This window comes from Streptococcus alactolyticus (genome assembly GCF_042649785.1).
Classification (GTDB): domain Bacteria; phylum Bacillota; class Bacilli; order Lactobacillales; family Streptococcaceae; genus Streptococcus; species Streptococcus alactolyticus.
This window is the reverse complement of the sequence record NZ_JBHRZX010000005.1, coordinates 1-50189: the sequence shown is the minus strand read 5'-3', so window position 1 is coordinate 50189 and position 50189 is coordinate 1. Positions and strand designations below refer to the sequence as shown.

Below are 50189 nucleotides of genomic sequence, written 5' to 3'. Positions count from 1 at the left end.
AGAAAGAGAGAACGAAGTTCGTCCTCTCTAGGTGTTAGCTTTTCATCTACCCACTACAGTTGACAAAGAGCCCAAAAAAACAAGCGCTTTTATACGCTCGTTCAATTAACAACACAGCTCTAAAACTTCCGAAATTCGTTAGTCTCATAATTATATGTTTTGGAACCATTCGAAACAACACAGCTCTAAAACTGCTAACATAGTAGTATGAAATAATGACGAGTTTTGGAACCATTCGAAACAACACAGCTCTAAAACATATCCCAAAAATTAAGGAATACCAAGGCGGTTTTGGAAGCATTCGAAACAACACAGCTCTAAAACGCGGCGATATGATTATTGATATTAAAATTGGTTTTGGAACCATTCGAAACAACACAGCTCTAAAACGTCGCTCCTTCCGCTGCACCGTGGACGTGAGTTTTGGAACCATTCGAAACAACACAGCTCTAAAACTATTAATGAGATTAAAACAGACAACAGAGCGTTTTGGAACCATTCGAAACAACACAGCTCTAAAACTGCGGGGTCATTCTTTATATTAAAAAAGAAGTTTTGGAACCATTCGAAACAACACAGCTCTAAAACATGGGAAGATATGAAAGACAATACTAAGAAGTTTTGGAACCATTCGAAACAACACAGCTCTAAAACACATGGCAGTTAAAGCTTTGTTGAATATGCGTTTTGGAACCATTCGAAACAACACAGCTCTAAAACACGAAATGCTCGGAGCTGATAACACGATTGGTTTTGGAACCATTCGAAACAACACAGCTCTAAAACAACCTGTGAACGATAAAACTTATAACGTTCGTTTTGGAACCATTCGAAACAACACAGCTCTAAAACCCAACGCTTGTCGGAATTTTGCCTTCTACGTTTTGGAACCATTCGAAACAACACAGCTCTAAAACTGATGGACGAGTCTGTGCTGTACCTGTCATGTTTTGGAACCATTCGAAACAACACAGCTCTAAAACAAGACAGAAGAAAAGAAAGACGGTATATTTGTTTTGGAACCATTCGAAACAACACAGCTCTAAAACGCTTACGTGGTAATCCAAAAATGCAGTAATGTTTTGGAACCATTCGAAACAACACAGCTCTAAAACCATGGGTAGGCTTTTTCTTCTCGTCTGGCAGTTTTGGAACCATTCGAAACAACACAGCTCTAAAACTAGAAAGGGGGTGAGAATATGGCAGAACAAGTTTTGGAACCATTCGAAACAACACAGCTCTAAAACATTGCTTCTCAGTAAAAATGTTTTGGCAATGTTTTGGAACCATTCGAAACAACACAGCTCTAAAACAGATTACCTTTTTTATAGATATTCAACACTGTTTTGGAACCATTCGAAACAACACAGCTCTAAAACCTCGTGGACCATTTTTTCTCACAAGATTTCGTAATCGCGCCATTCGTCCACAGCAGAACTTCAGCTCCGAACGATCCCATTAATAAAATCGAATTTTAATTATTTCCATTATACCATAAAATCAGTTTATCTAACAGCGATTTTAAAAAAGCAAGATATCTGAAAGTTCTAAAATGAAATTAGCCACTTGAGCACTTGAGTGTATCAAAAAACATCTCAGAGAGATATAATTGTAATCACCACAACAACAATTAGAAGGACTCTGAGATGCAAGACTATTATACACCAAAAGGTAAACATTTAACACTAGCAGACCGTAGAAAAAAGAGAAAACCAATTGGTTCTCTCTCGATGTTAGCTTTTCATCACCCCACTACAGTTGACAAAGAGCCTAAATACAAGGCATTTTTAACAAAATAATTAACTGCAACTGGAAGCGCCTCATCTTTTACACTAAAGTCATCGTGGTGCCAGTCAGGGGCATTTTCGTCACCATTTGAATCAATAAAGGCAAAAACTCCTGGAATTTTTTATTGATAAGCAGCAAAATCTTCACCACCTGTTGATGGCAGGGTTTCAATAACCTCAGCAAAGGTTTTAGAATGTTCAAAAATCAAAGGCGTTAGCGTAGAATCATTAAACGTAACTTTTGGTGAATTTCCCCAAGAAATCGAAACTTCCGCTCCAAATTGTTCCGCCGTATGTTCGACTACTTTGGTAAATTGCTCAATGACTGACAAGCGAACGTCAGGATCAAATGTTCGAATAGTCCCTTCAAAAAAACCACTGGCTGGTAAAACATTCCAAGTATTGCCAACATCAATATGAGTCACAGACAAGACTGCTGATTGAAAAGGTGAGATTGTTCTTGACACAATCGACTGTAAATTATTAATAATAGTTGTGATAACCAATACTGTATCAACACCTAAATCAGGCCGAGCTGCGTGAGCGCTGATGCCTTTGACTGTCACTGCAAATTGTTCCACTCCAGCCATTATAGCTCCTGAACGCAAACCGATTTGACCTGGTTTTAAATGAGGATTATTGTGATACCCCACAATAGCTGATACCCCTTCTATGCCACCAGCCGCTATGACTTGATGTCCACCCTGAAAATTTTCTTCTGCTACTTGGAAAATCAAGCGAACGGTTCCTTTTAATGTTGCTTCTTGTTGTTTTAAACGTTCTGCTGCTCCCAATAAACTGGTTTGGTGAAAATCATGGCCGCAGGCATGCATCGCACCATTATCACTCGCATAGGCAAGCCCTGTCTTTTCAAAAATAGGAAGAGCATCAATATCTTCTCGTAAAGCAATAATGGGATATCCATGCCCAATTTCAGCAATAACCCCTGTTTTCAAAGGGTAATCCAAGGGCTCAATCCCAATATTTTGCAACTGTTCTTTGATAAAACGAGTGGTGTTGTATTCTTTTTCTGAAACTTCTGGATGTTGATGAATATGGTGACGAATCGCTGTCAATTTTTGATAAAACGTATCTGACAAATGCCTATCCTCCTCTTTTCAGATTGCTATTATCTTATCACCTCATTTTCACCTTGCATACTCTATTTTACTTATGGCAAGCTATAAATCATGTTTATAGAGGACTTTTAAAAAATGTTCTTTCATTAAAGGACACATGAACCTTCCCCCTTCGCTATTACATTTTTTTATCACGGGTTTGGTTTTTTATATCAGAATTTTGCGATTTTTCAGTTTACTTTTTGTTATAATAGCTACAACTTTCACAAGGAGGGATGGGTTCATATGAATTTACAGCAGTGTCGTTATGTTGATATGGTGGCTCGTATGGGGTCTTTTAGTCAGGCGGCTAAGGAATTGTTTATGACACAGCCCAATTTATCCAGTTCCATTAAGGATTTGGAAAATGAATTGGGGGTTCAGCTTTTTGTGCGTTCCAATGTCAGCACGCGCCCGACCGAAGATGGCTATGATTTTTTAAAATACGCCAAGCGGATTCTTGGTGAGGTGGATTTATTAGAGCAACGTTATCAGGAAGATTTCAAAAAGAGTTTTACAGTCGCATCGCACCACTATGATTTTTTGTCCATTCCCATGGCAACCGTAGCGCAGCAATTTAACGAGGAATATCAGGAATTTCAAACCATTGAAACCACAACCAAGGAGATTTTGGATAGTGTGGCGACTTTTGAGGCAGATTTGGGCATTATTTACCTTGATGACGACAACAAGCATATTTTAGAAACGTCCTTGAAGCATCATGATCTGACGTTTACGTCTTTGGGGGATTTTCCCACGCGTATTTTTTTGCGAAGGCAACACCCTTTGGCAACGAAAAAAGAGATTTCTGAGAGTGATTTGAAGGGCTACGACCAAATTCGTTTTCGTCAGGAAGAGTCTGGATTGCATTTTGATGATGACGCTCTGAGCATTCATCGTAAACAGCGCGTACTTTATAGCAATGATAGAGGAACGGTCATGAATTTGCTTTGTGCCACGGATGCTTATGCTTCTGGTCTTGGCATCGTCAATAGTTTTGTGCGTGACCAGATTGTCTTGATTCCGCTGAAGGATAGCCCCAAACATACACTTGGCTACGTTACCCATAAACATAAAAAATGTCTGACATTGGGGCGGCTTTTGTTGCTGAAGTGCGAAAAAGTTTAGATGCCTTTCCAAATGCCATCTAAGAGTTCTCTTGAAAACACTTTCTCTTTTTGTGTTACAATAGAAAAAAGGAGGATGCATTATGGAATGGAAAACACTTAATAACGGCGTGAAAATACCTGTTTTGGGGTTTGGCGTGTGGCAAATGTTTGACCAAGCTGACTGCCAACGTGCGGTGGAGGAGGCCTTTGACGTTGGCTACCGTCTGATTGATACCGCTGCTCTTTACCAAAACGAAGAGGCTGTGGGACGTGCGGTCAAGGCTTCAGGTCTAGCCCGCGAGGACGTTTTTCTAACCAGCAAGGTTTGGATTAATGACTTGGGTTATGAAGCAACCAAAAAAGCCTTTGAAAAAAGCCTTCAAAAGCTTGATACCGATTATTTGGACCTTTATCTCATTCACCAACCTTATGGCGATACACACGGGGCTTGGCGAGCAATGATTGACTTGTACCGTGAGGGACGCATTCGCGCTATTGGGGTGTCTAATTTTTCAACTGGTCGCTTGACAGATTTTGCGATAAATACTGATATCGTGCCAGCGCTTAATCAAATTGAGCTGCACCCTTACAAGCAACGCCCTCTCATGCAAGCGGCTAATGCCGAATTTGGAGTGGCAACTCAGGCATGGAGCCCTTTCAACCGCGGAGAGGACAATATCTTCAAGGATCCTGTTTTGAACAACATTGCTGAAAAGCACGACAAAACCGTGGCACAGGTCATTCTTCGTTGGCAAATTCAAAGTGATATTCTCACCATTCCAAAATCAGCACATATTGACCGTATGCGTGACAATATCGATGTTTTTGATTTCCAATTGACAGATGATGACCTCAAACGCATTCAAGCTCTCGACCGTTATCCAAACGACTATGGTCCAAACGAAAGCCCTGAGCAAGTCAAGCGCTTATCAACTTTCTTCCCATCTTAATCGTAAGAGCACTCAAAATCTTAGATTTGGGTGCTCTTTCTTATTTTCCAAAAACGGCTTGAGAGGTTACTCCACTCCTTCACTTTTGAATAATTCTTCGGTCAAATACAAGATAACCTGAACCAAGATGGAAAGAGCCACTGTGAGGAGAATGCCCCAAATCAAAGGCGGAAAACTCATGGTGCGCAAGCCATCAAACAAAATGCGACCTAATCCGCCAGCATTGATGGTGGCTGAACCTAAGGAAAGTCGCAGTTTCAGTCTGGATCTTTCTTTAGGTACTTTAGAAAATATTGTCGTAAAAAATGGCCAGCAAGTTAAAAGTGGTGATGTGATTGCTACTTATCAAAATGCAACGATTGCTGATCAAGCCAATGAGCAAGCTCAATCTTTAAATAAATTAAATTTAGCCATTACCAATGCTAAGACAAATTTAGATAGTGCGTTCAAAAACGTAACCAACTAGCCAATCAATTAGCCCAAGCTAAAAAGAGTGTGCAATGTTTGCAAGCAGCCAATGATCCTAGTGCAATTGAAGCATCGGCACAATTAGATGCAGCCCAACAAGCCTATGATGCCCAAGTTGAAGTGGTCAATCAAGCGCAACAAGCACTAGATAATTCCAATTTAGATTTTTCTGATGCTAATGCCCAAGTCGAGCAAACACGTAAGAAAGTTACTACTTCAGTAACTGCGCCGTTTTATGGTACCGTTTACATTGATGAAGCAGGTAAATCTTCAGCCAATACGCCTTATGCAACCATTGTATCTCCGGGAACGATTGTCCAAGCAACCGTTACAGAGTATGACTACAATAAATTAAAACTAGGTCAAAAAGTTGAAATTTTACCTGTGAATGATTCAAGAAAAGTATTAGGTAGCATTACAAATATTTCGACTTTACCGCAAAGTGCTGCAGTAAGCAATCAAGCTAGTGCCGCTTTATCTGGCGCGGGCAATACTGCTAGTGGTGGGACAACTATTTCCAATTATAGCTTTACAGTGGAAGCTCAAGAAGAAATTCATTATGGTTTTAGTGTACAAATTTCTGTTCATTTAAGTGACATTACCATCCCTAAAGAAGCACTGGTTAAAAAAGGGGAAGAAACGTTTGTTTATACTTACAAAAAAGGTAAAGTCCATCTTACTAAGGTAACAGTTAAAGAACAAGTAGATGGCTATTCTGTAGAGAAAGGCTTAGCTGTTGATGAGCAGTATATTGTTGATCCTGATAAACGCTTAACTGAGGGTAAAGAAGTGGAGGTGTTTGAATGATCGATTTAATTGGAATCAATAAATATTACAAAAATGCCGAAGAAACCCTTCATGTGTTAAAAGATGTGAATTTGCACGTCTCACAAGGGGAAATGGTTGCGATTATGGGTCCATCTGGTTCGGGAAAATCCACCTTAATCAATTTACTAGGTTTTATTGATCGTAAATTTGAAGGGACGTATTTATTTGAAGGTGAATCACTGGTGGCTAGTAGTGATGATCGGCTATCAAAAGTGCGTAATCAAACGGTAGGTTTTGTTTTTCAAAATTTTAGCTTAATTGAAAATAATACAGTATATGAAAACGTAGAATTGCCCTTGTTATATGGTGGTTATAGTTTTTCGCAAACGAAAGAAAAAGTGATGGCTGCTTTAAAAAGAGTAGGGCTAGAAGGTAAGGAAGACAAGTATCCTAAACAATTATCTGGTGGACAACAACAAAGAGTCGCCATTGCCCGTTCAATTATCAATAATCCTAAATTTATTATTGCCGATGAACCAACAGGCGCTTTAGATACCCATACTTCAGAAGAAATTATGAAGCTTTTTGAAGAATTAAATCAACAAGATGGTGCAACCATTATTTTAGTTACTCACGATCCAGAAGTCGTTCCTTATTGTCATCGTTTAATTCGGATTCGTGATGGGGCAATTATTGAGGATAAGGAGCTGAGCAAATCATGAATTTATATGTAAATTGGCGTTCAGCTTTCAAGGCGATTGCAAATAATCGCAAACGAAGTATTTTAACCATGCTAGGGATTGTGATAGGGATTGCGGCTGTCATTGCCATTTTAGCGATTGGTCGAGGTTATGAGCGAGATTTAATCAAAAGCTTAACTAAAAGTGATAATGGCCAAGTGGAAGTACAGATTATCTTTAATCCTAATGATCCTGCCTTTTATGATACCAATCGCCCTTCATTTCAAAGTAGCGATTTAAGTTTAATTCGTCAAGTCAAGGGTGTGAAAAGTGCGGATTTTGAAACAATTGATTTAAAACAAGCGACACTATCAACGCCACTGAAGGGTGAAGAAAAAAATGTCAGTGTGGATTTAGTCAAAAAGACTGATCAAAACTTGATTGCTGGGCGTAATCTAAGCGTAGTAGATAATTTAAATTTTAATAAAACAGCCCTTATTAATCGCAGTTTAGCAACAGATTTATATCATTCACCACAAGCGGCTTTAAATCGTGGTATATCTTTAGGCTCACAAGTTTTTACCATTGTGGGTGTTTATGAAGATGAAGCAATTAGTGAAGATGAGATGGGGATGGCGGGCATGTTTGGTTCAGATACCAATTATCAAGCCAAAATACCCAAAAAAACCTATTCACGTTACTATCAAGGAAGTAAAAATACCGCTAGTGTAACAGCTGTATTGGATAAAGGGACAAAACCAGATGAAGTAGCTAATAAAATTTTGGATAAATTGAAAAAACAAGGAAGCTTACGTAATCAGGGAACTTATCAATCATTTGATAGTAGTTTCTTAACCAAGGGTATCGGTAAAGTTTTAAGTACCATTACCTACTTTATCTCGGCGGTGGCAGGTATCTCATTATTTATTGCCGGTGTAGGTGTAATGAATATGATGTATATTTCTGTCTCTGAACGGACAAAAGAAATCGGTATAAGAAGAGCCTTAGGAGCTACTCAGCGTTCGATTATGATCCAGTTTTTATTAGAAGGCATCATGTTAACCTTTACTGGTGGAATTATCGGTTACCTTTTAGGAATGGTTGTGGCCTATTCGATAGGCGCTATTATGAAAATTGGTATTCAAATTGATTTTTTTACTATTAGTATAGCTGTAGGTGTCTCGACGTTAATTGGTTTAGTCTTTTCAGTAATGCCAGCTAGAGAGGCGGCTAAGAAAGACTTAATTGATATTTTACGTTAGTATGAAATAAAAAAGGTGTGAAGAAAACACGCAGCGTAAAGAAGTTGAAAGAGGATGTTTATTTAAGTCAAATTTTACTGCATTTACCAATTATTTATGATTAAGCTAATTAAAATGAGCAACCCAACGCCTTAATTGACTTGTCTAAATTGTTGTTTATCTTCCATAGGGTAAACAAACAATTTAGTAGATTCCAGATCAACTTTTGACATAGAAACCTTTGAGATTTGGTTGTTGGTATAGGTTTTATAGTAATAATCACCAGTAGCAGTATTTCCGCAAGAAGAATACACAGTGATATCATGAGTATTTTGATCAGAAGTGGTACAGCCCTGAACAAAAGCGACTGAATCTAAAATGCGGAAGAATTGTGTAACGTTGGCTACATCATCTTGAGGACAAACTGAATGTTCTTTAACAAAGGTAGCTTTAACTAATCTAGATGCCGGTGACCAATCACCAGGTAAACCAATCGCACCAAAACCTTCGCCAAAAGGTTTTGCATCCCAATCAGGAGAATAAGAATTGTGAGGTTGTTTGCTACTTAAATGACGATAATTGTGTAAATTCATTAAATGATAATCAAAACTAGGACTATTAGTTAAAACGCCAACAGGATTGTCATAAATGACGGTTTTTCCGTCAATAATTTCAACGACAATCGCTTCGTCTTTGTCGGCGATAAACCAATGTAAAGTAGTGTTCGGTACATTAGGCTTAAAAGGAATATCAACCATATTTAAATTTTTAAGGGCAGCTTTAGTTTCCTTAACAGTTGAAAATTGTGCTAACACCCAAGGCACTAATTCATAAGGAGGAAGATTAAGGGCACCTTCTTTGATTTCATCAGCATATTTAGAAAACTGTGGGAAATTCAAATTTTCAATGCCTAAGCCTTTTTCGTTAATCGCATCGGCATAAAGTGGATAATTATCTAATACCATAGCTACGCCGATAAAAGCATAGTGTGATTTTTGTGAAGGTTCATTTTTATAGGTGATCTCATAGTTTCTAGGTGTAATAACAATTTCTTCGCCAAAATGGTAATCTAAATCTAAATTTCGTCCAAAGTAAAAATCTCCGTTAACATATCTTAATCCAGTACACATAAATATGATGCACTCCTTTCAAAAAAATTATGCATTAAGCAGTTTCATCGGCAAATTTATGTTTTTGAATATCGGTAATGAAGAATAATAAACCAGAAAATCCGATAAGTACATAACATAAAATGCTAATCCAAGCTACAGTAAAGCCAAAGGTATCAACAAAGAAACTAAATACAATATTTCCTAAAGCAAAGCCAACTGCAAAAAAGATACTAAATACACCTAGTATTTGACTGGTGTCTTTCATACCGAAGAGTGTTTGCATCATTACAGCCGGTGCACTCATATAAGAGTAAACATTAAAACCATAAAGGACGGCCCAAGCAAATGCAGAAATGACTTTAATGCTAGGAATAAAAATACTAGCAATTAGCAAGATAACGGTAACTAGTTGTAAAATAAAGGCTAAAAACATGGCGTTGCGTACACCAATTTTTGAGAATAAGAAACCTCCGCCAACATTTCCAATTAAACAAGCAATGGCAAACGTAGAGCCAATCGTACCAATTAAGGTAGTATTGATATGAATAGAAGCGAAAAAGTTTGCATATTGACTGGAAAGAGCAGAAATAGCTAATCCTATAATTAAATAAAAACAAGATAATGCCCAAAAACTTTTTTGTTGGGTAGTTTTTTTATAGCCGATACCGGTTTGAGTATTAGCAGGATGGGTATCTTGGAGAACAGATTGATTTGTAGAGGTTTTTGAGTCTTTAGAAGAATCAGTTGATTGTTTGGCAGCACTAGATTCGACCGGTTGTTTGTTAGGATGGATTAAAAACACACCGATAAGTACCCCAACAATCAAGGAAGCCAATGCACACATGAAATAGACTCTATGCAATTCATAATGATTGAGTAGGTTGGTTACGATAGGTTGTAAAAAGAAATTCCCGATAGAACCACCTGCAAAGGTAATTCCTAGTGCGCTAGCTTTAGACTTTTTATCAAACCAAGTAGCAATTAAAAACGGTACCCCTAAACCTGAAAACGTAACAGTTCCAATTTGAGTAATTGCATTCGCTACTAAAAACATCCATAATTTGGTTGAAACTGCGTTTAGCATAACTCCACAAGCAGACAAAATTAATCCACCTAACATTATTAGCTTGACTGGAAATTTACTATACAATTTACCAGCCATTGGTGAAATTAATGATGCTGCTAAAGCGCCAATCATAAAAATATAGCCAACGCTTTGGACACTAAAATGATATTCTTTCTCTAAATAGTGAATGAATAATGGAGGGATGTTTTGTGCAATACCATAAGGAATGGCTTGTAATAACATACAAGCAAAAATAATTAAATGTTTACTACCTTTAGACGCATTTGTCATAAATTATCACCTCAATATTTATTTATAAAACATTGATCTCTTAAAAATGATAACAGACCTCCTTTTTTGTGAATATTTTAGAATAGGAATTCTTATAAAAACGGACTATATATAATAAATAATCGTAAAATAGCCAAGCTACTTTACGATTAAAGTTAATATTGACGCTGTAATAATTGTAAAGTTAATTGTTGAATGCAATCTTTGGCTGGAGAATTTGGTAATTTTTCAATATCGATCAAAGCTTTTTGAGTGAAAGCCTGAGCCATTTGTTTTGCTTGCTCTACGACTCCTAATTGAACAACTAGCTTTGCGACCTCAGTAATCTCATCAGGAGTAATCGCTGATTGTTTACATAGATAAGGAATCAATGCTTCAGGATTTTGTTGTTTGGCTAAAAGTAGCGGTAAGGTATAGATGCCTTATCCTAAGTCTTCAAGCACTGGCTTTTTAAGTTTATCCTGATCAGCAGTATAGTCTAGGATATCATCATAGATTTGAAAAGCAAAACCGATGTTACGACCAATTCGGCCGGCTAAACGTACTGTTTGCACATCGCAACCACCGAAATAAGCCCCTTCTTTACAAGCTAACCAAAATAATTCAGCCATTTTTCCTTTGATGCTACGTAAATAATCATAAATGGTTTCGTCCAATTTGAAACGTATGGTCATTTGATTTAATTCACCAAGTAAGATGCGTTTCATTGTTTGTGCATTGTAAGCTAAGTATTCTGATCCATTCATTACACTAATTAAGACTTCAAAAAACTAAGGAAAAAGTCGTTATCTCCAAATGCTCAATAAAAGCATTGATCAATTTGTCGTAGGATATTTTGGCATATTCAATCATAACGCACCCTCCAGACCTCTTCTTGTGCCTTAGCCGTTTCAATCAATTTCTGCACGAAGGCATTTTGAGTATTTGACGATATTTTCTGGTGTATCGTATTGGCAAATTGCTCCCTTTTCCATGACAATCACCCGCGTTCCTAGCTGAAGAGCCTCGTAAATATCGTGAGTAATGAAAACAAAGGTTTTATGGTGCAAAGCCTGATGAATAGCCTGCAGTTCTTGTTGCAAATCGTGGCGCGTGATGGCATCAATAGCACCAAATGGTTCATCAAATAGCATCACATCAGGGTCAGCAGCCAAGGCACGCGCTACGCCTATCCGTTGTTGCTGACCGCCTGACAATTCTCTGGGATAACGGCTGGCATAATCTTTGGCAGGTAATTGCACCAAATCCAGCAAATCCTCCACCCGCTGAGCAATTCTTTCCTTCTCCCAGCCCAGCAATTTAGGCACAGTCGCAATGTTGTCCGCAACAGTCATGTGAGGAAAAAGGCCAATCTGCTAAACAACGTAACCAATTTGACGGCGCAAAGCCACCGAATTCATCTGAGCAATATCCTGACCATCAAAGAAGACCTTGCCTGTCGTCGGTTCAATTAATTTATTAATCATTTTGAGTAGGGTCGTTTTTCCAGAACCTGATGTCCCTAGAATAGTGATAAATTCACCCTTTTGGATACTAACATCAAGTGGCTGCACCACTGTCTTTTCCCCATAAACCTTACTGACATTTTCAAATTGAATCATTGTCTTTTCTGTCATAACACTCATTCCTAATCTTTTATGCTCTCGTAGTAGGCTTTGGCTACTTTTGTATAATCCTGACCGTCAACATCCACTTTAGCATTCAACTGAGTCACCGTTTTGGTATCCAAAGTCGCTGACACATGATTTAAAATACTTGCTACATCAGGGTATTTGGCTAACACATCATCCCGAACAACAGGGGCCACATTATAAGGCGGCCAAAAATGCTTATCGTCTTCTAAAAGGGTGAATTGGTCAGTATTAATCAATTGACCCTCTGTGGTGTAGGTTGGGCTAACATCTGCTTGATTATTGGCTAGAATACTGTATTTCAGACTGTTGTCATAAACGTTAGACGATTTCCATTTGAAAGGACCATAAGTTTTTTCAAGCCCTGGCAAACCATCGTCACGCTCATCAAATTCGCCCTGTGAGGCAAAGCGTAAATTATTGGCGTGAGCCTGCAAATCGGAAATGGTTTGGATATGGAGCTTTTTAGCCACATCGGTTCGAATCACCAATCCCTGACTATCATTGGCAAGAGAAGGCTTTAACCAAGTGAGTTGAAAGCGTTTCTCATACCCATTTTTAACGGTTTCATAAACCTTGTCAGAATTAGTTTCCATCTTTTCCCCTAAAATAGACAACAAGCCCGTCCCCGTGTATTCGGGATACAAGTCAATGTCGTTGCTCACGATAGCGTTGTGAATCAGGGAACTGGAAATATTGGACACCCGCTCCACACGATACCCGTGGTCCTCCAAGGCTAGGGCGTAGATTTCAGCAACAATCAGATTTTCCGTAAAATCTTTGGACCCAATGCGAATAGGCATAGAGGACTTGCTCATCTGAGTGGCTTGGTAGCGACGCCAAGACCAAATGCCTCCCACAAGAGTGAAGATAATCAGCGCTAATAAACCGCCTGCTATTTGTTTTCTACGTTTCATCATGTGTGACTCCTTTGATAGCTAAATCGAAAACAACCATGCTCACAAAAGACAAGAGAGCGACCGAACCACCACCAATCAGCAATAGGTCATAACGATAAAGCCCCAAACCAGTGAAAATCAGGGTTCCCAAACCACCTGCTCCAATGTAGGTCGCCAAGGTCGTGCTGGCAATCAATTCCACCAAGGCTAGCTTGATGCCATTTAAAAGGTGCGGCAAAGCCAAAGGGAGTTGAACCTTGGTCAGCAATTGCCATTTGGTCATACCAAGTCCAAGCGCTGTTTCCACTAGAGTGTCCGACACCGATTCAAAACCGATAATGGTCTGCAGCAAAATGGGAGGAATACCCAGAATAACCAAAGCAATTAAGGCAGGCAGCCGCCCCACTCCGATAAAAGGAATGAGAATAAACAATATCCCAAGGCTAGGAATAACCCGCAAACCTTGCGTCAAAAGGGTTGATACCTGCTTGACCCAAGGCTTTTCATAAGAAAAATAAGCCATAGGAAGCGCCAGCACACAAGCCAGTACCAGAGCTTCGATACTCAAGCTCAAATGCTGCCCGACATAAGTTAAATACGTCTGACCATTATTTACAAAATAGGTGATAATGTCTTGAATCATTGGCTTTTCCTACTAACTTTCCGATAAGTTTCCATAACAGTATCAGCATACCACAATCTCTCTTGCAATAACATTTTTTGGTATGGCAAAAAGATAAATTGGTAGCATCTGAAACGGCTTTCATGACGCTACCAATTATGGCACAGACCTCCACTTGCGTCAACTATTTGGTTTTGGCATCAGACAAAAAAGAAAAACCAGAGCTACGTCTGATTTTTCCTGTCTATTAAGCGACTTCAAATTGTGAATTGTAAAGATCTGAATAGAAGCCACCTTGTTCCATCAATTCATCGTGGTTACCTTGTTCGATGATATTACCATCTTTCATCACGAGAATCAAATCGGCATTTTTAATGGTTGATAGACGGTGAGCGATAACAAATGATGTGCGTCCTTCCATCAATTTATCCATGGCTTTTTGAATCAATTCTTCAGTACGTGTATCAACTGAAGATGTGGCTTCGTCCAAAATAAGCAATGGAGCATCTTTCAACAGAGAACGCGCAATGGTCAACAATTGTTTTTGACCGATTGAAAGCGTTACGGAATCATCCAAATAAGTGTCGTAACCGTCTGGCAAGGTCATGATAAAGTGGTGCACACCAACAGCCTTAGCTGCTGCAATGACTTGCGCATCAGTGATGTTTTCTTGGTTATAAACCAAGTTTTCCTTAATAGTTCCTTCAAACAACCAAGTGTCTTGAAGCACCATTGAGAATTGGTCATGCACTTCTTCACGTGACATCAAACGCGTATCCACGCCGTCAATACTGATGCGACCTTTATCAATGTTGTAGAATTTCATCAACAAGTTAACAATGGTAGTTTTACCAGCACCTGTTGGTCCAACAATCGCAACTTTTTGACCAGGTTTTGCCACAGCTGAAAAGTCATGAATAATGGTTTTATCTTTAGAGTAACCAAAGAAAACATTATCAAAAGCGACTTCACCTTTCACATGGTTAAGTTGACGTTTCTTATCAGAATCGTCTTCCATTTCTTCTTCGCCAAGGAAATCAAAGACACGTCCCATAGCGGCAATAGCTGATTGCAATTGGGTGAAGGCTTGAGCGATTTGAGAAAGGGGTTGTGAGAAGATACGCACATAAGTCATGAAGGCAACAACGTCACCCATGTTTAGGTCACCGTTGATAACTTTGACCGCACCAACGACACAGACCATAACGTAACCAAAGTTACCAATGAAAATCATCAAAGGCATCATAATACCTGATAAGAATTGTGATTGCCACATTGATTTGTAAAGGTTTTGGTTCAATTCTTTAAAGGATTCGCTCACTTCTTCTGCTGCATTGTAGCTTGTTATCACGTTATGACCAGAATAAATTTCTTCGACATAACCGTTAATGGCAGCTAGGTTATTTTGTTGGCGTTTGAAGAGGGGTTGTGAAGAACCTATAATCACGATCACCAAGACAAAGCCAATCAAGACAGAACCAATTGTAGTGAAGGCCATGCTGATGTTTGAATAGAACATCATGATGATTGAGCCAATCAACAACATCGTTGATGTTACCAGTGTTCCTAAACTTTGGTTAAGTGATTGGGCGAACAAATCGACGTCGTTTGTGACGCGTGACAAGGTATCCCCTTGGGCATGGCTATCGAAATAATTCAATGGCACATTATCAATCTTATCTTGGATAGCTCGACGCAAACGTTGTGAAAAACGTTGAACGATAGTGGCCACAGTGAAGTTTTGAATGTAACCCACAACAGCTGCAATCCCATACAAAATGGCCAAGGTCATCGCAATATGACCAATTTTATCCAAATCAATACCTGGAATCGTTCCAGTAGCCGTTGGTGTTAAGCCTTTGGTAATGGTATTGGTGATTTCTTTTAGCTTATCAGGACCGATAACCGTTACCGTGGCTGAAATACAAGCACCAATAACCGAAAGGAGAAATGGAAGTCTGAAACCTTTGATATAAGGTTTCAATTGACTATAGAAACTTGTTTTCTTTTTATTTTCCATTTTCTAATTCCTCCTTAGATAATTGTGAGTACGCAATTTCACGGTAAACTTCATTAGATGCCAACAATTCTTTGTGTGTTCCTTGACCAACCACACGGCCTTTGTCTAGAACAAGGATTTGGTCGGCGTCCATAATGGTTGCGATACGTTGCGCCACAATCAATTTTGTCATGTGACTTGTTTTTTCTCTTAATTGAGTACGTAAGATACGGTCTGTCTTGTAATCAAGAGCAGAGAAGGAATCATCGAAAATGATAATTTCAGGTTTACGCGCCAAAGCACGCGCAATCGCCAAACGTTGTTTTTGACCACCAGAGAAGTTTTGGCCGCCTTGTGATACAGGCGCTTTCAGTTGCCCTTCTTTGCGTTCCACAAATTCTCTACCTTGTGCCAAATCTAGTGCTTCCCACATTTGGCTATCATTTAGAGGAGATTCAGGGCTTTCACCCATGTCCATATTAGAAGCGATATCACCACTAAACAAGACAGCTTTTTGTGGAATATAACCGACAATATTATGCAAGGTATCGTGGTCATATTGGCGAACGTCTAAACCATCGACTTTAATCGTTCCTTCAGTAGCGTCATAGAAACGCGGAATCAAATTCACAAGCGTTGATTTACCTGAACCTGTAGAACCGATAAAGGCAACCGTTTCACCAGCTTTAGCTTTGAATGAAACGTGTTCCAAAACAGCTTCTGAAGTTTTGCTGTAACGGAAAGACACATTGTCAAATTCGATAGACCCTTTTTCAGTTGGTTGTTCTTTAGTAGCTTCAGGGTAAGCAATTGAGGTCTTAGTTTCTAGCACTTCATTGATACGACCAGCTGCGACAACCGCACGTGGCAAAATGAAGAAGACGACAATCATCATCATAAATCCCATAACGACTTGCATGGCATAAGATGAGTAAACGATCATATCAGAGAAAAGTCCGACTTTGTCATGCATGGCACCAGCAATTTTAGTTGGATCTTTTGGAATAGCCACATCTTCAATCAAATGTGCCCCAATCCAGTAAATGGCCAAAGTCATTCCGCTAGAGATTGCTGTCATGACTGGTGACAAGATAGCCATTGAACGGTTGATGAACAAGTTGGTATTGGTTACATCGTCATTGGCTTTGGCGAATTTGCCATCTTGGTAAGATTCGGCGTTGTAAGCACGAACCACACGAATACCAGTCAACGACTCACGAGTAATACTATTCAATTTATCCGTTAATTTTTGGATAATACGTTGCTTAGGCATAACGACAATGAGTAGGAAGGTCAACATCAAGAACATGACTGCAACAGCGACAATCAATACCCAAAGCCATTCGTGGTTTTTATCGGCAATCTTCGTAATGGCCCAAATAGCCATGATAGGTCCTTTGGTAACCACCTGAATTCCCATGGTAAATACCAATTGAATTTGTGTGATATCGTTGGTTGTACGGGTTAAAAGACTTGGAATTGAAAATTTCTTGATTTCAGCATCAGAGAAATTCAAAACACTGTGGAAAATGTCATCTCGCAAGCTCGTACTAAAACTTGCCGCGATACGAGAAGCTAAAAAGCCGACAACAACAGCTGATAAGAAACTAGCAAACGATAGCAAAATCATTCGCATTCCTGGAGAATCAACATTCCAAGCGAAAATATCATCCGCCTTTGTCCCTTGCGTTGACAAGAGCTTGGTAATCGTTGACATGTAATCTGGGATTTTCAAATCAAGATACACATTTAAGCAAACGAATAAGATGGCAAAGACAAGCATGGTGATTTCCTTTGCCGTTAAACGTTTCAAAATTTTTAACATGCCTTACTCCTTATTTTTCTAAATTTTTTAAAGCTTGTTTAAAGACGCGAAAAGAGGTTCTCAAATCCTCTCGGCTAATCCCTTTTAACACTTGGTCATGCATTTCATCGTGAAATGCCTTGATAGCCTTCGCTTTTGATTCACCTAATTCTGTTAAAACAACTTGTTTGTAGCGCTTATCCACTTTTGATGGAATCACTTGGATAAAACCATTTTTTTCCATACGTTTAATCAAGTTACTCGTTACTGATTTGGAAATGTTTAACCGCTTTTCAATGTCTTTGATAAAGATTTCTTTTCCTTTATCCTCACAAAGATACATCACCGCAAATCCTTGTGGACCAGCTAGTTTTTCAATTCCGTACACCGCAGCAAGATGATTGACACGATTTTCCATCAAATTAATAAAATCCCTAAATTGTGAAAATGGATCTTTTGGGCGCATTGTCTCCTCACTTTCTAAGCATTTATAAGCACGATTTATTAACAAACAACATTATAGTTCTCATGGAAACCATTGTCAAGTGAAAACGTTGCTTTTTCACATTTTTTCAGAAAAAAAGAGCATGGCGCTCCACGCTCCTTCTTATTAGATGATAATCCCTTCCAAATGGTCAAGCTCATGCTGGCAAATTTGTGCTGGTAAACCTGTTAAGGCCAAGGTTTGACGTTGCCAGTACTTATCTAAGAAAGACACTTCGATGGTTTGGTAACGACGTGTCGGACGAGCCCCAGACAATGATAGGCAAGATTCTTTGGTATCAAATGGAATGGATTTGTTGAGCAAGACGGGATTGAACATCACCACATCTGCCACTCCCATATTCACAATAATCACACGCTTTATCACGCCAATCATATTGGCTGCCATGCCGATACACTGATCACGATTGGCTTCCAAGGTATCTTGCAAGTCCTGCGCTAAATACAAATCGTCTTTTGTAGCGTCTTCTGATTTTTGCGCCAAGAAAAAGGTGTCTTTTACAATCTCTTTAATCATGTTTTCTCCCATCGTTCTTTTATCCGATAGTATTATTATACCAAAAAAAGAGCCCACTAAGTGAGCTCTTTAGAGGTCGAATCGTCTGATTAAACGATACCTTGTGCTGACATGGCTTCAGCCACTTTAAGGAAACCAGCGATGTTGGCACCAACAACAAGGTCGCCTTCTGCACCAAATTCTTTGGCTGCTGCTGCTGCGTTTTCGTAGATGCCTTTCATGATGTCATAAAGTTTGGCATCAACTTCTTCAAATGACCATGCTGTGCGTTGGCTGTTTTGAGCCATTTCAAGCGCTGATACGGCTACACCACCAGCGTTAGCTGCTTTGGCAGGACCAAATGACACACCTGCTTTTTGGAAGACTTCGATAGCTTCAAGCGTTGATGGCATATTAGCCCCTTCTGTAACAGCGATAACGCCATTAGCAACAAGGGTTTTAGCGTCTTCTTCGTTAATTTCATTTTGTGTTGCACATGGGAAAGCAAGGTCAGCTTTGATTGACCAAATTGAACCTTCACCTGCTGGTGTGAAAGTAGCACTTGGACGAGCGTCAGCGTATTTAACGATACGAGCACGTTCGACTTCTTTCAATTGTTTCAAGAGAGCAACGTCAATACCTTCTGGGTCGTAAACGTAACCTGATGAATCTGAAACGGCAACGACTTTAGCACCAAGAGATTGCAGTTTTTCAGTCGCGTAAATAGCTACATTACCAGAACCTGAAACGATAGCCACTTTACCAGCGAAATCTTCGCCACGTGCTTTCAACATTTGTTCTGCAAAGTAAACAGCACCATAACCAGTCGCTTCTGTACGGGCAAGCGAACCGCCGTAAGTCAACCCTTTACCTGTTAGAACACCTGTGTATTCGTTGCGAAGGCGTTTGTATTGACCGTAAAGGTAACCAATTTCACGTCCACCAACACCGATATCACCCGCAGGGACATCTGTATCAGCCCCAATGTGTTTGCTCAATTCTGTCATGAAGCTTTGGCAGAAACGCATGATTTCATTGTCTGATTTTCCTTTAGGGTCAAAGTTTGAACCACCTTTACCACCACCAATTGGTTGGCCAGTCAATGAGTTTTTGAAGATTTGTTCAAAACCAAGGAATTTGATGATTGATTGGTTAACAGATGGGTGGAAACGAAGACCACCTTTGTATGGACCAATCGCTGATGAGAATTGCACGCGGTAACCACGGTTAACCTGAACATGACCTTTGTCATCTACCCAAGGCACACGGAATGAAATGATGCGTTCTGGTTCAACCAAACGTTCGAGAAGATTTTCGTCAATGTATTTTGGATATTTATCAAACACGGGAACAAGTGATTCAAACACTTCTCCAACGGCTTGCAAAAATTCTGGTTCATGAGCATTTTGTGCTTTGACTTTTTCAAAGACACTTGTTACATAGGCTTTACCTGTTGTCATATCTATTCCTCCGGAATTTAGATTATAATCAAACAAAATGACTATATGAATATTATAAAGTTTTCTGAAAATTATTGTCAAGTATTTACGTTCTTTTTTGCATTCTCTTTACAAAAGAGACTTTAAAATCACCGAAAATCCAAATGATTGGCAAATAGTTGATATTCTTTAGCAGCTTCCTTTTCCTTTTGCTAAAAATATGGTACTATAAGGGTAACGAACGAGGAGGTCTTTTATGAAACGTCTTTCATTATGGTCAGGTGTGATTGCCTTGCTGATTGGGATTTGGCTTTTTGTCCGTCCTTTTACGACAACTGCTATGATTGGTTGGATTATCGCTTTTTTGGTCTTTATGTCAGGGTTAACCAGCCTCATCATGTACACCAATAGCGTCGAACGACAATTTTGGTACTTGTTGCAAAGCATCTTATCCATTGTGTTTGGGATTATTTTATTATCAAGTTCTGCCTTTTCACTCTCAAATGTAGTGGTTACGGTTGCTGCTTATTGGATTTTAATTAGTGGATTCCTTCGCTTGGTCGGTGGGATTCAAATGCGAAAAGCTGGTTTTTACGATGCCAATCGTTTCCTAATCTCTGCGATTTTGGCTATCTTCCTTGGTATTTTCCTACTCTTTAACCCAACATTGTCTGCGATTTTCATCGGACGTTTGACTGGGCTTTTGCTCATGGCAGTCGGCGCGTCAGGCATTGCCTTTTCATTCCGTATCTAGCCCCAAATACTTAAAAAGAACCTGTTAGTAGGTTCTTTTTTTATGTTTTTAACGATTGTCAATGGTTTCAGGATACAGGTCGTGATTCATCAAGCGGTACTCTACCATTTTTTCATACTTAGTACCTGGTTTACCATAATTAAAGTAAGGGTCAATCGACAAGCCTCCACGTGGGGTGAATTTTCCCCAAACCTCAAGGTAGCGTGGTTCCAAGAGCGCAATCAAATCCTTACCAATGGTATTGATGCAATTTTCATGAAAATCCCCATGATTGCGGTAGCTAAATAGGTAGAGTTTCAGCGATTTTGATTCCACGCAACGTTGGTCAGGAATATAAGAAAAGTAAATGGTCGCAAAATCTGGCTGGCCAGTCATAGGGCACAGCGACGTGAATTCAGGGCAATTGAATTTGATAAAATAGTCGTTATCGACATGGCGGTTATCAAAAGCCTCCAAAATATTTGGGTCGTATTCGTAAATGTAGTCTGTTTTTTGATTGCCAAAAGGGTTAAATCTTTCATTTCATCTGTTTTTGTCATGTTAGCTCCTTTTTAAACGCCTCGTTGGTTGTCATATAATAAGGTGTGTAATTGGGGCAAGACGCATACGCTTTGCCAATCTGGGTCTTTGGCCACACTATCCCATAGTTGCTTTAAACGAACCAATTGGTGCTCCACAATATTGCCACTAGCGTTTGGCTCGGGATTGCCTGCTGATAAATACAAAACATCAGGCTGGTAACGTTTTTGAATGGCTTTGGCAAAAGCCAAATCGGCTTCATCAAAGACAGGAATTTTAAAGGTAACTTGGTCTTTGTCTAGTTGTGACACAATAAAATCTAAGGTGTCCAATTGGACAGTCATCTGACTTGAAGGTGGTTTTGGGCTCAGAGTTACTTGGTTAATATCTTTTAACCAATCTTGCCAGCGAGAACCTTGCGTTTCAACAGCTAAGGTCACTCCTCTGGCTTTTAATTTAGCCACCAATTCTGCCATATTGGCTGCCAGCAAGCAAGGATTACCACCTGACAAGGTCACATAATCATATTGCCCCAGTTGGTCCAATGCAGCAATGACTTCATCAGCCGTCATGCGTCTAGGTTTTTCGGAACCATCCCAAGTAAAGGCAGAATCACACCAAGCACAGTGGTAATCACATCCTCCTGTTCGCACAAACATGGTCTTTTGCCCAATTGCTCGCCCCTCTCCTTGAAAGGTGGGACCAAAAATCTCAAGAATGGGTAGTGTCAGCGGTCGTTTCGACATCCTTATCCCACTCCCTTCTAAATTCTGCAAAAGAGGTTGGCGTTTCATACAGACGCACAGATTCTAGTCTTATATCGCGTTCTGTCGGCAAATGGGTCTGAACTTGTTTGAAAATCCAGTACACCATGTTTTCTGCTGTTGTGTTCATGTAAGGCAAACTTTCGTTGAGGTAACGGTGGTCGAGATAGGGTTCCAAGTGCGTTTTGTAAATGGCTTTCAAATCCCCAAAATCCACCGCCATGCCACGATGGTCTAAAAAACCTGATACCGCTATTTGCAAGTGATAGGTATGTCCGTGTAGGGCTTTGCATTTCCCCTCATAGTCAAATAAATGATGGGCAGCATCAAAGGTAAATTCTTTAGATACGCAGACACGGCGAGGGCAATAAACCAAAGATTCACCCGTTGGGGTTTTTACTTCTGTTGGTATTTGAAACATTAAGCCTCACCTCTTCTAGCCAGATATTGCTCTAGGCCTGCTTGGCGAAGGTGGCAGGCTGGGCATTCCCCACAACCACTACCTTTGATACCGTTGTAGCAAGTCAAGGTATGGTCACGCACGTACTCAAATTTTCCTAGTTGGTCAGCCAATTCCCAGGTTTCTGATTTATCCAGCCACATCAAGGGTGTCTGAATAACAAAATCATAAGCCATAGCCAAATTCAAGGTCACGTTGAGGGATTTGACAAAGGAATCGCGACAATCAGGATAACCTGAAAAATCCGTTTCGCAAACACCTGTCACAATGTCAGTAATCCCAAGCCCTTTCGCAAGAACTGCAGCAAAAGATAAGAACAAATGATTTCTGCCATCCACAAATGTATTTGGCAGGTCATCCTCAGGATTTTCAATTGCAATGTCGCGTGTCAGCGCATTTTCTGTTAATTGTCCCAACAAAGACATATCCAACAAGTGGTGCTTGACCCCTTGTTCTTTGGCAATCTGCTTTGCGACTTCAATTTCTAAACTGTGTCGTTGACCATAATTAAAGGTTACTGCTTCAACGTGTTCGTAGTGTTTTAGTGCCCAAAATAAACAAGTGGTGGAGTCTTGTCCCCCCACTAAAAACAACAAGGGCTGATTGGCGTTTCATGTCCATTCTCCTCTATCTTTTCTAAGATATTTGGGTCAAAAAAAGCCCCTATGAAAAAGTCCATAGGAGCGCTAATATCAGTCATAGAGCTGGTTTTTTTTAGCGATGGCTTTTCCCAAACATCGTTATAATAACAGTATCTATGATAACATCTTTCAAGCAGATATTCAATGGGGATTGTCAATTAACTGCTCTTGCTAAATTGACTGTTGTACAAGTCATAGTAGAAACCTTTGGCGGCAAGTAGGCTTTCATGGTTTCCTTGTTCGATAATTTGACCGTTATTTAACACCAAAATCTTATCAGCCTCTTGAATCGTTGACAAACGGTGGGCAATGACAAAGCTAGTGCGTCCTTCCATCAAATTCGTCATGGCTTTTTGTATAAGCAATTCCAAGCGTGTATCAACTGATGAAGTCGCTTCGTCCAAGATAAGAATTTTAGGGTCAGCGAGCAAGGCACGCGCAATGGTCAACAATTGTTTTTGCCCCAAGGAAACGTTGGTTGATTCTTGGTTCATCTCCATGTTGTAGCCACCTGGCAAGGTCCGAATGAAATGGTCAACGTTGGCAGCCTTGGCAGCCGCAACAATTTCCTCATCCGTCGCCTCTAAATTACCAAAGCGAAGGTTTTCCTTAATGCTAGCCTCGTAGAGCCAAGCGTCTTGCAAAACCATTCCAAATTGTTTGCGGTATTCTTGACGAGAGAGATTACGAATATCATGCCCGTCGATTTTGATAGAACCACCAGTCACATCGTAAAAACGCATCAAAAGGTTAATCAAGGTCGTCTTACCAGCACCTGTCGGACCAACGATGGCAACCATTTCACCTGGTTTGACCTCCAGATTAAAGTTTTGAATCAAAGGCTTGTCTGCAACATATTGGAAAGACACATTTTCAAAGCTGACTTGTCCTGTCAAATCATGTGTCAAATGTTCTGTGACTTGTGACACTTCATCAGGTTCATCCAACACTTCAAAGATACGGTCTAAAGATGATTTGGCACTTTGAAGAACGCTGGCTAGCTGAGTGATGGTTTGGACGGGTTGGCTAACTTGCCAAACGTATTGCACAAAGGCCTGCATATTACCAATTGTCAAAGTTCCTGAAAGCACTTGAAGGGCACCAATTGCTGCGATAATCAAGTAAGCCATATCTGAAATGGCACTAAGCACAGGCATCATTATCCCTGAAATAAAGCTGGCTTTAAAGCCGACTTCTTGCAAGTTTTGCGTAATCTCACGGAATTCCTCACTTGAAATTTCTTCACGTCCGTACAACTTCAAGACATTAAAACCTGTTAGATTTTCTTGAACAAAACCATTCATATCACCAAGAGCATCGGCTTGTTTCTTGAAATAAGGTTGCGATTTTTTCAAGATGAACTGAGCACTGACATAAGTGATTGGAATCATGACAATCACAATCATCGCCAATTGCCAGTTGAGGTAGAGCACCATAGCAATAACCAAAATAATGGTTAAAAAGGCATTGATAATCTGCAAGAAACTTTGTTGAAGGGCATTTGAAACGGTTTCGATATCCGATGTGAAACGCCCCAAGACATTCCCAAATTGTTGATTATCAAAGTAAGAAACGGGGATTTTATTAATTTTTTCACTCAAATCATGACGCAAATCACGGATACTATTTTGCACCGCATTGGTCATAAAGTAGTTTGACCCATAACTGCCCAATTCGTAAAGCAAGCCGCGCAGGAAGTAGAGCACCAAAATCACGCCAATGTAGGTGGTATTGATGTGCGCACCTGGAATCCCTTTTGCCATATCGATGAGGTTAGCTGTCAATTCGGTGATAGCCAAACCGAGAACAAAAGGTTCTAGCACGCTCATCACACTACTGAGCACTTTTAGGAAGATGGCAAAAAAGAGCGCTCCTTTATAATGCCTAAGGTAATCCCACAAGCGTAGAAAAGCATTACGTTGTTTCATCCTTATTCTCCTCCCATTTCATCCATATTTTTCAGTTGGGAATTGGTAATTTCACGATAAATGTCATTGGTTTTCATCAATTCATCGTGTGTACCACGTCCAACAATTTCACCATTATCCAAGACAATGATGTGGTCTGCGTCCATGATGGTTCCGATACGTTGTGCCACAATCAAAACTGTCGCATCTTGCGTGACTTCTTTCAAGCGTGCACGTAATTGCGCATCGGTTTTATAGTCCAAAGCAGAGAAAGAGTCGTCAAAGATGTAAATATCTGGTTTTTTGACCACCGCACGCGCAATAGACAAACGTTGTTTTTGACCACCTGACAAGTTGCTTCCGCCTTCTGCAAGGTGGGTTTGGTAACGCTCGTCCTTGCTTTCGATGAAGTCTTTCGCCTGAGCCACTTCCGCCGCTTCTTGCAATTCAAAAGTGCTGGCATCCACTTTCCCATATTTAAGGTTTTCCTCGATCGTTCCTGTAAAGAGCAGCGCTTTTTGTGGAATGAAGCCGATTTTTTGACGCAAGGCCTTGAGCTGGTAATCGCGAACGTCCACGCCATCCACCAAAATACGGCCCAAAGACACGTCATAAAAACGTGGAATCAAATTAACCAAGGATGATTTTCCAGAACCTGTCGAACCAATAAAGGCAACCGTTTCACCTGGCTTGGCTTTAAAGGAAATGTCTTTTAGTACTGGGCTTTCGGTTTCTCCAGGATAAGCAAAAGTGACCTTGTCAAATTCTAAATAACCTCTCTTATCAGTTGTTGTCACGCCATTTTCATTTGGATTGATCGAAATAGGCATATCCATCACTTCTGTGATCCGTTCGCTAGAAACCACGACTTTGGGATACATGGTAAAAAGATTAGCAAACATCAAGAAAGAGAACAAGGCATGGAAACTGTACTCGATAAAGGCAACCAAATCACCAATTTGTAGATTTCCTTTACCAAGCGGATTAAGGGCAAACCACACAATAGCCACAATCATAGCAACAATAATTTGCACAAATAAAGGTTCTGTCAAACCTGTGAGCTTGAACAAGCGACTTGAAATATCCTTGTATTCTTCGTTTTTTTGGTCAAAACGTTCTTCTTGGAATTCTTCACGAGCAAAGGCGCGGATAACACGCAAGCCTGTGAGGTTTTCACGAACATACTGGTTGATTTTATCCAGCGTTGCTTGTTGTTTTTCAGATAATGGTCGTGTCTTAACAGCAACGTAATAGACAACCAAAATCAAAAGGGGAATAGCAACAGCGACAATCCAAGCCAAAGATGGGCTGGTGATTAAAATCATGGCCACACTGAAAATCATCATCAAAGGTGTCACCACCCCGATACGCAACGATTGTTCAGCAAACTGCATCAAAATAAAGGCGTCACTGGTAATCCGAGTCACCAGCGAAGACACCCCAATTTGCTCGTACTCATAATGCGAATATTCTTGCAATTTGTCATACATATCATTACGCATATCTTTAATCATGTTTGTCGTGATTTTCCCAGCCGCATAAGCTAAGGTAATTCTACCAATCACCCCAATAACAACAATCGCAAACATAATCATTGCCCAAAAGTAAACTTGCTGTCGGTCGTTTGCCGTTATCCCTTGGTCAATCATACGCGCCAAGGCTGTTGGCAAACCAAGGTTAACCAAGACAAATGCCAAGGCACCAAAGACGTCCAAAACAAGCCATTTGGGATATTTTTTCAAATAAGTCCAGATGAGTTTCATAGCTCTTATCCTTCCTCTTTTATTTTTCCTTCAACAGCACTCTAGCAAGCAAACGTATGAACGTTTACTCGGCTAAGTCACTTAAATACTCATAACGTTCGTATTTTTCCAGCAAGGTTTCATTGGCAGCATCTAGCGAGCGTTGCAGTTCTGCTAATTTGCCATAATCGCTGGCATTTTCTTGCATTTGAGTTTCGATGGTTTCGATGTCTTCTTCTAATTTGGCAATCTCATCTTCGATGGTTTCCCATTCTTGTTTTTCAAAGTAAGACATGCGTTTTTTCTTCGTTTTTTCTTTTTCTGCTTTGGGTGCAGCTGCCTTCTTAGCTTGCTCAGTCGCTGCATTTTCTTCAAAAGCCTCTTCGTCCAAATAATCGGTGTAATTACCGAAAAAGGCACGCACTTGACCATTTTCAAAAGCGAGAATTTTATTGGCTACTTTGTCAAGGAAGTAGCGATCGTGGCTCACTGTGATAACAGGTCCCGAAAATGTTTGTAAGAAATTTTCAAGAATAGTCAAAGTTGCAATATCAAGATCATTAGTCGGTTCGTCAAGTAACAAGACATTAGGCTTTTCAATCAAAATCTTAAGCAGATACAAGCGCTTCTTTTCACCACCTGATAATTTTGAAATCAAGGTTCCGTGTGTTGAGCGAGGGAATAAAAATTGCTCCAGCAATTCCGTGATGCTCGTTGTCCCAACGCTCGTTTTCACCTCATCTGCTACTTCTTGCAGGTAGTTAATCACGCGTTTATTCTCATCTATGTCTTTTATCAATTGCGAGAAATAACCAATTCGGACGGTTTCCCCAATGTCCAGTTGACCGCTAGTTGGCTGCAAATCACCATTGATAAGGTTGAGTAAGGTTGACTTTCCGACACCATTGTCACCCACAATCCCAATACGGTCCTTGTTTTGCACCAACAAATTAAAGTCCTGCAAAATTGGTTTATTGGGGTAAGCAAATGAAACATCCTTAAATTCGATAACCTTTTTACCAATACGGCCGGTTTCAAAATGAATTTCCATTTCGCTGGACTGCTTAGTACCTGATAAATCAGCTTTTAAGTCATTAAAACGATTGATACGGGCTTGTTGCTTGGTTGCACGTGCTTGCGGCTGAGTCCGCATCCAGGCTAATTCTTGCTTGTAAAGTTGTTTTTTCTTATGCAAGGTTGCTGCATCACGCTCATCTTGCTCCGCACGCAAGCGCACATAATCTTGGTAATTTCCCTGATATTCCGTCAATTGACTATCAGCCAACTCAAGAATACGCGTTGCCACATTATCCAAGAAATAGCGGTCGTGGGTGATAAAGAGCACGGTTTTCTTGCTGTTCTTCAGAAATTGCGTCAACCAAGCAATGGTATCAATATCCAAGTGGTTGGTTGGTTCGTCCAATAACAATAAGTCCGCATCATTCAAGAGGACCTGAGCCAATTGCACACGGCGACGGAGCCCACCAGACAAATCACCGACTTTTTGCGACAAATCATGCAAGCCTAACTTGGTCAAGACCGTTTTGACTTCGCTTTCAATGGTCCAAGCATCAAGAGAATCCATTTCTGCCATGACTTTTTCTAGCTGAGCTTGGTTGGATTCGTTATAGTCTGCCATCAATTGCTCATAGGTTTTAATCAAAGCCATTTCCCGCAAATCAGATGATAACACCGTGTCCAAAATCGTTTTGTTATCATCAAAATCAGGTTCTTGGGTCAAATAAGCGATTTTATAACCATTTTTAGCTGAAAATGGAGAAACATCTCCATCAAAACCAAGTCGACCTGAAATCACATCCAGCAGCGTCGTTTTACCTGTTCCATTGACCCCAATAATCCCAATACGGTCATAATCGTGCATGATAAAGGAAATATCACGAAAAACCGTCTTGTCACCGACTGATTTTGTTAAATGTTCTACAATAAAGTCACTCATTTACTCGCCTCTCTAATCCATTCCAGAATCGCTGCTTTATCGTTGGCCAACTCGCCTAGTACAATCGCGTCCTCAACCTGTTTCAAGGTACGTCCTAGGTCTGGTCCTGGTTTATAAGCCATTTCTTTGATTAAAATGCTACCATTAACCACAATTTCATGCTTGTCATGAATAGTCAATGCCTCGTCCAAACGCTCGATGCGCTCAATATCAACTGGCAAGCCAAACCCAATTCGTAAATCCTCAGCCTGCTCAATCAAATCTTTTCCATAACGATAAACCTGTTTTTTATCCAGAGAAGATTGCAAACGCGCACGGTAAATAGTCACAATGGTTTCAACATCTTTCTGAAACTGCGTTGACGTTTTCCAAGATCTCAAGAAAGCACGACTATCGGTAATGTCTAGGGACAATAGCAGAGCTGCCCAAGCTTGCTCAGAGCTTTTGAAATGATAGTCCTCAGCCAAATGATCCAACAAGCCTTGTAGATTTTCATGTGCTTCTTCCAAATGTGGCAAGTATTTTTGGGCCTGACTGGCCAACATAGCTGTAATCCCTTTTCGCCAAAACGGTGCCAACAAAAGCTTATCAAATTCAATAAAAGAGCGCTCTACTGAAATTTTTTCAAGCAAAGGTGCATGAGAGGCCATAGCAGCAAAGGTATTTGCTTCAATGTTAAAATCAAGGCTGGCTGCAAAACGAAAACCACGCATGATGCGCAAAGCATCTTCGTTAAAACGTTCAGCAGGGTTTCCTACTGCTCGCAAAAGCTTGGCTTTCAAGTCAGCCAGACCATCAAATTTATCAATCACATTTCCTTCGTCGTTCAAGGCAAAGGCATTTACTGTAAAATCACGGCGTTTCAAATCTTCTTCCAAGGAACGCACAAAGGAAACGCTGCTCGGTCTGCGGTAATCCACATAGACATCTTCTGTTCGGAAGGTGGTGATTTCATATTCACCACTATCTTCTAATACCAAGACCGTCCCATGCTCAATCCCGATATCAATCGTCCTAGCAAAGATGGTCTTGGTTTCCTCAGGATAAGCACTAGTAGCAATATCCACGTCATGAATAGGACGATTGAGGAGGGCATCACGCACACTTCCTCCAACAAAATAGGCCTCATAACCAGCTTCACGAATTTTCTTTAAGATAGGTAAAGCCTCCTGAAATTCAGAAGGCAAATTATTTAATTTCATAATAATTTTTCCAAACCATAAACGAGTTTATCTCGTTTTACAACTGCTCTTACTCCAATATTAACACCACTCATGAAGGATTTGCGGTCGTACGAATCATGACGCAAGGTCAATCCTTCGCCCTGAGCCCCAAAAATCACTTCTTGATGCGCCACCAAACCAGGTAGACGCACACTGTGAATGCGGAAGCCATCAAATTCAGCACCACGCGCACCCTTAAGGCTTTCCACCTCATCAGCTGCCCCTTGTTGCTTAGGCTGGCGAACTTCACGAATCAATTCTGCCGTTTTAATGGCTGTTCCAGACGGTGCATCCTTTTTATTGTCATGGTGCAACTCAATAATTTCAAGATCAGGGAAGTATTTGGCTGCTTTAGCCGCGAATTCCATCAGCAAAATAGCTCCAATGGCAAAATTAGGCGCAATCAAACCACCGATTTTTTTGTCTTCAGACAGGGCAATCAATTCTACGATTTCATCTTCTGTAAATCCAGTTGTCCCAACCACAGGAGCAAACCCATGTTCTAAAGCAAAGCGGGTATTGTCATAAGCCACGGCTGGTGTGGTAAAGTCAATCCAAACATCCGCATCAAAGCCAATAAGCTGTGATTTATCTGTAAAAACAGGCACCCCATCTACCTCAGTGTCCTTCGCAAATGGGTCTAACAAGGCTGACAAGATAAGGTCTTCATCTTCTTTGACCATATTCACAGCCGCAGAACCCATTCTCCCTCTGAAACCTGCAACAATAACTTTAATCTCCAAAATAGTCCTCCCCTAACATTAAAACGTTTTAAACAATTGGCGTGAAACCAAAGGCAACAGCACCTTCACCTAAGTGAGTCGCAATAACAGCATCAAAACCAACAATTTCAAGTTGGTGGCCGAAATGATTGTCACACAAGGTTTGGTAGAAATGTTGCGCTTTTTCTTCAGCACGCGTATGGATAATAAAGACTTCGTACTGACCATTTGCTGTCTTTTCTGTCAAGACTTCTACAAGACGCTTGATGGCTTTTTTCTCTGTTCTCACCTTTTCAAACACTTCGATAGTGCCGTCGTTAAAGTAGAGAATTGGCTTAATGCTCAACAAATTACCAATCAAAGCCGAACCATTTGACAAACGTCCGCCCTTTACCAAGTGATTCAAATCATCAACCATGATAAAAGCACCTGTTCCATCAATTTGTTGCTGCAATTTCTCTAAAATAGCCTCAAAAGCAAGTTCTTCCTCTCCCCATTTTAAAAGGTTCTTCACCATGCAGCCAAGCGGTGCTGACGTAATCTTACTGTCTGGAAAGGCAATCGTCAGTTCTGGGTGGTCTTCAATAAAAAATTGAATGTTTTGCCAAAAGCCTGAGATACCAGAAGATAAGAACAAGCCAATCACGTGTGTATAACCGTCTGAAACCAGCTGCGTTAAAATCTCATCCAATTTGGCTAAACTTGGCTGACTTGTGTGTGGCAGCGTTGGAGAATGGGCCATGCGATGGTAAAACTCATCTAAGCTCAAGTTTTTCCCTTCCACATAGGTTTCCCCTTCAAACGTAATAGGAATATCTAAGATAAAAAGATTTTCTTTTTGCTTGATATCATCCGACAAGACAGCGGTTGTATCAGTAATAACTGCTAATTTCATTAATTTCTAAACTCCAATTTCACTCCAGGACGGTCTAAAGCAATCTCAGTGACTTCGTAGGTTAAGCGTTGAACCATGTCTAATAATGGCGCTGCTAACGTTTCAACTTCTCCTCTTTCAAATTCACTTGGCTCGTTCACAATACGGTTTTTGATGTGAATCATTTGTGAAACTACGCCACTAATGACAAATTCTTCCTTCACAACCATAAATTGCAAGACAGCCACAATAGATGTCTGGTTATTTTCGGTATCTTTATTAACTAATTGAAAAGTAACCTCAAAGTTTGTCTTTGGGGTACCATTTTTTTCTTCCCATTTTAAATTTCTAGCATCATAATGATATTGGTTAACGAATTCTTTTTCCCGTACTAATTCCATGATAGTCTCCTCATTGCATATCATTTTCATTATAGCATATCTTGAGCAGTTTTAAAAGAGAGGAAAGCACGAACCTTCTTGTCCGTGCCTTGCTCTCTTTTAATTGCTACTGCTTGCCGAATGGTTCTTGTCAGCTGACATCCGTTGTTTCAAGATTTCTTGGAAACTTTGCCCTTCTTGGTAAGCTGTTTCCATGGCACGCCCATGCCTGAAATTACTGATAAATTCCAAAAGTGGCATGAGAATGTAAATGTAAACCCCGATTGTGTTGAAACAAAGGGAAATAGCCAGCAGAACAATATCTGCCACTAGGCTACCAATTGCTCTACGATTAAGCCAATCGTTGAACATTTGAATGGCCTCTTCATCCTTATCAGGTAAATTTTTCACGGCCTTCATGGCTAATTCGTAGGTCATGCAATTGACCAAAACGCTAGTCAGCAGATTAATGCCCCCAAAAAAGAGAATGCCAACCCATCGGACGTCAAATTCAACCAACATTTTAGTGGCTAATGGGAAAAGGGCCAAAATAGCGTGGGCAATAACGTCCATCAAAAATGTCCGAAAAGTCGTCTTGTCCGTTGCTCGCATGGCTTGAAAACGGCGGTACCAAAAATTAATGATGATAATAAAACTCAGCAAAAACAAGGCAACTTGCTCAAACAAATGCGGCAAGCCCTTCATGCTGGATGGAATGGAAATTTCCAATACTAAAATAGTCATCACAATCGCGATAATAGCATCGCTTAAGGTATCAAAACGGTCTTTTAATAATTTCATTGTCTTTTTCCTCTTTGTTACCTATTCTAACACAAAAAAGAAAAGGATGGTAGGTGAAACAAAAATTCCTCTACTCTCGTGAGTTTCCCAAATATTTTTCTAGCAACACTAACTGAACTTCCGAAATACCATTGAAATCCGTTGAAACAATCCCGATTTCTGTGTAGCCATGCTTTTTATACATGGCCTGAGCGACTTCATTTTTGGCATTCGTGTCGAGTCTAAGTTCAATGCAACCTTGCTCCAACGCATAGTTTTCATAAAACTCAAGAAAGGCTTTGCCATAGCCCTTCCCTGCACTTACAGGTGAAATAACTAGGGTGTGCAGGACACAGACTTGCTCATCAGAAACCCTATGCTTCCAGTTTCCTTGATTATAAATGTCCACTTGTAGCTTGTTTATGATGGCCGTTCCATATAGTGTGCCATTTTCTTCAAGCACAAATAAATCCTCTCGTTTTAATGCTGCTTCTGCCGTAGCACGAACAGGATAAATCCCTCTGACCCAGCCAATGTCTTGTTTATTTTCTTCTTCAGCCGTGTGAATGGCATCGTATAACTTTTCCACAGCATCGATATCATTTTCAGTCGCTTTTCTAATCTTCATCCTAACACCATCCCTTTCCATTACATGCTTCAAACGTAAGTCCATATCACTTATTATAACATGACTTTTCGCACATAAAAAATACCCTCGCAATCAAGGGAAAACTGTTAAAACTTTTTAGATTTTCTTGGATAAGTTCTTGCAATTCAAGCAAATCTTCTTTTGTGGCATTACTACGAATAAAACCACGAGCCGTTGACCGCTTAGTCATGTCATCTCTGCGTTCTAATCATAAGACATAACAAAGTAGGCCAATAAGATTGTGATGATTAAATCAATCGTGCTTAACACGTCAAAACCTTGCAAAACTGATAACATAGCATGCAAGACTAACAAAATAACGACTAGTGTTTTAAATCTTTTCATTGTTTTTTTATCCCTAACTTGATATACTAGAACCAAAGCCAAGTCGTGAAGCACTTTCCCCACGCTTAGCGTTAAATTATTTGTTTAAGAAGATTTTGACAAGACTGATGATCTCTTTTAGAATCTCGAGTTTTATCAGTAAAATTGCTAAATCTACTTTTTTGTTTCCTTTTTTCTAAGTGTTTATTAACTCATTTTTCTTAAAATAGTTGTGCCACTATAAGAATCACTGTCAAAACAACATCTACAATCAATAAACCTTTGATTAAGTTGTTCAATTTCATTTGCATTATTACCATTTTTAGCTTAAAATAACAAGACAAGTGAGTGAGGTTTCTCACCTCACCTGTCATGTTTCTAGAAGCATTTAAGCAACTCGATTATCTTGTATAGGATATCCAACACTAATAAGATTATTCCTAACTTAAGATTTAATCGTTCTAGCTTTTTCGTTTCTTTTTGTTGCCTGCGTTAGCACCAACAAACGACAGCTAATATTGAATTCCTTTCATTGCCATTTCATCACAGACTTGGCATTTTTATTTTTCAAAAAAATTGACAAGAGCGATGATTTCTTTGAGTATCTCAAGTTTTTAGCGTCTTGTCAATCTTTTTTTGGTTATAAGCTAATTGGTATCGTAGTCAGTGAGGTGGTATTCTTCGATGATTTGATTGAGCTTTTCCCCGTAGGAAGTGTCGGTAGCATAGACACCTGTTAAAGCTGCCGTGGCATCTTGGTAAGAATTGGTATTGGATTTTCGGACGCCTGCATAGATATTTTTTTGAAGAAATTGGGCATAATCTTCCAAAGATTCCATGGGATTATCATAAGAGCGAAAGGCGGCATCAATGGTGTAGGCATTGCCATTGCCGTCATCTTCCCAAGTTTGCATGGTAACGGACTTGCCATTGTAATCGCCCTTGATACCAAAAAAGTTGTAATTTGGGGCTTGACTGAGGGCGGATTGCCCACTATTAGACTCTAAAATGGCCTGCGCAATCATCACAGAAGCATACAAATCATTTTGAGCCGCAATGTAGCGAGCATCTTCACCAATGGTTTGAATGAAAGTCTGGGTGTCTTGGCTGGGTGTTTCTAAGTTCGCCGTATCCGCAATGGCTATGCGATGCAGTTCTTGATAATACCGCTGTCCAAAAAAGACCGCACTAAATAGAGCTGCCAAAGCAATGGCCGTTTTTAGCAAACCCTTTGGCATTTTTGATGAGCGACGTTTGCGACGTCGTTTTTTTCTGCGCTTTTGGCTTGGGTATTTTCTCGCTTTTTTTGCCATGACTCTCCCCCTTTCTCAAAACTAGATACCAGTATATCAAAACTCCTTTAAAAAAGACAAAAAAAGAAAGCCTTTTGACTTTCTTTTTACGATATGACTAACTGCTTTTGCTCCACTTTTTGATGAATGTAATCAACCAACTCTACCGTCAAATCATAACGCATAAATGGCGTAATCAAGTAAATGCCATTAAAGTGTTCTAAGGCTCGGTCAATCAAGCGTTTGCTCTCTTCCAAAGCAAGTTGTTGACACGTTTCCTTGTCGCCTTTCACCGCTTCTAATTTAGCTAAAAATGCTTCTGACAATTGAATACCTGGAACCTCATTGTGCAAGAAAATCGCATTATTGTAGCTGGTAATGGGCATGATACCGACAAAGAAAGGCGTTTCATAGTCTTTTGTCAAATCAGCCAATTCTTCAAAAATATCGGCATTGAAAATGGGTTGTGTGATGAAATAATCAGCACCAGACGCGATTTTTCGCTCAATCAAGCGTCCGCAACGCGACAAATTTTTGACATTGGGATTGAACGCCGCTGCTGCTGTGAAATTGGTTGCTTTCTTAACACTAGCACCACTGTAACCTTGCCCATGGTTCAATTGCTGAATTAGCTCTAGTAATTTAAAACTGGTGGCATCATAAACGCTAGTCGCTCCAGGAAAATCGCCAATTTTAGACGGGTCCCCTGTAATGGCTAACACATTATCAAATCCTAGCACATTCATTCCCAACAAACGCGACTGCAAGCCAATCATATTGTGGTCACGACAGGATAGGTGCAACAGAAAAGGTGTAGCAATTTCATTTTTCAACAATGAAGCTAAGCTGACATTGCAAATGCGGGTTTTGGCTAGGGAGTTATCCGCCAAGGTAATGGCCGAAATACATGCCGCATCCAAAGCCTTGACCCCTGCTGTGAACTTGCTGATGTCAAGCGTTTTGGGAGGGTCAAGTTCAGCAATAATAGTCACTTCTCGTTTGACCCTATCTACCAAGGTTTCTGATGATTTGACCCTTTTGATAAGCTCTGCCTCTTCCACCATCGGCGTGACAAATTTCTTCTCGACAGGTTTTAGACCTTTAATGGCACACTTGACAGCTCTGATATGGTCTGGTGTTGTCCCACAACACCCTCCAATCAGGCGTGCCCCTTCTGCCACAAGAAGCTCTGCACTTTTACCAAAATAATCCGCATTCTGACTAAAACCATAATGACCGCTGCCATTATCATCCTCAAAAGATAGCAGGCTGGCATTGGGATAAACCGACAAATAGGACTGGGCAAATAAGGGCACTTGCTTGAGGGATTTAATCATGTGGTAGGGACCAAGGTGGCAATTTAAGCCAACAATATCCGCTCCCAGCATGACCAAAGTCCCCAATAATTCCACCAAGGGGCGACCATTTTCCGTAATCCCCGCCTCATGAAGAGCGATATTGGTGATAATCGGGAGGTCTGTTAGCGGTCGAACGGCTTTTAGCACTTCGATGATTTCTTCTTCATCGTAATACGTTTCAAACAATAAACCATCAATTTACTTGGTTTCTAACAAGTAACCCACTTGTTCGAGGGTTTCTTCAATGATTTCATCAAGCGTTAAATCACATTGTTTCAGACCACGGAGAGCACCAACGGTTCCGAGGACAAAAGCGTCCTCGCCCGCTGCTTTTCGTGCCAATTCAACACCAGCTTGGTTGATGGCTTTAACCTGTTCATCATAGCCATAACCTTTTAGACGGTGGCGTTTCGCCGCATAAATATTGGTTTGAATCACATCTGCTCCCGCCTCCAAATAAGCTTGGTGAATCGCAGAAATATTGTCTGGGTGTGTCAGATTATAGGCTTCGTAGCAATTGTCAAGACCATTGGCATAAAGCAGTGTCCCCATAGCGCCATCCGCTACTAGAATATCGGTTTTTAAACATTCTAATAATCGTGACATAGCCTCCCCCTTCTTATTTGCCGTATTTTGCTCGAACCTCTTTAGTTGCTGCTACCAAAATCTCAAGAGCGGAAATGGTTTCAGGTTCACGGCGCGTTTTCAAACCACAATCAGGGTTAACCCAGAATTGTTCAAGTGACAATTGACGCAATGGGCGTTCAATATTGGCAATCACTTCTTCTTTGGTTGGAACGCGTGGCGAATGAATATCGTACACCCCAAGACCAATACCAAGCGGATAGACCGCTGTTTCAAATGATTCAATCACATCACCGTGGCTACGACTCGTTTCAATAGAAATCACATCAGCGTCCAAAGCGCGAATAGAATCAATGATTTCACTAAATTTTGAATAGCACATATGCGTGTGAATCTGCGTTTCATCTTTCACTGATGACGTAGCGATGTGGAAGGCGTGAACAGCATCGTCCAAATAAGCTTGTTGCTTGCTCTTACGAAGTGGCAAACCTTCACGAAGCGCAGCCTCATCCACCTGAATAATAGCAATGCCAACATCCTCAAGCAGCTTAATTTCATCTTTAATAGCCAAACCAATTTGATTAAACAAATCCGCACGCGAAATATCTGAACGTTCAAATGACCAGTTGGTAATAGTGATTGGGCCAGTTAGCATCCCTTTCACTGGACGATCTGTCAGGCTTTGCGCATAAACCGTTTCCTTGACCGTCAATGGCTGAATGTGTTTAACATCACCATAGATAATTGGTGGCTTAACCGCACGTGAACCATAAGATTGCACCCAACCATACGCAGTTGTTGTGAAACCAGCTAATTTTTGGCCGAAGAATTCCACCATGTCCACGCGCTCAAATTCACCGTGCACCAAGACATCAATATCCAAATCCTCTTGAATCTTAATCCAACGCGCAATTTCAGATTGAATGAAGTTTTCGTATTCCGCATCTGAAATATCCCCACGTTTCCAAGTCAAACGCGTACGGCGAACTTCAGGCGATTGTGGGAAAGAACCAATGGTTGTGGTTGGCAAAATCGGCAAATCTAGTTTATCTTGCTGCACCTGACGACGAACCTTGTAATCCACGCGCTCAGTCACCACATCATCCAAGTTTTCCAAGGTCACATTACGGAAATCTGCAGCTTGCAAGGCATTAAAATCCGCAACGTGCTTGGCATAAGCCTCAGATGGTTTACCCTCCACATGTTGGCTCAATAACTGAATTTCCTGTAATTTTTCATCCGCAAACGCCAAACCATTTTTAAGAACAGGTTCTAACTCTGTTTCGTTTTTAGTGGTTACAGGTACATGAAGCAATGAACAAGATGGCTGAATCACAAAGTTTCCAACCTTAGCTTGAAGGTTTGCTAGCAATTCTGACGTTTTGACAAAATCACTCGCCCAGACGTTACGACCGTCAACCACACCAGCAAAAACTTCCTTATCAGCAAAATAACCAGCGTCAACAGCTTCTAGATTTTCCTCCAAACCATGCACAAAATCAAGGCCAAATGCAGCCACTGGCAAGTGTGATAACTCCTTAGCATCAATCAAGGCTTCAAAATAAGTTTGGAAAATGAGTTTAGCCTCAGGTACTTCCTTGGCAAAATAAGCATAAACCGATTTAGCTGCTTCTAGGAGGTCATCGCCTTCATCAGTCACAAAAATGGGCTCATCCACTTGGATGTAAGTCGCTCCTGCTTCCACCAATTCTGTAAAGACTCGTTTGTATAAAGGCAACAATTTTTTCACAGCAGCGGTAAAATCGCTGACTTCTGATGACAAGGCCACATAGGTAATTGGCCCTGTGATGACTGGTTTCGCCTTGTCGCCGATAACTTCTCTGGCCTCCAAGTACAAGTCCAACAAACGGGTATTTGTCAAATGCGGCTGAACACCAGACCACTCTGGCACAATGTAATGGTAATTGGTGTTAAACCATTTTTTCATTGAAGAAGCCACATTGTCTTGATTGCCACGCGCAATCGCAAAATACAAATCTAAATCGATGTACTCATCAGAGAAACGCTTTGGAATCACGCCAAATTGCACTGACAAATCCAAGATATGGTCATACAGTGAGAAATCTCCCACTGGAATCAAATCAAGACCAGCATCAGCCTGTTTTTTCAAAAACGCCAAACGCAATTCCTTGGCTTGTGCCTGCAACTCTTCTTGCGAAACCTTACCTGCCCAATAAGACTCAATCAATTTTTTCCACTCACGATTTTCCCCTAGACGTGGATACCCCAAATTTGAAATCTTTACCATAAGAACCTCCTGGTTTCGTATTAGTTTTAAACTATACATTCTATTTTTTTGATAGTTAAGATTCTAACGGATAATACAGTTTTTTCAATACTTTAAGCCATTCTATCTTTTTATGCTTTAGTATAGTTTTAAACTATATCTCGAGATGCTAAAAGAACTCCCGTAGGAGTTCTGTGTTAGATTCATAAAAGACTTATTTTGCTTTTCTAAGGGCACCGAAGAGAAGTCCTGAAATAATAGCACCGATAATGATTGCGACAAGGTATAGAACCCAGTTGCTTGTCAAGGGAAAGACGAAGATTCCGCCGTGTGGTGCCATCAATTTGATGTCAAATGCTCCGACAAGGGCACCCGTTACTGCTGAACCAACCATAAAACTTGGGATGGCACGAGCTGGGTCAGCTGCACCAAATGGAATAGCTCCTTCTGTGATGAATGACAAGCCCATAACAATGTTTGTTAGACCTGCGTCACGTTCTTCTTCTGTGAATTTGTTTTGGAACAAACGTGTAGCGACAAAGACTGCAAGAGGAGGTACCATACCACCTGCCATAACGGCTGCCATAACGACTGAACCACCATTAGCAAGGGCTGCGGCTGTTAAACTACTTGTCCCAAAGACATAAGCAGCTTTGTTGAAAGGTCCACCCATATCAATGGCCATCATACCACCAAGGATAAGTCCAAGGATAATAGCAGAGCTACCAGATAGGCTATCAAGGAAACCATAAAGAGCAGTGTTGATTGCGGCCATTGGGATGTTGACAAAGAGCATCAAGCATCCTGTGATAAGCACACCAAGAAGTGGATAAAGAAGGATAGATTTGATTCCTTCAAGTGATTTCGGTAAGAATGCTAGCGCCTTCTTAAGGGCTAAAATAACACCACCTGCTAAGAAACCACCAACAAGGGCACCAAGGAAACCTGAAGCGACTTGGTTGCTAGACAATTCTGCTGCACTAGCGACACTGTAATAAGAGATACGACCAAAAGCAATCCCTGATGTTGCCATCGCACCAGCTGTGAAACCAGCTACCAAACCAGGTTTTTCAGCGATAGAGTAGGCAATGTAAGCTGCAAAGACAGAAATCATGAAGCCAAAGGCTGCATTTCCGAGTTGGTTAAAGACAGCAGCGATTTCATGGTAGTTACCAAGGTGACTTAATTGGTCTTTAGGCACCCCCATAAATTGGTCAATCAAGAATGAAATGGCAATGAGAATCCCGCCCCCAATAACGAATGGTAGCATTTGAGATACACCACTCATCAAGTGTTTGTAGAAGGCTGCTCCCAAGCTGAGGTTTTCTTCTTCGGCTTCTGCAGCAGTACCACCAGCACCGTTGTAAATGCTTGCTTTGCCGTCAAGGATTTCATTAATAAGTTCTTCTGATTTTTTAATACCGTCAGCTACTGGACGTGAAATCAATGGCTTGCCATTGAAACGACCCATTTCAACTGCTTTATCCGCTGCAATGATAACCCCTTTTGCTCGTGCAATTTCATCACCAGTCAAACGGTTACCAACACCTGAGGCACCGTTGGTTTCAACACGAACGGTTACACCCATTTCATCACCTTTTTTAATCAAGGCTTCTTCTGCCATATAAGTGTGGGCAATTCCTGTTGTACAAGCTGTAACAGCAACAATCAGTGGGCGTTCGCTGCTAACTGGCGTGCTTTTATCTGCTGCTTTAGCTTCGTTTTCTTTTTCAACCGCATCAAAGGCAGCAATCACATCATCAGGCGTTGTCGCTTTTCGTAAGGTATCAGTAAATCCATCTTTCAAAAGGTATTTTGACAATTCCGCAAGCGCTGCTAAGTGGGTGTCATTAGCCCCTTCTGGAGCAGCAATCATGAAGAACAAGTCTGTTGGTTGACCGTCCAATGATTCATAGTCCACACCTTTGCTTGATTTGGCAAAAAGCACTGTTGCTTCTTTAACCGCTTCATTTTTACTGTGAGGCATGGCAATCCCATCTCCTAAACCAGTTGATGTTTGCGCCTCACGGTTCATAATACCTTGTTTAAACACATCAAAGTCTGTTACAACACCGTGTTTGACAAGGTTGGTAATCATTTCATCAATCGCAGCCTCTTTCGTGGTTGCTTTTAAATCCATGATCATGACATCTTTTCTGAGCAAGTCCTGAATTTTCATAGTTTCTCCACCTCTACCTTTTGATAAGTTTCTTTTATGAATTCGGCTGTCGCCAAGTCATCTGAAAATGTAGTTGCTGTCCCGCAAGCGACACCCCATTTAAGGGCTTCAATTGGGTCACCTGATTTGACATATTCGCCTGTAAATCCTGCAACCATTGAGTCACCCGCACCAACAGAATTTTTAACTGTTCCTTTAATTGGTTTGGCAAAGTAGGCAGCTTCTGGTGTGACCAACAAAGCTCCATCTCCTGCCATTGAAATAATCACGTTTTTAGCCCCTTTTGCCAACAATTCACGAGCGTATTTTTCAATATCGGCAAGACCATTTAAGGTGACATCAAAAATCGCAGCTAATTCATGATTATTAGGTTTAACCAAGAGCGGTTGGTAATTTAAGGCATCTAGCAAGGTTTGCCCTTCAAAGTCACACACCACTTCAGCCCCTGCTTGTTTAGCAATTGGAATCAAGGTATTGTACACTTGGTTACCTAGGCTGCTTGGGGCAGAACCCGCAAAGACCACCGTATCATCACTTGTTAAACCTGCCAAAATGCTTTCCAATTCAGCTAATTTCTCATCTGAGATACGTGGGCCGGCACCGTTGATTTCCGTTTCTTCGCCAGCCTTGACTTTGACATTGATACGAGTATCGTCAGCAACCTCAACAAATTGTGTCGCAATGCCTTCAGCAGCTAAGCCATCTGTGATAAAACGTCCTGTGAAACCACCGATAAAACCTGTGGCAGTATTGTCAATTCCCAGATGTTTCAAGACACGGCTAACGTTAATCCCTTTACCGCCAACAAACTTGTCATCGCTTGTCATACGATTCACTTCTCCAATGGTTAAAGTATCCAAACGGACAATAAAATCAATGGATGGATTAAGTGTTACAGTATAAATCATACTTCAATTACCTTCGCCTTCTCTTTTATTTTTTTCATAAGTGTACTGTTGGATTGATTGGTGATAATTCCAAGATTGTCGATAGCAGCTACTTTTGCAAAAGACACATGACCGATTTTGGAAGAATCTGTCACAATAAAGGTCTTTCGAGCATTTTCAATCACTGTTTTTTTAATCACAGCCTCCTCCAAATCTGGAGTAGTCAAAAATTGCTCGTCAATCCCATTGATTCCCAAAAAGGCTTTGTCAAAGTTCAATTGCTTGATTTGCTGGTAAGCTATCGTGCCAATACTAGCGTCTGTCGTCTGTTTGACATGACCCCCAATAACGATCGTCTTGATATCCTTATCGACCAACTTCGCGGCATGATGAATGGAATTCGTGACAACGGTTACATTTGTTTGTGTAATATAATTAAGCAACAATTCATTTGTCGTCCCCGCATCCACAAAAATCACATCATTATCCGAAATAAAAGAAGCCGCTTTTTGAGCCACACACTCCTTGTATTGAACGTTTTTGATAGATTTTTGCTGAATGGTAAATTCTTCTTTGAGAGAACGAGGCAACTCTGCCCCACCATGAACACGGTGCAACTTATGCTCGCTTTCCAATTCATCTAAATCACGACGAACAGTGGATTCTGAGGTGTCTAAGAGGGTCACTAAGTCTTCGATATTAACAAACTTATCCTTTGAAAGTTTTGCCATAATCAACTGTTTTCGTTTAGACTTAAGAATCTTAATCACTCCCCTGAAATCGTTTACATTTTATATTATACTCTTTTATAAAAAGATGTCAAGCGATTTCAATCAAATTCTATCATTTTTTATCAAAAAAAAGACCTAGGCAAGTTTACCTAGGTCTGATTGGTTTTAATCAATTAAAGATGTTGAGTGAACAACGCGGTTGTCACGGTCAGGGTAAATGTATTGAATAGCTTGGTTGATTGCTACTGGTGCTTCACCAAAACCTGTCGCGATGAGAGAAACTTTGCCCTCATAATTCGCCGCATCACCAATAGCATAAACCCCTGGCTGGCTGGTTTCAAACAAAGGTGAAACGTTGATGCTAGAGCGTTTGTAGTCCACGTTCCAATTTTTGAGGTTTTTATTAGACGTTGAAAAACCAAAGCTGACAATCAAAGCATCTAATGACAAATCAATGGTTTCATCTGATTTTACCTTTTGAACAGTCAAACGATTAGCAAAAGTACCATCACCTTCCAAATTCAGTGGCACATAAGGCGTCAAAATGGTGGCGTTTGATTGTTCCAGTAATTCAACACTATGCTGATGGGCACGGAAAGCCTCACGACGGTGAACGATAGTCACACTATTTGCCAAACCATCTAAATGATTAGCCCAGTCCACAGCAGAATCACCGCCACCACAAATCACCACATCTTTGCCAGCAAATTGGTCAAGTTTGTGCACGTTGTAGAATAAATTATTGTCCGCGTAGAAATCTTCACCTTCTAGCCCAAGCATGCGCGGTGCAAAAGCACCATTACCACAAGCGATAACGATAGCACGTGAAAAATGTTGCCCTTTGCTAGTTTCGATAGTGAAAATATCCCCTTCTTTTTCAAAAGCCTTCACTTCCTCTTTCAAACAAATGGCTGTTCTATCTTCAAAACGTTGCAATTGTTTGATGAGATTTTCCACCAAATCTGCAGCTGGAATTTCAGGAAAACCAGGCACATCGTAAATCATTTTTTCTGGATAAAGAATGGCAGGCTGTCCACCAAGCTCCGACAAACTTTCAATGATTTTTACAGAAACCCCACGTAAACCTGCGTAAAAGGCTGCAAAAAGTCCCACAGGACCCCCACCGACAATAGTGATATCATATATTTCACGATTTTCTGACATTAATCTCTCCAACTCCTTATAGATTTCTTCGATGACTGATGATTTGTGAGCCATATAACGGTCAATATTTTGAGGAAATAGCTACGCTGTTTTTTGTTTGACTGCTCCATAAGTCGCAGCAACGTCAGAATGACTGCGCAAATAAACACGAAAAGTAAGGTGCCGTTTCAACTCAGGCGAATGTTCAGGACACACATAAAGATGATGGCATTGCAAATGCTCTTTTCTAGAATACGTAAAGGGCCTATAAGAAAGAACAACCACTCTTTAGTCCGCATCAAAACCTCCTCAAAAATAAAAAGATATACAGTCATGCATATCTTTTTATTATATCACAAGTTTTCTGATTTCGCGTCTTTCTCTGCGAGAATCTTTTGAAAAATACTTTCTTCTTCCTTGGTAAAAGGATAATTTTCCAGCAAATCAGGACGGCGTTCCAAAGTCTTACGCAAGCTCTGTTCAATGCGCCATTTGCGAATGTTTTCATGGTGACCACTCATCAAGACATCAGGCACCTTCATGCCACGAAAATCATAAGGACGCGTGTATTGCGGGAATTCCAAAAGCCCTGATGAAAAGGAATCATCTTGGTGGCTGGCTTCCTTGCCCAAAACGCTCGGAATCAAACGAACAGTCGCATCCACAATCGTCATCGCTGCCAACTCTCCACCAGTCAAGACAAAATCCCCCAAGGAAATTTCATCTGTCACCAAGGTCTTAATACGTTCGTCATAGCCCTCGTAGTGCCCACAAATGAAAATCAATTCATCTTCCTGAGCTAATTCTTCGGCGTAGCTTTGGTCAAACGTCCGACCTGCTGGGTCTAAGAGAATCACGCGCGGCTTCTTGGCATCAATCTTATCAATAGTATCAAAAATAGGCTGTGCGCGTAAAAGCATTCCCTGACCACCACCATAAGGTTCGTCGTCCACATGACGAGCTTTTTCTGCATTTTCACGGAAATTATGGTAGTTGATTTCCAACAAGCCTTTTTCCGTCGCTTTCCCAACAATCGAATGCTCCAGCGGGGCAAACATTTCTGGGAAAAGGGTTAAAATATCAATCTTCATCGTCAAGTCCTTCTAAGACATCCACATCCACACGATTACCCGCTATATCAACGTTAAGAACAACTGGCGGAATGTAAGGCAGCAACAAGTCACGTTTGCCTTGGCGTTTTACGACCCACACATCATTGGCACCAGGTTGCAAGATTTCTTTCACCTGACCAATTAAAACATCGTTTTCATAAACGTCTAGTCCGATGATTTCATGGTAGTAAAATTCGCCCTCATCCAAATCAGACAAATTTTCCTCAGCAACTTTCAAGGTGCAACCTTTGTATTTTTCGATATCGTTAATATGGTACATTCCTTTGAATTTCACGATATCAAAATTCTTTTGCTTGCGATGGCTGGCAATTTCCACCTCAAGAAGAAATTGGTCCTTGTCATCAAAAATTGCTAATTTTGAGCCTTTTTTAAAACGCTCTTCTGTAAAATCGGTCACTGACAAGACACGCATTTCACCTTGTAACCCTTGGGTATTGACAATCTTTCCAACGTTAAAATAATTCATGCTTACTCCACTTAACTTAATCTTTATCATTTTACTATGATGGCAATAAAAAACCAGCTGCCACCGCAACTGGTCAAGATAGTCCGTACGGGATTCGAACCCGTGTTACCGCCGTGAAAAGGCGGTGTCTTAACCCCTTGACCAACGGACCAAAATCAATGATGTTACCACCAATGAACTCACTGGGGTAGCTGGATTCGAACCAACGCATGAGGGAGTCAAAGTCCCTTGCCTTACCGCTTGGCTATACCCCAAAACAACAAAAACTATTTTACCCTAGTTTAGCTAAGGTGTCAATACCTTTTTGAATATTTTTTCAAAAAAAATAGAAAAAGAGCAGAAACAACTACTCTTTCTCATCAATAACGAGTCTTACTTTTTTACCTTGAGTTGGTACCGAATAGACAATCGATCTTATCGCTGTAATGGTACGACCTTTTTTACCAATCACACGACCAATGTCTTGAGCATCCAAATCAAGATGGTATTCTAAAAACTCAGGTGTATCCTTAATTTTGATAATAAGATTATCTGGTTGTGAAATCAAGGGTTTCACAATAGCGATAATTAGATTTTCAATGGTATCCATAGGCTTTAGCTTACTCTATTATTTTGAAAATTTTGATTCGTGGAATTTTTTCATAACGCCTTCACGTGAAAGGATGTTACGAACTGTATCTGAAGGTTGAGCACCTTTTGACAACCATTCAAGAACACGATCTTCTTTCAAAGTTACTTGGTTTTCTTCTACAAGTGGGTTGTAAGTACCAACTGTTTCGATGAAACGACCATCACGTGGAGCACGTGAATCAGCTACGTTGATACGGTAGAAAGGTTTTTTCTTAGAACCCATACGAGTTAAACGGATTTTTACTGCCATTAGTATTAAGTCTCTTTTCTATATTTTTTGTCTAAGTTAATAGCCTTGCCACTAACTCACTTTACTTATTATAACATAAAACCTAGGGGTGTCAAGAAAAAAACTTGACAGAGTTTAAAAATATTGAAAAAGGGATCCAATAGTGTTTGGAGTCCCTTTTCTAAGCTTATATCATTCGTAACGAAGAGCTTCAATCGGGTCTAATTTACTTGCTTTATTGGCTGGTAGGATACCAAAGACCATACCAATCAAAGCAGAGAAAATCAAGCTACCGATAGCCACATTGATCGAAATGTATGGCTTGATTTCAGCGATACTATTGCCCAGAATATTGGTCAAAACAACCGCTAATCCCAAACCAATCAAACCACCCAATAATGTCAAGACCATTGATTCAATCAAGAATTGGGTCAAGATTTTTCGGCGTGTAGCACCCAAAGCTTTACGCAAGCCGATTTCGCGTGTGCGTTCTGTCACGGATACCAGCATGATATTCATGACACCGATACCACCAACTAAGAGGGAGATACCTGCAATGGCACCGATAACCGTCGTCATCATGCCATAAGCCGAATTAATTTGGTCAATTTGTTTGGACATGTCATAGATGGTGAAATGCCCCACCTTGACACCTGACAATTGGGTCATCATTTTAGCAGCTTGCTTACCTACCTCAGTAGATTCCTTGGCATCATTGACATGGACAAAAGCCCCTTCAATCTCATTCATATGGAATTCTGCTGCCAGTTGGGTATTGGTCATAATGGCATTTCCACCAGAAGCCATACCATAAAGAGCTGAACCTGCATTAGGATCCTTATACACCCCAACAACCAAGTAGGATTTAGAACCAACAGACACTTGTTTGTTTAAGGCATTGTCGTTGCTGCCAAATAATTTAACCGCTAATTTGGTGTCTAGCATGATAATGCGTGAAAAATGCGAATAATCATCGGCACGGAAACTACGTCCTGCTACAATTTTGTACTTTTTAACGTCAAAATAGGTGCGATTAACCCCTGTAATATTAACGTTTTTCGCTTTTTTATTGACATAAGAAACCGTTGAAGTGGTCGAATTAGTCACATAATAATTTTGAACACCAGGCACATCCGCAGCAATCTTTTGGAGCCATTCTTCTTGAATCTTAGGCCCCTTATCTTGCGAAGTCGATTTCGTATCATCAAAAAAGCTATCGCTATCAGAATCTTTTGTCACATAATAAATCTGAACATCTCGCGTATCAGCTGAAAACATATCGGTAATCTGCTTGGTCAAGCCTTGTCCCAAAGCCATGATCACCACAACAGATGCCACACCGATAATAATTCCCAGCATGGTCAAGAACGAGCGCATTTTGTGCCCCATGATTGAACTTAGGGCGAATTTCCAATTTTCCATGTCTTTTCCCCCTAATCAATTCTGACGCTGTCAGTCGTATCTTTGGTAATCTCACCATCTCTGATAATGATTTTACGCGTTGCAAAATCAGCGACCTCAGGCTCATGTGTTACCATGACAATGGTTTTACCTTCTTGATTTAACTCTGTCAACAGTTGCATGATTTGCTCACTGGTTTTCGTATCCAAGGCTCCTGTTGGTTCGTCCGCCAAAATGATAGACGGATTGTTAACCAAGGCTCTGGCAATTGCCACACGCTGCTTTTGTCCACCTGATAATTCCGATGGCAAATGTTGCATTCGATTACCCAGTTCGACTTTTTCCAAAAATTGCTTGGCTAATTGGCGGCGTTTCCCAGCCCCCACACCTGAATAAATCAGTGGCAATTCCACATTTTGCAAAGCATTTAATTTAGAAAGTAAGAAGAATTGTTGGAAAACAAAGCCGATTTCTTCATTTCGAACCTTGGCCAATTCCTTTTCTTTCAATTCTTCAACCTGCTTGCCATTTAGGGCATAGTCACCTGATGTTGGTCTATCAAGCAATCCGATGATATTCATCAGTGTTGATTTACCAGACCCTGAAGGGCCCATGATGGCTAAAAATTCCCCATCATAGACCTTTAGGTCAACACCTTTTAGCACCTGCAATTCTTGATCACCGTTCTTATAGGATTTGACAATATTTTTAAGATCAATTAAAACTTTTCTTTCTTCTGTCACTACTCACTCTCCCCTGATTCATCTGAAACAGTCGCGTTGTCAGCAACCACATCATCAACTGTTTCACCGTCTTTTAGGCGATCGTTAGGATTAGCAATAACCGTTTGACCAACTTCTAAGCCACTCAAAATTTCTTGCTCTTTCGCATCGGCACTACCAAGAGTGACTTCAACTTTGCTGACTTTTTGCGTGTCTTTGTCATAAACCCAAACGTAGTTTTTCTCACCTTCAGCAATCACTGCCTTCACTGGAACCAGTTTGTTTTTAGTGTCATTGACCACTTCAACAGATACGGTAAAGCCTTGTTTCAAGTTTGAAATATCACCGTTGATATCAACTTTATAGTCATAAGTTGAACTGGCTGTTGAGTCAGACGAAGCACTTGCTGCGCTGGCTGTATCGCTAGTTTGGTTTGGATAATTCGACACGTAAGAAATGGTACCAGTCCATTCTTGGTCTGGGTAAACTTTTGATTTAATCTTAACGGTTTGACCTGTTTTGATGTTTGCCAAATCGTATTCTGTCAAAGTTCCTTGAATTTGCAACTGACCTTCTGTCGCCACATGAACCAAGGTTTGACTGTTTTTTGAAGATGGGTCAATATAGCTGTTGACTTCTACCACCGTTCCTGAAACATCGCTCACGACAACTGTTTCGTTCAAGGCTTGTTGAGCTTTGTTAACTTCGCCTTGAGCATCGGCGTAAGAATCATTTAAATCTTGCAGTTGTTGGTTGTACTGTGCATTTGCTTGAGCAGATGGTGCTTGCGTAACAGTCGTTTGCTCACCAGTTTCTTCATCCGTTGATGCTGTCGTGGTTGGCAAATTACCGTATGTTTTTAGGTAATTAATTTGACGGCCAATTTTGTTAAGGTTACGAACAGCGGCATCATAGGCAGCCTGCGCCGTTGTGGTGTCATACTGCACTAATTGTTGCCCTGTTGTAATCTGGTCACCTACTGAAACGGTTGGCCTAGCTTCTGTCCCTTTGGTGCTGTCGTAATAAACATATTGTTCCTGAAGGGCTTTAACAGTACCTGTTAAGAGGGTTGATGAGGAAATAGAGCCTTCTGTGACCGTACTGGTCTTGTAAGTCACTTCCTCTGCTTCTTTGCTGTCTTTGCCCTGTTGCCACCATAGAAGACCAGCTCCAGCGACTACAAACAAACCAATGGCTGCCCCAATAATCACCTTGTTTCTTTTCGACATCGTCGTTTTACTTCTTCTAGACATAATTCTCCTTTATTCCACAATAGGTTTGTATTATTTTTATAAGACAATTATACGTTTTATAACAATGGGTGTCAAGGCTAAAACGTTAAAACTATCTGTCAATTCTATTATAGCTAAAAAACATCTGACCTATCTTACACTTTTGTAAGATTTGCTTTTGAACGTCAAAAACATACTAAGATTAGTAGCGAGAAAATCTCCGACGGGAGAAAGTACTCTCTACTTTTTCTTTTATGTTAAAGTAGTGGTGTC

The 50189-nt window shown here is 40.5% G+C and carries 43 protein-coding genes, 2 tRNA genes, 8 pseudogenes and 1 CRISPR repeat array; of the genes and pseudogenes, 9 read left to right on the top strand and 44 right to left on the bottom strand.

Annotated features, from left to right (window positions below; translation table 11 throughout):
• Nucleotides 1-156: 156 nt before the first annotated feature.
• Nucleotides 157-1379: direct repeats of the CRISPR family, unit length 36 nt; unit sequence GTTTTGGAACCATTCGAAACAACACAGCTCTAAAAC.
• A 267-nt stretch (nucleotides 1380-1646) separates the two neighbouring features.
• Nucleotides 1647-1799: a hypothetical protein gene (locus tag ACFORE_RS01180; RefSeq protein ID WP_380434905.1), complete on the top strand. Its 153-nt coding sequence runs from the start codon at nucleotides 1647-1649 to the stop codon at nucleotides 1797-1799.
• Here the strand turns inward: ACFORE_RS01180 and ACFORE_RS01175 are convergent.
• A pseudogene (locus tag ACFORE_RS01175) lies at nucleotides 1745-2887 on the bottom strand (amidohydrolase). The gene ACFORE_RS01180 and the pseudogene ACFORE_RS01175 overlap by 55 nt on opposite strands.
• Before the next feature lie 264 nt (nucleotides 2888-3151).
• Between ACFORE_RS01175 and ACFORE_RS01170 the strand changes: the two are divergent.
• Both ACFORE_RS01170 and ACFORE_RS01165 read left to right on the top strand, forming a co-directional pair.
• Nucleotides 3152-4056 (top strand): annotated as a pseudogene (locus tag ACFORE_RS01170) (LysR family transcriptional regulator).
• 59 nt (nucleotides 4057-4115) lie between these two features.
• Nucleotides 4116-4964, top strand: a complete 849-nt coding sequence (locus ACFORE_RS01165; RefSeq protein ID WP_154454623.1) for an aldo/keto reductase — start codon at nucleotides 4116-4118, stop codon at nucleotides 4962-4964.
• Nucleotides 4965-5030: 66 nt separating this feature from the next.
• Here the strand turns inward: ACFORE_RS01165 and ACFORE_RS01160 are convergent.
• Nucleotides 5031-5198, bottom strand: a pseudogene (locus ACFORE_RS01160) (ABC transporter permease); the annotation flags it as partial.
• Here ACFORE_RS01160 and ACFORE_RS01155 point away from each other — a divergent pair.
• Genes ACFORE_RS01155 through ACFORE_RS01140 form a run of 4 tightly spaced genes read left to right on the top strand, consistent with a single transcriptional unit; the run spans nucleotide 5116 to nucleotide 8142 of the window.
• Nucleotides 5116-5430, top strand: a complete 315-nt coding sequence (locus tag ACFORE_RS01155) for a biotin/lipoyl-binding protein (protein ID WP_294917650.1) — start codon at nucleotides 5116-5118, stop codon at nucleotides 5428-5430. The pseudogene ACFORE_RS01160 and the gene ACFORE_RS01155 overlap by 83 nt on opposite strands.
• Before the next feature lie 38 nt (nucleotides 5431-5468).
• Nucleotides 5469-6239, top strand: a complete 771-nt coding sequence (locus tag ACFORE_RS01150) for an efflux RND transporter periplasmic adaptor subunit (protein WP_294917653.1) — start codon at nucleotides 5469-5471, stop codon at nucleotides 6237-6239.
• Complete coding sequence (locus tag ACFORE_RS01145; protein ID WP_264879513.1) at nucleotides 6236-6922, top strand: ABC transporter ATP-binding protein; 687 nt, start codon at nucleotides 6236-6238, stop codon at nucleotides 6920-6922. The genes ACFORE_RS01150 and ACFORE_RS01145 overlap by 4 nt, the downstream gene beginning before the upstream one ends.
• The gene (locus ACFORE_RS01140) at nucleotides 6919-8142 is read left to right on the top strand and encodes an ABC transporter permease (protein WP_235280917.1); all 1224 of its coding nucleotides are present in this window, start codon (nucleotides 6919-6921) and stop codon (nucleotides 8140-8142) included. Before ACFORE_RS01145 ends, ACFORE_RS01140 begins: the two co-directional genes overlap by 4 nt.
• A gap of 131 nt (nucleotides 8143-8273) precedes the next feature.
• On the opposite strand, the gene bsh is transcribed toward ACFORE_RS01140, so the two are convergent.
• The 6 genes and pseudogenes from bsh to ACFORE_RS01110 form a co-directional block, all read right to left on the bottom strand.
• Nucleotides 8274-9251 carry a choloylglycine hydrolase gene (bsh, locus tag ACFORE_RS01135; RefSeq protein ID WP_293956310.1) on the bottom strand — a complete coding sequence of 326 codons (978 nt, stop codon included), beginning with the start codon at nucleotides 9249-9251 and terminating at the stop codon, nucleotides 8274-8276.
• 34 nt (nucleotides 9252-9285) lie between these two features.
• Entirely contained in the window at nucleotides 9286-10590 is a 1305-nt protein-coding gene (locus tag ACFORE_RS01130) for a conjugated bile salt MFS transporter (RefSeq protein ID WP_154454620.1), read from the bottom strand.
• Nucleotides 10591-10745: 155 nt separating this feature from the next.
• Nucleotides 10746-11360, bottom strand: a pseudogene (locus ACFORE_RS01125) (polyprenyl synthetase family protein); the annotation flags it as partial.
• 74 nt (nucleotides 11361-11434) lie between these two features.
• Nucleotides 11435-12191 (bottom strand): annotated as a pseudogene (locus tag ACFORE_RS01120) (ABC transporter ATP-binding protein).
• Nucleotides 12192-12217: 26 nt separating this feature from the next.
• The gene (locus tag ACFORE_RS01115; protein WP_154454631.1) at nucleotides 12218-13138 is read right to left on the bottom strand and encodes a glycine betaine ABC transporter substrate-binding protein; all 921 of its coding nucleotides are present in this window, start codon (nucleotides 13136-13138) and stop codon (nucleotides 12218-12220) included.
• Nucleotides 13128-13763 (bottom strand): ABC transporter permease, encoded by a 636-nt coding sequence (locus tag ACFORE_RS01110; protein WP_154454619.1) that lies wholly within the window; start codon nucleotides 13761-13763, stop codon nucleotides 13128-13130. Before ACFORE_RS01110 ends, ACFORE_RS01115 begins: the two co-directional genes overlap by 11 nt.
• A gap of 77 nt (nucleotides 13764-13840) precedes the next feature.
• Here ACFORE_RS01110 and ACFORE_RS01105 point away from each other — a divergent pair, with 77 nt between their 5' ends.
• Entirely contained in the window at nucleotides 13841-13993 is a 153-nt protein-coding gene (locus ACFORE_RS01105) for a hypothetical protein (RefSeq protein WP_154454618.1), read from the top strand.
• On the opposite strand, the gene ACFORE_RS01100 is transcribed toward ACFORE_RS01105, so the two are convergent.
• From ACFORE_RS01100 to gdhA, 5 genes are all read right to left on the bottom strand, one after another.
• A complete protein-coding gene (locus ACFORE_RS01100) occupies nucleotides 13990-15762 on the bottom strand; it encodes an ABC transporter ATP-binding protein (RefSeq protein WP_154454617.1) in 1773 nt (590 codons plus the stop codon). The genes ACFORE_RS01105 and ACFORE_RS01100 overlap by 4 nt on opposite strands.
• The gene (locus ACFORE_RS01095) at nucleotides 15752-17566 is read right to left on the bottom strand and encodes an ABC transporter ATP-binding protein (protein ID WP_154454616.1); all 1815 of its coding nucleotides are present in this window, start codon (nucleotides 17564-17566) and stop codon (nucleotides 15752-15754) included. The genes ACFORE_RS01100 and ACFORE_RS01095 overlap by 11 nt, the downstream gene beginning before the upstream one ends.
• A 10-nt stretch (nucleotides 17567-17576) precedes the next feature.
• Nucleotides 17577-18011, bottom strand: coding sequence for a MarR family winged helix-turn-helix transcriptional regulator (locus ACFORE_RS01090; RefSeq protein WP_235280696.1), 435 nt, complete (start codon nucleotides 18009-18011; stop codon nucleotides 17577-17579).
• A 144-nt stretch (nucleotides 18012-18155) separates the two neighbouring features.
• Nucleotides 18156-18566, bottom strand: coding sequence for a peptide deformylase (locus ACFORE_RS01085; RefSeq protein WP_293677825.1), 411 nt, complete (start codon nucleotides 18564-18566; stop codon nucleotides 18156-18158).
• Between the two features lie 89 nt (nucleotides 18567-18655).
• Nucleotides 18656-20005: an NADP-specific glutamate dehydrogenase gene (gdhA, locus tag ACFORE_RS01080; RefSeq protein WP_294049939.1), complete on the bottom strand. Its 1350-nt coding sequence runs from the start codon at nucleotides 20003-20005 to the stop codon at nucleotides 18656-18658.
• Between the two features lie 235 nt (nucleotides 20006-20240).
• Between gdhA and ACFORE_RS01075 the strand changes: the two genes are divergently transcribed.
• Nucleotides 20241-20738: an HdeD family acid-resistance protein gene (locus tag ACFORE_RS01075; protein WP_154454612.1), complete on the top strand. Its 498-nt coding sequence runs from the start codon at nucleotides 20241-20243 to the stop codon at nucleotides 20736-20738.
• Between the two features lie 48 nt (nucleotides 20739-20786).
• Here the strand turns inward: ACFORE_RS01075 and queF are convergent.
• The 31 genes and pseudogenes from queF to ACFORE_RS00920 all read right to left on the bottom strand — a co-directional run bounded on the left by queF (nucleotide 20787) and on the right by ACFORE_RS00920 (nucleotide 49937).
• Nucleotides 20787-21277, bottom strand: a pseudogene (gene queF, locus ACFORE_RS01070) (preQ(1) synthase).
• Nucleotides 21278-21289: 12 nt separating this feature from the next.
• Nucleotides 21290-22003 (bottom strand): 7-carboxy-7-deazaguanine synthase QueE, encoded by a 714-nt coding sequence (gene queE / locus ACFORE_RS01065; protein WP_293677828.1) that lies wholly within the window; start codon nucleotides 22001-22003, stop codon nucleotides 21290-21292.
• Nucleotides 21969-22442 (bottom strand): 6-carboxytetrahydropterin synthase QueD, encoded by a 474-nt coding sequence (gene queD / locus ACFORE_RS01060; RefSeq protein ID WP_154454610.1) that lies wholly within the window; start codon nucleotides 22440-22442, stop codon nucleotides 21969-21971. The genes queE and queD overlap by 35 nt, the downstream gene beginning before the upstream one ends.
• Nucleotides 22442-23096, bottom strand: a pseudogene (gene queC, locus ACFORE_RS01055) (7-cyano-7-deazaguanine synthase QueC). The gene queD and the pseudogene queC overlap by 1 nt, the downstream one beginning before the upstream one ends.
• Nucleotides 23097-23280: 184 nt before the next feature.
• The gene (locus ACFORE_RS01050) at nucleotides 23281-25050 is read right to left on the bottom strand and encodes an ABC transporter ATP-binding protein (protein ID WP_235280697.1); all 1770 of its coding nucleotides are present in this window, start codon (nucleotides 25048-25050) and stop codon (nucleotides 23281-23283) included.
• Nucleotides 25051-25052: 2 nt separating this feature from the next.
• Nucleotides 25053-26792 carry an ABC transporter ATP-binding protein gene (locus ACFORE_RS01045; protein ID WP_154454605.1) on the bottom strand — a complete coding sequence of 580 codons (1740 nt, stop codon included), beginning with the start codon at nucleotides 26790-26792 and terminating at the stop codon, nucleotides 25053-25055.
• Nucleotides 26793-26856: 64 nt separating this feature from the next.
• Nucleotides 26857-28728: an ABC-F family ATP-binding cassette domain-containing protein gene (locus ACFORE_RS01040; protein ID WP_380434903.1), complete on the bottom strand. Its 1872-nt coding sequence runs from the start codon at nucleotides 28726-28728 to the stop codon at nucleotides 26857-26859.
• Nucleotides 28725-29930: a CCA tRNA nucleotidyltransferase gene (locus ACFORE_RS01035; protein ID WP_154454603.1), complete on the bottom strand. Its 1206-nt coding sequence runs from the start codon at nucleotides 29928-29930 to the stop codon at nucleotides 28725-28727. The genes ACFORE_RS01040 and ACFORE_RS01035 overlap by 4 nt, the downstream gene beginning before the upstream one ends.
• Nucleotides 29927-30694 (bottom strand): 4-hydroxy-tetrahydrodipicolinate reductase, encoded by a 768-nt coding sequence (dapB, locus tag ACFORE_RS01030; protein ID WP_235280700.1) that lies wholly within the window; start codon nucleotides 30692-30694, stop codon nucleotides 29927-29929. Before dapB ends, ACFORE_RS01035 begins: the two co-directional genes overlap by 4 nt.
• A gap of 28 nt (nucleotides 30695-30722) precedes the next feature.
• A complete protein-coding gene (locus ACFORE_RS01025; RefSeq protein WP_154454601.1) occupies nucleotides 30723-31568 on the bottom strand; it encodes a DegV family protein in 846 nt (281 codons plus the stop codon).
• A complete protein-coding gene (locus ACFORE_RS01020; RefSeq protein ID WP_154454600.1) occupies nucleotides 31568-31948 on the bottom strand; it encodes a DUF1149 family protein in 381 nt (126 codons plus the stop codon). Before ACFORE_RS01020 ends, ACFORE_RS01025 begins: the two co-directional genes overlap by 1 nt.
• A 99-nt stretch (nucleotides 31949-32047) precedes the next feature.
• A complete protein-coding gene (locus tag ACFORE_RS01015; RefSeq protein ID WP_264879522.1) occupies nucleotides 32048-32728 on the bottom strand; it encodes a TMEM175 family protein in 681 nt (226 codons plus the stop codon).
• 70 nt (nucleotides 32729-32798) lie between these two features.
• The gene (locus ACFORE_RS01010) at nucleotides 32799-33335 is read right to left on the bottom strand and encodes a GNAT family N-acetyltransferase (RefSeq protein ID WP_154454598.1); all 537 of its coding nucleotides are present in this window, start codon (nucleotides 33333-33335) and stop codon (nucleotides 32799-32801) included.
• 225 nt (nucleotides 33336-33560) lie between these two features.
• Nucleotides 33561-33701, bottom strand: coding sequence for a hypothetical protein (locus ACFORE_RS01005; protein WP_168260630.1), 141 nt, complete (start codon nucleotides 33699-33701; stop codon nucleotides 33561-33563).
• A gap of 626 nt (nucleotides 33702-34327) precedes the next feature.
• Nucleotides 34328-34993 (bottom strand): glucosaminidase domain-containing protein, encoded by a 666-nt coding sequence (locus ACFORE_RS01000; protein ID WP_154454597.1) that lies wholly within the window; start codon nucleotides 34991-34993, stop codon nucleotides 34328-34330.
• Nucleotides 34994-35079: 86 nt separating this feature from the next.
• A pseudogene (locus tag ACFORE_RS00995) lies at nucleotides 35080-36936 on the bottom strand (bifunctional homocysteine S-methyltransferase/methylenetetrahydrofolate reductase).
• Between the two features lie 13 nt (nucleotides 36937-36949).
• Nucleotides 36950-39184 (bottom strand): 5-methyltetrahydropteroyltriglutamate--homocysteine S-methyltransferase, encoded by a 2235-nt coding sequence (metE, locus tag ACFORE_RS00990; protein WP_235280704.1) that lies wholly within the window; start codon nucleotides 39182-39184, stop codon nucleotides 36950-36952.
• 193 nt (nucleotides 39185-39377) lie between these two features.
• Nucleotides 39378-41342 (bottom strand): PTS fructose transporter subunit IIABC, encoded by a 1965-nt coding sequence (locus ACFORE_RS00985; protein WP_235280705.1) that lies wholly within the window; start codon nucleotides 41340-41342, stop codon nucleotides 39378-39380.
• Nucleotides 41339-42250 (bottom strand): 1-phosphofructokinase, encoded by a 912-nt coding sequence (pfkB, locus tag ACFORE_RS00980; RefSeq protein ID WP_154454593.1) that lies wholly within the window; start codon nucleotides 42248-42250, stop codon nucleotides 41339-41341. Before pfkB ends, ACFORE_RS00985 begins: the two co-directional genes overlap by 4 nt.
• On the bottom strand, nucleotides 42247-42996 hold the full coding sequence (locus tag ACFORE_RS00975) for a DeoR/GlpR family DNA-binding transcription regulator (RefSeq protein WP_294607933.1): 750 nt from the start codon (nucleotides 42994-42996) through the stop codon (nucleotides 42247-42249). Before ACFORE_RS00975 ends, pfkB begins: the two co-directional genes overlap by 4 nt.
• Nucleotides 42997-43125: 129 nt before the next feature.
• Entirely contained in the window at nucleotides 43126-44124 is a 999-nt protein-coding gene (locus ACFORE_RS00970; protein ID WP_294607924.1) for an NAD(P)/FAD-dependent oxidoreductase, read from the bottom strand.
• A gap of 81 nt (nucleotides 44125-44205) precedes the next feature.
• Nucleotides 44206-44388: a GrpB family protein gene (locus ACFORE_RS00965; RefSeq protein ID WP_264879804.1), complete on the bottom strand. Its 183-nt coding sequence runs from the start codon at nucleotides 44386-44388 to the stop codon at nucleotides 44206-44208.
• Nucleotides 44389-44456: 68 nt separating this feature from the next.
• Nucleotides 44457-45194, bottom strand: a complete 738-nt coding sequence (gene trmD / locus ACFORE_RS00960; protein WP_154454592.1) for a tRNA (guanosine(37)-N1)-methyltransferase TrmD — start codon at nucleotides 45192-45194, stop codon at nucleotides 44457-44459.
• Entirely contained in the window at nucleotides 45184-45702 is a 519-nt protein-coding gene (rimM, locus tag ACFORE_RS00955; RefSeq protein WP_154454591.1) for a ribosome maturation factor RimM, read from the bottom strand. Before rimM ends, trmD begins: the two co-directional genes overlap by 11 nt.
• 79 nt (nucleotides 45703-45781) lie before the next feature.
• Nucleotides 45782-45853: transfer RNA gene (locus tag ACFORE_RS00950), tRNA-Glu, on the bottom strand.
• Between the two features lie 31 nt (nucleotides 45854-45884).
• Nucleotides 45885-45956 (bottom strand) — tRNA-Gln (locus ACFORE_RS00945).
• 92 nt (nucleotides 45957-46048) lie between these two features.
• Nucleotides 46049-46291 (bottom strand): KH domain-containing protein, encoded by a 243-nt coding sequence (locus ACFORE_RS00940; protein WP_154454590.1) that lies wholly within the window; start codon nucleotides 46289-46291, stop codon nucleotides 46049-46051.
• 18 nt (nucleotides 46292-46309) lie between these two features.
• On the bottom strand, nucleotides 46310-46582 hold the full coding sequence (rpsP, locus tag ACFORE_RS00935) for a 30S ribosomal protein S16 (RefSeq protein WP_003065322.1): 273 nt from the start codon (nucleotides 46580-46582) through the stop codon (nucleotides 46310-46312).
• Between the two features lie 171 nt (nucleotides 46583-46753).
• Nucleotides 46754-47983: an ABC transporter permease gene (locus ACFORE_RS00930; RefSeq protein WP_154454589.1), complete on the bottom strand. Its 1230-nt coding sequence runs from the start codon at nucleotides 47981-47983 to the stop codon at nucleotides 46754-46756.
• Between the two features lie 11 nt (nucleotides 47984-47994).
• Nucleotides 47995-48705 (bottom strand): ABC transporter ATP-binding protein, encoded by a 711-nt coding sequence (locus tag ACFORE_RS00925; RefSeq protein ID WP_167829263.1) that lies wholly within the window; start codon nucleotides 48703-48705, stop codon nucleotides 47995-47997.
• Entirely contained in the window at nucleotides 48705-49937 is a 1233-nt protein-coding gene (locus ACFORE_RS00920) for an efflux RND transporter periplasmic adaptor subunit (RefSeq protein WP_235281105.1), read from the bottom strand. The genes ACFORE_RS00925 and ACFORE_RS00920 overlap by 1 nt, the downstream gene beginning before the upstream one ends.
• Nucleotides 49938-50189 lie beyond the last annotated feature (252 nt).

Excerpts from the sequence above, each read along its gene's own strand:
- ACFORE_RS01050 (WP_235280697.1), bottom strand. The coding sequence starts at position 25,050 with ATGAAACAACGTAATGCTTTTCTACGCTTGTGGGATTACCTTAGGCAT.
- ACFORE_RS01115 (WP_154454631.1), bottom strand. The coding sequence starts at position 13,138 with ATGAAACGTAGAAAACAAATAGCAGGCGGTTTATTAGCGCTGATTATC.
- queE (WP_293677828.1), bottom strand. The coding sequence starts at position 22,003 with ATGTCGAAACGACCGCTGACACTACCCATTCTTGAGATTTTTGGTCCC.
- rimM (WP_154454591.1), bottom strand. The coding sequence starts at position 45,702 with ATGAATTATTTTAACGTTGGAAAGATTGTCAATACCCAAGGGTTACAA.
- ACFORE_RS01145 (WP_264879513.1), top strand. The coding sequence starts at position 6,236 with ATGATCGATTTAATTGGAATCAATAAATATTACAAAAATGCCGAAGAA.
- ACFORE_RS01040 (WP_380434903.1), bottom strand. The coding sequence starts at position 28,728 with ATGAGTGACTTTATTGTAGAACATTTAACAAAATCAGTCGGTGACAAG.
- ACFORE_RS01010 (WP_154454598.1), bottom strand. The coding sequence starts at position 33,335 with ATGAAGATTAGAAAAGCGACTGAAAATGATATCGATGCTGTGGAAAAG.
- ACFORE_RS00920 (WP_235281105.1), bottom strand. The coding sequence starts at position 49,937 with ATGTCTAGAAGAAGTAAAACGACGATGTCGAAAAGAAACAAGGTGATT.
- ACFORE_RS00970 (WP_294607924.1), bottom strand. The coding sequence starts at position 44,124 with ATGTCAGAAAATCGTGAAATATATGATATCACTATTGTCGGTGGGGGT.
- trmD (WP_154454592.1), bottom strand. The coding sequence starts at position 45,194 with ATGAAGATTGATATTTTAACCCTTTTCCCAGAAATGTTTGCCCCGCTG.
- queD (WP_154454610.1), bottom strand. The coding sequence starts at position 22,442 with ATGTTTCAAATACCAACAGAAGTAAAAACCCCAACGGGTGAATCTTTG.
- ACFORE_RS01155 (WP_294917650.1), top strand. The coding sequence starts at position 5,116 with ATGCCCCAAATCAAAGGCGGAAAACTCATGGTGCGCAAGCCATCAAAC.
- ACFORE_RS01165 (WP_154454623.1), top strand. The coding sequence starts at position 4,116 with ATGGAATGGAAAACACTTAATAACGGCGTGAAAATACCTGTTTTGGGG.
- ACFORE_RS01140 (WP_235280917.1), top strand. The coding sequence starts at position 6,919 with ATGAATTTATATGTAAATTGGCGTTCAGCTTTCAAGGCGATTGCAAAT.
- ACFORE_RS00985 (WP_235280705.1), bottom strand. The coding sequence starts at position 41,342 with ATGAAAATTCAGGACTTGCTCAGAAAAGATGTCATGATCATGGATTTA.
- ACFORE_RS01085 (WP_293677825.1), bottom strand. The coding sequence starts at position 18,566 with ATGATTAAAGAGATTGTAAAAGACACCTTTTTCTTGGCGCAAAAATCA.
- ACFORE_RS01075 (WP_154454612.1), top strand. The coding sequence starts at position 20,241 with ATGAAACGTCTTTCATTATGGTCAGGTGTGATTGCCTTGCTGATTGGG.
- metE (WP_235280704.1), bottom strand. The coding sequence starts at position 39,184 with ATGGTAAAGATTTCAAATTTGGGGTATCCACGTCTAGGGGAAAATCGT.
- ACFORE_RS01005 (WP_168260630.1), bottom strand. The coding sequence starts at position 33,701 with ATGAAAAGATTTAAAACACTAGTCGTTATTTTGTTAGTCTTGCATGCT.
- ACFORE_RS01020 (WP_154454600.1), bottom strand. The coding sequence starts at position 31,948 with ATGGAATTAGTACGGGAAAAAGAATTCGTTAACCAATATCATTATGAT.
- bsh (WP_293956310.1), bottom strand. The coding sequence starts at position 9,251 with ATGTGTACTGGATTAAGATATGTTAACGGAGATTTTTACTTTGGACGA.
- ACFORE_RS01100 (WP_154454617.1), bottom strand. The coding sequence starts at position 15,762 with ATGGAAAATAAAAAGAAAACAAGTTTCTATAGTCAATTGAAACCTTAT.
- gdhA (WP_294049939.1), bottom strand. The coding sequence starts at position 20,005 with ATGACAACAGGTAAAGCCTATGTAACAAGTGTCTTTGAAAAAGTCAAA.
- ACFORE_RS01045 (WP_154454605.1), bottom strand. The coding sequence starts at position 26,792 with ATGAAACTCATCTGGACTTATTTGAAAAAATATCCCAAATGGCTTGTT.
- ACFORE_RS01000 (WP_154454597.1), bottom strand. The coding sequence starts at position 34,993 with ATGGCAAAAAAAGCGAGAAAATACCCAAGCCAAAAGCGCAGAAAAAAA.
- ACFORE_RS00940 (WP_154454590.1), bottom strand. The coding sequence starts at position 46,291 with ATGGATACCATTGAAAATCTAATTATCGCTATTGTGAAACCCTTGATT.
- ACFORE_RS01015 (WP_264879522.1), bottom strand. The coding sequence starts at position 32,728 with ATGAAATTATTAAAAGACCGTTTTGATACCTTAAGCGATGCTATTATC.
- ACFORE_RS01035 (WP_154454603.1), bottom strand. The coding sequence starts at position 29,930 with ATGAAATTAAATAATTTGCCTTCTGAATTTCAGGAGGCTTTACCTATC.
- ACFORE_RS01110 (WP_154454619.1), bottom strand. The coding sequence starts at position 13,763 with ATGATTCAAGACATTATCACCTATTTTGTAAATAATGGTCAGACGTAT.
- rpsP (WP_003065322.1), bottom strand. The coding sequence starts at position 46,582 with ATGGCAGTAAAAATCCGTTTAACTCGTATGGGTTCTAAGAAAAAACCT.
- ACFORE_RS01025 (WP_154454601.1), bottom strand. The coding sequence starts at position 31,568 with ATGAAATTAGCAGTTATTACTGATACAACCGCTGTCTTGTCGGATGAT.
- ACFORE_RS00930 (WP_154454589.1), bottom strand. The coding sequence starts at position 47,983 with ATGGAAAATTGGAAATTCGCCCTAAGTTCAATCATGGGGCACAAAATG.
- ACFORE_RS01090 (WP_235280696.1), bottom strand. The coding sequence starts at position 18,011 with ATGCGCCCAAAAGATCCATTTTCACAATTTAGGGATTTTATTAATTTG.
- ACFORE_RS01095 (WP_154454616.1), bottom strand. The coding sequence starts at position 17,566 with ATGTTAAAAATTTTGAAACGTTTAACGGCAAAGGAAATCACCATGCTT.
- pfkB (WP_154454593.1), bottom strand. The coding sequence starts at position 42,250 with ATGATTTATACTGTAACACTTAATCCATCCATTGATTTTATTGTCCGT.
- ACFORE_RS01130 (WP_154454620.1), bottom strand. The coding sequence starts at position 10,590 with ATGACAAATGCGTCTAAAGGTAGTAAACATTTAATTATTTTTGCTTGT.
- ACFORE_RS01180 (WP_380434905.1), top strand. The coding sequence starts at position 1,647 with ATGCAAGACTATTATACACCAAAAGGTAAACATTTAACACTAGCAGAC.